A 55097-nucleotide genomic window follows, 5' to 3' on the forward strand; every position below is an offset into this window, starting at 1 on the left:
GCCGCCAGGGTCCCGCCTTTGCCGATCCGGGTCTCCTCTTCGAGGCGTGTCACCACTCAGCGGCACGACGTTCGTGCTGGCGACCTTCGGGCATTCGTGGAGATCGTAGCCCGCCGTCTCGCGCCCGATCTCGACGAGCTCGCCATGAATGCGCATCACGTCGCCGCTCGCATCGATCAGCGCGTTCTGCACTTTTGCAATCCGCCGGATCGTTCCGTGTCCCATCGCAGCGGGCACGCCCGCGATATCCCGCCGCGCGGTCACGGCGCTGGTCATCAGTGACGACACGGCGATGAGCGCGTCGTCGATGGTGCGTTCGGCTGTGGGCACATCTTCCTGAAGACGCGCAGTATGTGTCAGTTGTCGATCAGGCATAGTCTCTCCTCTCCGGAAAACCCGTAAGCTCCGGCCGTTCACTCGCGTGGTGGAAAGGAGTCAGTTGGCGATGAGTTGGTTCAGCCCTTGCGCAATCCCGATGCCGCCAAGCGTAATCAGGACGAGCAGGAGAAGACCTCCCATAATGATCATCGTGCGCCGGGACGGGTGCTGATCATGCCGCAACAAACTCCTCGACAGCGGTTCCTCTTCCGGTGGCAATGCGGCTTCCGTCTTGCTGTCGCGAAAGGGAAGATGCTTGGCCGGTTCGCCGTCTGAGACGGTCGATGCCATCGGGGCGGGGGGCATGGAAATATCGACCGAATGGTATGCGATCCGGTCGCATATCGCTCGCAGCCGTCCATAGATGATCGCGGTCTCGTCGCGGCTCGCGGCGCCAAGGATATCGCGCGCCGACGTGAGGCGTTGATCGACGGTATATTTGGAAATGCCGAGCTGGCGCGCAATCTGCTTCGAGGTCTGACGTTCCAGCAGCAGCTCGAGGCATGCGTGCTGCTTGTCGGAGAGGCGCGACCAGCGTTCGGCGTCCTCCGGTGTCAAAGACCCCGAATCAGTCATCCGGCATATAAACATAAATGTAGATAGCGTGCCAAATGCGGTGCCCTCGCAACGCCTTAGAGATGATTCCGCATTGGCTACTTCGCTTGTGCACTTGTCTGTTCGCCAGAGCCCTACGCCACGATTTTTCTGTTGAAGCGGGCAAAAGCCTGCGTCTCTTACTCATCCCCGTCGAGCCGGGCGCTTTGCCGGCTTCCAGCAAACGGGGACTTCGATGAACTCAGCTTCCGCCAGGGACGAGGCATTCCAGCGCAGCGCGGGCATGCTGCGCACCGCGCTCGGCGGGGCGATTGCCGAGTGGCTCGCCGATCCCGCCGTCGTCGAGATCATGCTCAATCCCGACGGACGGCTCTGGGTTGATCGGCTCGGCGCCGGCTTGGCCGACAGCGGCCTTCTCCTCGCCGCCCCTGACGGCGAACGCATTATCCGGCTCGTCGCCCATCATGTCGGGGCCGAGGTTCATGCCGGGGCACCCCGGGTTTCGGCGGAGCTCCCGGAAAGCGGGGAGCGGTTCGAGGGGTTGCTGCCGCCGGTGGTGGCGGCGCCGGCCTTCGCCATTCGCAAGCCCGCTGTCGCGGTCTTCACGCTCGGCGATTATGTGGCGGACGGTATCATGGTGGCGGGCGAAGCCATGGCGCTGCGTGCGGCCGTGGCCGATCGCCGGAATATCCTCGTGGCCGGAGGGACCGGCACCGGAAAGACGACCCTCACCAATGCGCTGCTCGCGGAGATTGCGACATCGGATGATCGCATCGTCCTCATCGAAGACACGCGCGAGCTGCAATGTGCGGCGCCCAATCTCGTCGCCCTGCGAACGAAGGATGGTGTCGCTTCGCTTTCCGCTCTCGGGCGCTCTTCGCTTCGCCTTCGCCCCGCGCGCAGTCCGATCGGTGAGGTGAGAGGGGCCGAGGCGCTCGATCTCCTGAAAGCCTGGGGCACCGGTCATCCGGGCGGGGTGGGCACAATCCATGCCGGCAGCGCCATCGGAGCGCTGCGCCGGATGGAGCAGCTCATCCAGGAGGCTGTCGTCACCGTGCCGCGCGCGCTGCTCGCCGACACCATCGATGTCGTCGCCGTGCTCGTTCGCGATGGCGCCGGCCGTCGGCTCTCCGAACTCGCCCGCGTCGACGGGCTTGATCCCGTCACCGGCGACTATCGCATCGCCCCGATTTCCACCCCCCGGACAGGAGTTTCGCAATGACGAAGGATATGAAGCGCCGCCTGCGCGGCGGCAGGATGCTCGACCGCTTCGGCGTCGCTGCCATCACGGCAGCCGGGCTGATCTACACCGCGCCGCTGGCGCATGCCGGTGGATCTTCGATGCCGTGGGAGGCGCCGCTGCAGTCGATCCTCGAGAGCATCGAGGGGCCGGTCGCGAAGATCGTCGCGGTGATCATCATCATCGTGACCGGCCTCAGCCTTGCGTTTGGCGACACGTCCGGCGGCTTCCGCCGGCTCGTGCAGATCGTGTTCGGCCTGTCGATCGCTTTCGCGGCCTCGAGCTTCTTCCTCTCCTTCTTCTCCTTCGGGGGCGGGGCACTCGCCTGATGTTGGCCGAAGCGGACATTCCCGGCTTTTTCGCGCCGGTTCACCGCGCGCTTGCCGAGCCGATCCTGCTCGGCGGCGCGCCGCGAAGTCTTGCGATCGTCAACGGCACGCTCGCGGGCGCGATCGGGCTTGGCCTTCGTCTCTGGATCGTGGGCCTCGCCATCTGGGCGATCGGCCACGCGGTCGCGGTGTGGAGCGCCCGCCGCGACCCCGCCTTCGTCGACGTCGCGCGCCGGCATCTCAAATTTCCAGTCTGGATGAAGCCATGATGAATCTCTCCGAATATCGCACGAAATTCGCTGCGCTTGCCGACTTTCTCCCTTGGGTTGCGCTCGTGGCGGAGGGCGTGGTGCTGAACAAGGACGGGTCGTTCCAGCGATCGGCGCGCTTCCGCGGCCCCGACCTCGACAGCGCCACGCCCGCCGAACTCGTCGCGGTTACCTCGCGACTCAACAATGCCCTGCGTCGCCTTGGTTCTGGATGGGCAGTTTTCGTGGAAGCCCAGCGCGTTGCCGCGCAAAGCTATCCGCACTCCGAATTTCCTGATCCGGTCTCGGAACTGGTCGACGTCGAACGCCGCGAGCAATTCCGCGAGGAAGGGGCACATTTCGAAAGCTTCTATTATCTCACGCTGCTCTGGATGCCGCCCGCCGAGGAGGCAGCGCGCGCCGAAGCCTGGCTTTACGAGGGCCGGTCGAAGACGGGCGTCGATCCGAAGGAACTGCTCGCCAGCTTCACCGACCGGACCGACCGGCTGCTCCACCTCGTCGAAGGCTTCATGCCCGAGGCCGCGTGGCTCGGCGACAGGGAAACGCTGACCTATCTCCACAGCACCGTGTCGACGAAGGTGCAGCGCGTGCGCGTTCCCGAGACGCCGGCCTATCTCGACGCGCTCCTGTCCGACGAGGCGCTCGTGGGCGGTCTCGAGCCGCGCCTTGGCGATCATCATCTGCGCACGCTGACGATCACGGGTTTTCCAAGCGTGACCTTTCCGGGGCTGCTCGACGAGCTCAATCGGCTGGCCTTCGGCTACCGCTGGTCGACCCGGGCCATCATGCTCGACAAGAATGATGCCACGAGGCTGCTGACGAAGATCCGGCGCCAATGGTTCGCGAAGCGCAAATCGGTCGCCGCGATCCTCAAGGAGGTGATGACCAACGAAGCGTCGGTACTGGTCGACAGCGATGCGTCGAACAAGGCCGCCGACGCCGACATGGCGTTGCAGGAACTCGGGGCCGACAGTGCGGGCATCGCCTATGTGACAGCGACCATCACGGTATGGGACCGCGATGCCGGCCTCGCTGCCGAGAAGCTGCGCCTTGTCGAGAAAGTGATCCAGGGCCGCGACTTCACCTGCATGAGCGAAGGCGTGAACGCGATCGAGGCATGGCTCGGCAGCATTCCCGGGCAGGTTTACGCCAATGTCCGCCAGCCGCCAATCTCCACGCTCAATCTCGCCCATATCGTCCCCCTCTCGGCCGTGTGGGCGGGGGCGGAACGGGACGAGCATTTCGGTGACGCCCCCTTGCTATATGGCAAGACCGAAGGCTCGACCCCGTTCCGCTTCTCGCTGCACGTCGGCGACGTCGGCCACACATTGGTGGTCGGCCCCACGGGGGCGGGCAAGTCGGTTCTTCTCGCGCTGATGGCGATGCAATTTCGTCGCTATCCCGGCAGCCAGATTTTCGCGTTCGATTTCGGCGGTTCGATCCGTGCCGCAGCGCTTGGCATGGGCGGCGACTGGCAGGATCTCGGCGGCGCACTCGACGAGAGCGTCCTCGGGGTCGCACTCCAGCCGCTTGCGCGTATCGACGAGGCCGCCGAGCGCGCCTGGGCGGCCGAATGGGTCGCGGCCCTCCTCGCAGCGGAGGGGATTGGCGTCGACCCGGCTGCGAAGGAGCATGTCTGGTCGGCGCTTACCTCGCTGGCGACCGCACCCACCTCCGAGCGCACACTGACCGGGCTCGCGGTCCTGCTCCAGTCGCAAGCGCTGAAACAGGCGCTGTCGCCCTATCTGGTCGGCGGACCATGGGGACGCCTGCTCGATGCCGATGCCGAGCGGCTCGGCGAGGCACGGGTTCAGGTGCTCGAGACCGAGGGGCTAATCGGCGCGGCATCGGCGGCGGCCGTCCTGTCCTACCTGTTCCACCGGATCGAGGGGCGGCTAGACGGCTCGCCTACGCTCATCGTCATCGACGAGGGCTGGCTCGTGCTCGACAGTCCGGCCTTCGCCGCGCAGCTGCGCGAATGGCTGAAGACGCTTCGCAAGAAAAATGCGAGCGTGGTCTTCGCAACGCAGAGCCTCGCCGATATCGAGGCCTCGCCGATCGCGCCTGCGATTATCGAGAGCTGCCCGACCCGCATTTTCCTCCCCAACGAGCGGGCAGCCGAACCGCAGATTGCCCGGGTCTACGAGCGTTTCGGGCTCAACGATCGTCAGATTGAGATTCTGAGCGAGGCTACCCCGAAGCGTGACTATTACTGCCAGTCGCGCCGCGGCAACCGCCTCTTCGAGCTTGGGCTCGGCGACATCGCGCTCGCCTTCTCGGCCGCCTCGTCGAAAACCGACCAGCTGCGGATCGGCGAACTCGTCGAGATGTATGGCGCAAACGGTTTCGCCCCGGCCTGGCTGCGCCACCGCGGCCTCGGCTGGGCCGCCGATCTCATTGCCGGCCTCCAGTCCTCATCCCCCCTGAAGGAGTGATAGCATGAAGAAGTTCCTGACCCGCACCGTGCTCGCGGCGCTGCTCTCCGGCACGTCCGCCGGTCTGCTCGTCGCCGCCAGCCCCGCCGCCGCGCAGATCGGCGGCATCGTCCACGACCCGCGCAACTATTCCCAGAACATCCTGACCGCGGCGCGGACGCTCGAACAGATCAATAACCAGATCAAGCAGCTCCAGAACCAGTCGACGTCGCTGCTCAACGAGGCGAAGAATCTCGCTGCGCTGCCGACTTCAACGCTGCAGCAACTGCAGGGGCAGGTCGACCAGACCCGCCAGCTGCTGAGCGAGGCCCAGCGCATCGCCTATGAGGTGAAGGATGTCCAATCGGCCTTCGAGGGCCGCTACAAGGGCGCGGCGCTGGCGAGTTCGAGCGCGACGATGGTCGCCAATGCCGACGCGCGCTGGAAGGACAGCGTCGGTGCGTTCGAGGACGCGATGAAGGTGCAGGCCGGCATCGTCGGCAATCTCGGCGTCACCCGCCAGTCGATCGGCACGCTCGTCGGTGCCAGCCAGTCGGCGACGGGTGCGCTCCAGGCCGCGCAGGCCGGTAATCAGCTCCTCGCACTTCAATCGCAGCAGCTCGCCGATCTCACCGCCGCGCTCGCGGCGCAGGGCCGCGCGCAGTCGCTCGACGCGGCGCGGAATGCCGCAGCGGAGGCAGAGGCGCGCGAGCGCTTCCGCCGCTTCCGCGGCAAGAACTGACTTGGGACGGACGGCGAAGATCGCGCTCGTCGCAGTGCTGGGGGCGCTGGTCCTCACGCTCGCGTTCGTGGCGGCGGTCTCGTCGTCCGCTCCCGGTGCGTCCGCCCCCCAGATCTCCCGGGCGGACGCACTACCCGTTGTCGCGAGTGTGCCGTCTCACTGCAGAAGCGCAGTGGAGCCAGATCCGGACTGCACAGCTGCATGGGAAGCAAAGCGCCGCCATTTCTTTGGCAAACAGGATGAGAGCAGATGAACGATACCGGCGTTATCGACCAGTTCCTGTCGGTTTTCTCGACCTATATCGACAGCGGCTTCGGCCTGCTTGGCGGCGAGGTCGGCTTTCTCTCCTCGACCCTGATTGTCATCGATGTAACGATCGCCGCGCTCTTCTGGGCCTGGGGCACGGATGAAGACGTGCTGCAGCGGCTGATCAGGAAGACGCTGTACATCGGCGTCTTCGCCTTCATCATCGGCAATTTCGCGGCCCTTGCCGCGATCCTTCTCGAGAGCTTCGCCGGGCTCGGCCTCAAGGCCAGCGGCACCGCGATGGCGATCGGCGACTTCATGCGCCCCGGCATGGTGGCCGCGACGGGCCTCGATGCCGCCGAGCCGTTGCTCGACGCCTCGGCCGATCTCATGGGCCCTGTCGGGCTTTTCACCAACTTCGTCCAGATCATGATTTTGCTCATAGCCTGGGTCATCGTCGTGCTCGCCTTCTTCATCCTCGCGGTGCAGATCTTCGTGACGATCCTCGAATTCAAGCTGGTGACGCTCGCGGGTTTCGTCCTGCTGCCCTTCGCATTCTTCGGGCGCACCGCATTCATGGCCGAGCGTGTGCTTGGTCATGTGATCTCCTCGGGCATCAAGGTGCTCGTGCTGGCCGTCATCACAGGGATTGGCACGACACTTTTCGACCGCTTCATGCAGGCTGGCCTCGGGTCTGAGCCCGACATCGAGCAGGTCATGGCGATCGCGCTCGGCGCGCTCACCCTGCTTGGCCTTGGCATTTTCGGTCCGGGAATCGCGAACGGCGTTGTTGCTGGCGGACCGCAGCTGGGGGCAGGCGCCGCAGCCGGTACAGCCATGGCGGCGGGTGCGACGATCGCGGCCGGTGCGGCCGGCGCAGCTGCAGGCGTCGGAGCTGCGGCGACGGTCGGACGCGGCGCGACAATGGGCGGCGCGCGGGCGGCCGGCTCGGCATCGGCATCCTACGTCCGTGGGGCGGCCGGAAAGCAGGGAGGAGCAGCATTCGCTGGCGGAATGGCGGCTGTCGGACGCGACGCGGCGAGCGCCGCGGCGGCGCCGGTACGCAAGGCTGCAGATCGCATCCGCGAGAGCTTTGCTGCCGGCAAGTCCGGGGCTGCGGAAGCACCCGCCAAGTCGGCCGACGGTCCTCCCGCCTGGGCGGCCTCGCTCCGGCGCCGCCAGACGATGGCGCAGGGCGCCACGATTGCGACGCAGACCCTGAAGGGTGGCGACAGCCATGGCGCGGGAGGCGCGCCCGATATCAGCGAAAAGGAGTGAGGCTTCATGTTTCGACGACCCTCGATCCGCTACGGGGAATCGCCCGTCCCGGTCACCCCCTATCAACGTGCCGCGCAGGTGTGGGACGATCGCATCGGCTCTGCACGCGTACAAGCGAAGAACTGGCGGCTGGCGTTCTTCGGCTGCCTCGCGCTTTCGGGGGGGCTCGCCGGAGGCCTAGTCTGGCTATCGGCGCGCGGCACGATCACGCCTTGGGTCGTCGAGGTCGACAAGCTCGGCGAGGCGAGGGCGGTTGCACCTGCCGGCGCCGACTATGCGCCGTCGGACCCGCAGGTCGCATTTCACCTCGCGCGCTTTATCGAGCATGTGCGATCGATCCCGGCGGACCCGATCGTGCTGCGCGAAGACTGGCTCGCGGCCTATGATTTTGCGAGTGATACCGGCGCGCAGGCCCTCAATGACTATGCGAGGAACGACGATCCATTTGCTGAGGTCGGCAAATTCCAGGTGGCTGTGGACGTGTCGAGTGTCATTCGCGCGTCGAAAGACAGCTTTCGCATCGCGTGGACCGAGCGGCGATATCAGGACGGCAGCCTGATCGAAAAGTCGCGCTGGTCCGCGATCCTGACTGTTCGCGTCGACCCGCCGCGCACCCCCGACGCCATCAGGAAGAACCCTCTGGGTCTCTTCGTCACTGCCATTTCATGGTCAAAGGAGCTCAACCAATGACGCGCAAATTTGTGCATCTACTCGTCGCCACGCCGCTTCTTGCAGCCGTATCGGTCTCTGCGGAGCCAGCCGATCCGAAGCAGCGGGTTGGACGCGCCAATGCCGAAGCGCGGGTCCAGCCGGACCGGCAGGCCTATCGCAACGCCATCCAGCAATATGCCTGGGCGGAGGGGGCGCTCTATCAGGTCTATGCGGCACCCGGACAGGTCACCGACATCGTATTGCAGGAGGGCGAAACGCTGGTAGGGCCAGGACCGGTCGCGGCGGGCGACACGGTGCGCTGGATTATCGGCGATACGCTCAGCGGCTCGGGCGCCTCGCGGCGGGTTCATTTGCTGGTGAAGCCCACCCGCTCCGACATTTCCACCAACCTGGTCATCAACACCGATCGCCGGACCTATCATGTCGAACTGCGCGCGACGCCGGCGACCTACATGGCGTCGGTATCCTGGACCTATCCCGCAGACGAGTTGATCGCGCTGCGCGCCGCGGAGGCCGAACGTGAGCGCCTCGCGCCTGTCGCCGCGGGCCTCGACCTCGCAGCCCTCAACTTCGGTTACCGCATCTCGGGCGACAAGGTCGGGTGGAAGCCGCTGCGCGTGTTCGACGACGGACGCCAGACGTTCGTGGAATTTGCCGAAGGCATCGGGTCCGACGAGATGCCACCGATTTTCGGCCTCAATCCGCGGGGCGAGGCTGAACTGGTCAACTACCGCATCAACGGACGGTATCTGATCGTTGATCGTCTGCTCGATCTCGCCGTTCTGCGACTTGGCGTCGGCAAGGCCGCGCGCGAAGTTCGTATCCGACGCGAAAAAGCACGTGGGGGTCGATCGTGAACGCTCCCGAACCGGCGGTAGTGGCGCCGCACGACGTCGAAGGGCCCGAAGCCGTTGCGCCTGAGAGCCCCGACGGCTTTCGCCTCGGCGCCGAGCCGCCGCGTGTGATGCGTCTGTCGCGCAAGGCACTGGCGGCGATGGGCGGGACTGCCGGCGTCGTGATCGGAGGTGCGCTCCTCTACGCGCTACAGCCCGCAGACCCGAAGGATCCTGAGAACCTTTATCGCACGGAAGGTCGGGCCAGGGCCGACGCGCTTACGAGCGCCCCGGCGGATTATGGCTCGGTTCCCAAGCTTGGGCCGCCTCTGCCCGGTGACCTCGGCAGACCGATCGTCTCGGCTCAGGCCGACGGTAATCCGGTCCCGGTGCCTCCGATCGGCGGGCATTCCGCCACGGGCAGCCAAAATCCTGAAGAGCAAGCGCGCGCCCGAGCTGAGCAGGAGCGCGAAACCGCGCGCGCGAGCAGGCTGTTTCTCGGCTCGGGTACTGCGACGACCGAAGCAATCCCGCTTCCATTACCAACGCTCGCACGCGCCGGTGATGTGTCGACGGAACGTCCGACCACGGCCACTTCTCGCCGCGCATTTCTCGCCCAGGACAGCAAGGAGCCGGAAAGCGGCGAGCGTGTCCGTGCAGCCAGTTCGGCTCACATTCTTCAAGCGGGAAGCATCATTCCCGCCGCGCTTATCACCGCGATCCATTCTGACCTTCCCGGACAGGTGACCGCGCAGGTTACGCAGAATGTTTATGACAGCCCCACCGGCCACATATTGCTCATCCCGCAGGGCGCGCGACTGGTCGGCGAATATGACAGTGAGATCTCGGCTGGCCAGGATCGGGTGCTGCTCGCGTGGGAGCGCCTCATCTTGCCCGGCGGTCGATCGATAGCGCTGGGGCGCGAACCGGGCACCGACGCAGCCGGCATGGCGGGCGTCGCAGACCGGACCAACTTTCATTGGGGACGGATGCTGCGCGCGGCCTTTGTGTCGACCTTGCTCGGCGTCGGTGCGGAACTGGGGACGGATAGCGACGACCGGCTTGTCCGCGCTCTCCGTAGCGGGACCCAGGACAGCGCTGCCGAGACCGGGCGCAAGCTCGTCGAGCGCGAGCTTCGGGTGCCGCCGACGCTGACGATCCGGCCCGGCGCCACGTTGCGCGTGCTGGTGACGCGCGATCTCATCGTCGAGGCGGTGGGGGAGGTCCGGTGAGCAAGCTTCGCCTGGGCGCGCTCGACGAGGAGAAGCCGGTCAAGCTCAGCGTCGAGCTCGGCGGTGCGCTGATGCGCGACCTCCGGGCCTATGCCGAGGTTCATGCAAAGCTCACTGGTCTTGCCGCTCCGCTTCCGGCGGAGCGGCTCGTGCCGGCGATGGTCGAGCGGTTTATCGCCGGTGACCGCGAGTTCAGCAAGCAGCGCCGCCGCGGATAGCCGCACGTGGGCGCAGCGCATCAGTAATCTAACGTCGGTTTTCTGGCGCAGCGGACTGCAAGGTGAAGCTTTGGCGAATTTGACCTCCGAACCCGGACCTCTTCATCCGACGTCGCCGCTATCGATCGAGCCGGTCAGCATGCGGATCCCTGATGCCTGCCGTTTTACGGGCATTAGCAGGAGCACGCTGTACCTGCTGATAAACCGAGGCGAGGTCGGAGTCGTCAAACTCGGATCTTCAACCTTGGTGCTCACGGAAAGCCTTCGTGACTTCATTCGTCGCCGACATGTCGAGCAGTTGGGGCAGCGTGGCGAGGAGGTTCCGTCGCGCGGATAGTGGTGGCTTCGGAAAACAAATATAATATGGCCTTGGATCTGTTACAGCCAAATAAATTCAGATCATAGTATAGACAAGGGAAGCGGGAAATGGCATTAGAAATTCACAGTCCAATATGTATCGCGTAAACTACGTAGGAACATGTGTGGGGACTGGGATTTTGGAAGCTACGGTTTTAGAATTAATTCAGTAGGTTGCCTTCCTGCTTATTTATTCCTCCGTCTCCGCCACCTTCCCTCTTCCCGATCGGACCGAGCCGCTTCCCGGCACGAGCATATCGGCGCGCGCGGTCCGCATCGTCGATCGCTTCGGCTTTCCATGGCCTTTTTCGTGCCCCGATCGGCGAACCGCGCCCTTCGCGGAACCGTCGCTCCGGAAGGCGGAATCATATTGTAATTGAGAATCGTTCGCGATAATGCCGCGACATCCTTCCCGACCAGAATGTTCCGATGCACGCACCCACATCCTCGCGACCGGCGACCAGGAAAAGCCGGAAAGCCTTCTGGCTGAAACAGCTCCATATGTGGCACTGGATGAGCTCGGCCGTCAGCCTGATCGGCCTGCTGCTGTTCGCGATCACCGGTTTCACGCTCAATCACGCGGCCGATATCGAGGGGACGCCGGTCGTCACGCAGCAATCGGCGCAACTGCCGCCGGCGCTGCTCACACGCCTGAAGGCGGCGGTTCCCGACGCCGAAAAAGCGCCGCTGCCCGCCGACATCGCCGCGTGGGTCGAGCAAAGCTTCCCCGTCAAGGCGTCGGCCGATGCCGAATGGTCGGCGGACGAAGTCTATCTGCCCGCGCCGCGCCCCGGCGGCGACGCGTGGGTCGTGATCGACCTTGCGACGGGAGAGGCGTCGAGCGAAGTCACCGGCCGCGGCTGGATCTCCTACCTCAACGATCTCCACAAGGGCCGCAATTCGGGTGGCGAGTGGAGCCTGTTCATCGACATCTTCGCCTTCGCCTGCCTCGTCTTCGCGATCACCGGGTTGTTCCTGCTCCAGCTCCATTCGGCGAAACGCAGGAGCACCTGGCCGCTCGTCGGGCTGGGACTCGCGATCCCCGCCGTCATCGCGATCATCTTCATCCATTAGGGAGACCCTCATGCAGCTTTCCACCCCTGCGCGCATCCTCGGCGGCACGATCGGCCTCGGTGCCGTGTTCGGCGCGCCCGCCTTCGCCGCCAACCCGGGCACGATGGACGTGACGATCAACATCCCGCGGCTGAAGGTCGCCGAATATCACAAGCCCTATGTCGCGATCTGGGTCGAAAAGGCGGGCGCCCCCGCAAAGACCGTCGCCGTCTGGTACGATTACGACATGAAGGCGAACGAGGGCACGAAATGGCTTCGCGACGTGCGCCAGTGGTGGCGCGCCGCGGGGCGCTCGATGACCTTCCCCGCGAATGGCATCACCGGCGCGACGCGCGCGCCCGGCGCACACAAGGTCTCCTTCACGCGCGCGCAGCTCGGCGCCACCGCTCCGGGCCAGTACACGCTGGTGATCGAGGCGGCGCGCGAGGTCGGCGGCCGCGAGCTTCTGCGCATCCCCTTCACCTGGCCGGCAAAGGCCGGGACGGGCGGGCGCGCCGCCGGGACGACCGAACTGGGGGCCGTTTCGGTCGCCTTCCGCTAAAGCTGAAAGGACAGGGATATGAAGAAGCGAATCTGGAGTTTCACCGCGACCGCCGCGCTCGCGGCGCTGGTCGCCGTTCCGGCCTCGGCGCATCGTCAATGGATGCTGCCGTCGTCGACCGTCCTCTCGGGCGATGACGTCTGGGTCACCGTCGACGCCGCGGTGTCGAACGACCTCTTCTATTTCGAGCACCAGCCGCTCCGCCTCGACGCGATGAAGGCATGGGCGCCCGACGGCAGCGAGGCGGCGATCGAAAACAGGGCGACGGGGCGCTATCGCAGCACCTTCGACGTCCATCTGACGCAGAAGGGGACATGGCGCATCGCTTCGGTCGCGGACATGCTGATGGGCAGCTATGACCTGAACGGCAAGACCGAGCGCCTGCCGCGCGGGACCACGGCCGCCAATCTCGCCGAGCGCATCCCCGCCGGCGCAACCAATGTGAAGACCGCCGAGGCGAACAATCGCAACGAGATTTTCGTGACCGTCGGCGAACCGACGACGACCTTGTTCAAGCCGACGGGCAAGGGGATCGAGCTCGTCCCGGTGACGCATCCCAACGATCTCATCGCGGGCGAGGCGGCGACCTTCCGGTTCCTGCTCGACGGCAAACCCGCCGCGGGCCTGCCGGTCACGGTGATCCCCGGCGGTATCCGCTATCGCGACCAGCTCGGGCAGATGGACCTCAGGACCGGCGCCGACGGCGAGGTGGTCGTCAACTGGGCCGAACCCGGCCTCTATTGGCTGAACGTCACGACGCCGCAGGCCGGGCGCGAAGAGGGCGCGCCCGAGCCGGCACCGCAGCGCCGCGCGAGCTATGTCACGACGCTGGAAGTGCTGGCACCCTGACCGACCGCATCCTGATCCCCCGCGCGCTCACGCCCGCGGCCTTTGCCGGGCGTGACGCCGGGGCGATCGTCGAAAGCTTTTCCGGCGAGACGATGGGGACAAGCTGGTCGCTGCAGGCGGTATCGCCGCCTGCGGAGACGGAGGCCGGCGTGCAGGCGGCGCTCGACCGCGTCGTCGCGCAGATGAGCCAGTGGGAACCGGACTCCGACCTTTCACGCTTCAACTGCGCCGCACCCGGCGAATGGCACGATATTCCCGCCGAGTTCGGCCATGTCGTCGGGGAGGCGCTTGACATTGCACGCGCGAGCGGCGGCGCCTTCGATCCGGGTCTTGGCCGCATCACCGATGCATGGGGATTCGGTAGCGCGGGTCCGGTCGGCCATCCCCCCGTCGCCAGCGATCCGCCCGCAAGACGGACGATCGAATTCGACCCCGCGACGCGGCGCATCCGGCGCGGTGAGGCGGCGGCGCTCGACCTTTCGGGCATCGCGAAGGGCTATGGCGTCGACCTCGCCGCCGAATGGCTGCTGGGGCAGGGCGTACGGCACTTCCTGCTCGAGGTCGGCGGCGAACTGCGCGGCGAGGGAATCCGGCCCGATGGCCAGCCGTGGTGGGTCGATGTCGAAATGCCGCCGACCTGCTCGCTTCCCGGCTGTCGTGTCGCGCTGCACGATCTGTCGGTCGCGACCTCGGGTAATTATCGCCGCTATTTCAGTATGGATGGCGAGCATTATTCGCACAGCTTCGACCCCGCATCGGGGCGCCCGATCGTCAACGGCGTTTCTTCGGTCACGGTGCTGCATCGCCAGTGCATGGTGGCTGACGGATGGGCAACGGCGCTGACCGTGCTGGGGCCGCAGGCGGCGCTCGCGCTGGCCGAGGCACAGGGTCTCGCCGCCTGTATCGTTGAGGGCGACCGCGAATATATATCGCGCGCCTGGCGCACGATGATGGACTAGAGTTCCATTATATCGTCATCCCGGACTTGATCCGGGATCTATTGCCGCACGGAAGTTATGAATCCCGGATCAAGTCCGGGATGACGAGTAAATTCAAACACTGTCCATTAGCTGTCGGCCCACTGCCGCAGCAGATTGTGATAGACCCCCGTCAGGCGAACGACCGTCGCATCGCCCTGACCGAGCGCCGCTGCCGCGCCCTGAACCCCGATGTCGAGGTCGAACAGCAGGTTGCGCTGCCCTTGGTCGCGCACCATCGACTGGATCCACATGAAGCTGGCCACGCGCGTTCCCGATGTGACGGGTTCGACGCGATGAACGGTCGTCGACGGATAGAGGATCATATGGCCGGCGGGCAATTTCAGACCCGGCTCTTGCGCAAAGCCTTCGATGACGAGGCCGCCGCCGTCATAGCTGTCGGGATCGGCAAGGAACAGCGTTGCCGACAGGTCGCTGCGCATGCGGAAATCGCTGCCGCGCCGCATACGGATCGCATTGTCGATATGGTCGCCGAAATTCTCGCCGCCCGCATAGCGGTTGAAATAGGGCGGATAGATTTTGAGCGGCAGCGCCGCCGCGATGAACAGGGGTGCGCGGCCCAGCGCGTCGAGAACGATGCGCCCCGCCTCCGCGGCGGCTTCGCCGAATTCGGGAAGCTGCCGGTTGCGCTTCGCCAGCGCAGCCTGCGGACCCGACGTCTCGTTGCCGTCGATCCAGTCGGCGGCGTCGAGAATCGAGCGGAGCTTTGCGACGCCGTCGGCGTCGAGCACGTCGGGAATGATGCGGATCATGGCGCCGCTTCTAGGGTCGGAATCCATGAATTGCACGTTCGAGGCGTCGAAATGGCGAAGATATCGCGTTCAGGCGGATGCCGCGGGTAGCATCGCTACCCGCAGGGCCGCGTGGATGCGAGATCGAAGCCATTTCGGCGTCCCTTCGGGATTTGATCGGTTTTGCCCATGGCTTCGTCGGAAAGTATTGAAATATCGACATATTCCTGCGCCTTGCCTCCTCGCCCCGAGCAAAATCGCTTCAAACCTCGAACGTGCAATTCATGGATTCCGACCCTGAGCTGAAAGGGGCGGGAACGGCAATCGCCGCGCCCGCCCATCGGGATCAGAAGTTGTAGAACAGGCTGAACACCGCCGAGCGCGAGTCGCCGGGGGTCGCCCAGCCGCCCGATACGGCGCCGCCCGTGACAGCACCGGGGGTCGCGCTGCCGTTCGGCGCTACCACGCCAGCACCGACATTATTGCGGACGCCGGTGTAATAATCCTCGTTCGTCAGGTTGCTGATGTTGAGCTGCGCCACCAGACCGTTCCTGAAGTCATACGAGACGAAAGCGCGGTGGATCAGATAGTCGTCGACCATGAACTGCGTCCGTTGCGCGACGTTGCGCTGGTTGGTCGCGAATTTGCCCTGATAGGTAAGGCCATAACCGATCTGTAGCCCGAACGGGAATACATAGGTCGTGAACAGGCTGCCCGAATGCTTCGGCGTCTGGATCAGCCGATCGCCGGCCTGCGGATCGCGAAGCGCGGCGGTGTTGTTGCAAGGCGCGCGGGCCGGAACCGTGAGCGGCTGCGGATCGGGGTTGGCGAGGCAGTAATCCGAGACACTCTGTCGCACTTCGCTGTCGAGATAGGTGTAATTGGCGAAGATCGCCCATTCGGGCGTGACATTGCCGCTGATGCCGAGCGCGAGGCCGTCGACGCGCGATTTGCCGTCGAGCACCTGCAGCGAGTTGGGCTGTGCGGGGTCGTTCGACGGCGTGCGGAAATTGGTGCGCTCGTTGCGGAACAGCGCGGCGGTCAGCAGCAGCTTCCTGTCGAACAGCTCGGCCTTGGCCCCGATCTCGTAGGTCCGCGCCTTTTCGGGCGCCACCGCGCACGGATCGGCCGCGCCCGGCGTTGCCGCCAGGCCGCAGCCCGCGCGCACGGTCGCCGAGGTCGGCGTCTTGGCATTGCCATAGGCCGCGTACAGGCTGACATTCTCGACCGGATGGAAGACCGCGCCAAAACGCCAGGAAAAGAGATTTTCGTCGCTGATCTGCTCGGCGCCGCGCGTGTAGACGGCACCGGCTGCGGGCGTCGTCACCGTGTCGGCGCGGAAGACCGTCCGCACGCTTTCATAGCGGAGGCCGGCATTCAGCTCGAACATCGGCGAGATTTCGAGCGTGTCGAACGCGTAGACGGCAAGGTTGCGTGTGTCGCCATAGCTGTTGCCGGTGCGGATATAGTTCACCGGGCCGGTCCAGACCGTGTTCGGGTTCGACAGGCTGATCGGGGGCTGCGCCGGGTTGGGCGTCGCGCCGTCAGGGTTGCGCAGCAGCTGCGCATTCTCGATCGAATAATCTTCCTGCGTGTAGGACGCGCCGATCACGAGCGTGTTGAACAGGCCGCCCTTCGCGCCGCTGACGACGGTGAGGTCGGTCTGGTTGTGGACCAGGTCGTTGACCTGATCGCGGACAAGGCCGCGCGGGCCGGCCGGATAATAGAAGCCCGGCGTATTCTGGCCGGTCGGGCAGGCGCTGCCGACCGTCGCGTTGGCGCCGCCGCCGATCGGCTGCAGCCCGCTCGCAAGACAGAAGACGCCCTGCGGCGCGCTCGTCTGGCTGTACTGGTGCACGCGCTGCCAGCGGGTCAGGTTGCGGATCGAGACATTGTCGCTGAATGCGTGGCGGAAGGTCGCGGTCAGGCGATCGACCTTGGTCTTCTGTTCGTCGAGATTGACGATGCCGAAATAGTCGCTGTCGTCGACGCCGGCGAGCGGGCCGTCGTTCACGCCGCTGAGGAAGAAGGGGACGCCATAGATCGGCGTGTTGTCGTCGTCCTGGTGGATATAGGCGAGCGTCAGGCTGGTGTCGCTGTCGACGCCGAGCGTGATCGACGGCGCGACGCCCCAGCGCCGGTAGGATTCGACGTCGCGGCCGGGCACGTCATTCTCGTGATACATCGCGTTGATGCGAACCGCGATCAGGTCGCTCACCCGCCAGTTGCTGTCGACCGCGGCGCGATAATAATTGTCGGTGCCGACCGCCGCCTGCACCGTCGTCGCGTTGCGCGCGAAGGGGATCTTGCTGACGAGGTTGATCGTGCCGCCGACGCTGCCCGATCCGTTGAAGACCGAGTTGGCGCCGTTATAGACCTCGATCTGCTGCAGGTTGAACGGGTCGGTGCGGCTGTACTGCGCGCTGTCGCGCACGCCGTCGACGGTCAGGTCGTTGTTCGCCGAATAGCCGCGCAGGTTGATCGAGTCGCCATAGCCGCCGCCGCCTTCGCCGGCGCCGAAGGTGATGCCGGGGATCGTCGTGAGCGCATCGCGGAGCGTCAGCAGATTCTGCTGGCGGATCTGTTCCTGCGACACGACCGTGACCGTCTGCGGCGTATCGACGATCGGCGCGGTCGATTTGGGCGATTCCACCTCGGTCGCGAGCGTGCCGCTGACGATGATGTCGCTGCGGCCGCCCGGCGCATCCTGCGCCGCGTCGGCGTTGGCTGCGAGCGCGGGCGCGCTGATCAGGCTGCCCACGCAGGAGAGCGCGAGGAACGAAGCGGATGACGATGGCTTCACGGTAAACCCCCTGTTTTGTGATTGGTTCGGAGGCGCCGCTATTGAGAGTCGCTTGCAATGTCAACTCTAATGCGAATCATTCGCGATATTGTCGCAATTGCGTCCCGATGTGCGCAACGATCGACAAATTACACCTACCGCCGCTCAAGCCACCAGCTCTGCCGCCAGCCGTAGGAACTCGCGACCGCGTCGCCGGCCGCGTCGGTTGCCGGTTTGAAGCGGAAGCGCTCTTCGATCAGGCGGCAGGTTGTCGCGTCGAGCGCGGCATCGCCGCTCGACCGCGAAACGCGGCAGCCGGTAACGCGGCCGCTCGCTTCGATTGTGAAGCGCACTTCGACCTCGCCGCCCACCTTCGCGCGGCTGGCGGACTTCGGATAGTCGCGGTCCCGGATCGCACCGCTTCGCCACACCGCCCTGGTTCCTCCGCCCGTTCCATTGCCCGATCCGCCGGCACCGGTGCCGGCGCCGCGCCCGCCTGCGCCCGATCCGGGCCCAGGATCCGGCGTTGCTCCCGCGGAGGGCTGTTTTCCGGTGCCCGGCTGCGGCGCGGCGGCGAGTGGCGGCGGTTTCGGCGGAAGGATCTTCGGCTCGGGAGCCGCGACCGGAGCAGCTTCGGCGTGTTTGCCGGCCGCCGATGCCTTCCCGCTTGGCGTCTCGTCGACAGCGGGCGCGGGCACCGGCTCTTCTTGCCGCCGCTCGGGCGCGGGGAGGGTGATCGCGCTGATCGCGTTGCTGGCCGAGCGGATCACTTGCAGATCGAGCCCGCTCGCGAGACCGACGCCGACAGCCAGTGCGACAAGCAATGCGCCGCCGCCGGCGATCGCCCGCTGCCGTCCTGTCGGTTGTCCGGTGTAGCCCATCGCGCGTTCCAGGCGCACGCCTGCCGTGCGCAACGGCGATCTGTCTAGAGGAAATCCTCTAGCGTGGACATGAACCGGTCGAACTGGTCGTGGTGTAGCCAGTGACCGGCATTTTCGAACTCGATCACCTTAGCGGTGTTGAAATGCTCGAGCCGTCCGTCACGCTCGGGGTTCGAGGCCCAGCTGTTCGCGCCATAAAGGAGTAGCGTCGGGCAGGCGATCGCGCCCCACAGCGCGGCGATGTCGTCCTGCGGCATGTCAAACGCGGGCCAGACGTTGAGATAATTGTCGAACTTCCAGCCCCAGGTGCCGTCTTCGTTGCGGCTGATACCGTGGATCGTAAGGTGGCGCGCCTGCGCTTCGGTCAGATAGCTGTTCTCACCCATCATGCGTGCGAACGCATCGTCGAGGGTCGCATAGCGGCGCGGGGTGCGGCCTGCTGCCTGCCTCTTGTCGTCGATCCATTTGCGGAAGCGCTCGGAATAGCCGGTCTTCGCGCGCTCGGCGAGCACCTTGGGCGAGGGACCGAGCCCTTCGATCGCGACGAGCTTGCTGACATTGTCGGGATAAAGGCCGGTGTAGCGCAGCGCGATGTTTCCGCCCATCGAATGCGCGACGATCGAAAGCGGACCGAGGTCAAGCTGGTGGATCAGCTGGGCGAGGTCATAGACAAACGTGTCCATCGCGTAGTTGCCGTCGGGCGACCAAGCGCTGTCGCCATGGCCGCGCAGGTCGGGCGCGATAATGTGATAGCGGTCGCGCAGCTTTTCGGCGACCCAGTCCCAGTTGCGGCAATGGTCGCGGCCGCCATGGACGAGCAAGAGCGGTGGCGCGTCCGGATTACCCCAGTCAACATAGTGAAGCTTCAGCCGCTGGGAGATGAAACTATTCGAAGTAGGGCCGGCACTTGCCATCGGATCGTCCTTGCTGTCTGTTCCAGTTTCAAAAGGCGACTGGTTTCGATCCGTCAACCCCGCATCGGTGCCATCGGTCTTCGGATATGAGGCAAGGGAGAGAGGCATGACAACGTTCCGCGATAATCTGCTGGCCGGAAAGACCGCGTTCGTTGCCGGGGGCACGAGCGGCATCAATCTCGGCATCGCCAAGCGATTTGCCGAACTGGGGGCGAAGGTCGCGGTGGCGGGGCGCGACCCCGACAAGGCGGCCCGCGCGGCGGAGGAAATCGGCGCGGGTGCTCTCGGCCTGTCGGGCGACGTGCGCGACTATGGCGCGATTCGCGGCGTGATGGAGGAGGTGGCCGACAAGCTCGGCCCGATGGACATCGTGATCTCGGGTGCGGCGGGCAATTTCCTCGCCCCGGTGCTCGGCATGTCGGCCAATGCCTTTCGCACCGTGGTCGACATCGATCTCAATGGCACCTTCAATGTGTTTCGCGGATGTCACGATCTACTCAATCGGCCCGGCGCGTCGCTGATCGCGATCACCGCGGGACAGGCGGTCAATGCGTCGGCGCTGCAGGCGCACGCCTGCGCGGCCAAGGCAGGGATCAACCAGCTGATTCGCGTACTCGCGCTCGAATGGGGTCCCGAAGTCCGCGTCAACGGCATCTCGCCGGGGCCGATCGCCGATACCGAAGGTATGAAGCGGCTCGCCCCGGATGCGGAGACGCGCCAGTCGCATTACGACCGGATCGCGATGAAGCGCTGGGGCAAGATCGAGGAAGTTGCCGAATCGGCGGTGTTCCTCTGCTCGCCCGCCGCAGGTTATATCACCGGCACGATCCTCGATTGCGACGGCGGCAGCCAGATCGGCGACGCATCGCGCGGTGATCTGGCAAAGGGAATGGCCTGACAGCAAAAACGCCGCCAGCCCTGTTGGGATGGCGGCGTTTTTAATGGTGGGCGTGGCAAGGATTGAACTTGCGACCCCTGCGATGTCAACACAGTGCTCTACCACTGAGCTACACGCCCATCCGTTGGGGTGACGCGCCCCCTAAAGGCCTCGATGCGGCTTGGCAAGCCCTTCACGCATGACCGTGTCGTTATTGTTGGCTCGACCGGTCGGCGCGGCCGAAGAGCTTGTCGACTTCACGGACAAGGTCCTTGAGGTGGAAGGGCTTCGACAGCAACTTTGCCTGCGGCACATTTTCCTCAGCGCGCAGCGAAACTGCGGCAAAGCCGGTGATGAACATGACCTGCGTCTGCGGTGCGGCCTTCGCCGTATGCTGGGCGAGCTCGATCCCGTCCATTTCGGGCATCACAATATCCGAAAGGAGCAGGTCGAACGTTCCCGAATCGATATAGGGGACAGCGGCCGTGCCGCGGTCGACGGCGGTGACATGATAGCCGGCGCTGGTCAGCGCGCGGGCAAGATACTCGCGCATCACATCGTCGTCTTCGGCCAGCAAGATACGAATCATGTTAAAGTCTGTTCCCTGGTCGTCCGGAGCAGCCGGTTCCGCCTGGCTGCATCCCTCGTTCATAAGCCGGTATAGCGTCAGAGATTTAACAAATTCACGCGCGATGCTGGATTCGCCGCGCTTTTTTTGCCACTCGTGGTAAATGCCATCCCGCAGCATCCTGTCCTCCGCCATCGCTGTCAACCGGCCCGCGGCGAGCGGACCCGTCGTCGTCTCTGTACCGCATGCGGGGCGTCTGTATCCGTCAGAGGTACTGGCGGCGGCGCGCGTCGAGCGGTCGCAGCTCGAACGACTAGAGGACGGCTGGTGCGATCTGATCGCTGCGGGCGCCGTCGCTGCGGGCGCCACCGTGGTGCAGGCGCTGTGGGCGCGGGCGGTCGCCGACCTCAATCGCGGTGAGGGACAGATGGCGCCGGGCGAGGTCGCAATGCCGCTGCGCGCGCAATTCTCGGCGCCGGGCCGCAAGGAGCGGGCGGGGCTCGGCGTCGTGCCGACGCGGCTCGCCGATTGCGGACCTTTGTGGAAGCGGCCTATCGACGGCGCCGCACTGCATTGGCGGCTCGAATCCTTTCATCGGCCCTATCACGCCGCGCTGGCGGACGAGCTGGCGCGCACGCGCGACCGGTTCGGTCATGCGATCCTGATCGATCTCCATTCGATGCCTCCGATTCCGGCCGGGCAGCCCGGGCATGGTGCGCGACTCGTCGTCGGCGATCATTTCGGTGGAACCGCCGACGACTGGCTGGTCGACCAGGTGATGGCGCGTGCGGAAGAATTGGGGGAGACCGTCTCGCGCAACCAACCCTACGCTGGCGGGCATATCATCCGCACGCACAGCCGTCGGGGCGACGGGGTCCAGGCGATACAGATCGAAATCGATCGCAGCCTCTATCTGGCTGCCGATCGCACCCCCGACAGCAGGCGGGTGTCGCGGCTTTCGCGCTGGTTTGCGGAACTCGTCACCGATCTGGGCGGCGCGCGACCCGAAGCCGAAATATTCCCGCAAGCTGCTGAATAAAAAACCACCTCGTACCGAAGTACGAGGTGGCCAGGGTCCAGGGAGGACGCGCCCGCGTCAAAGCTGACGGGACACTCGCCGCGATGGAAAGGGGGAAAACCATGGCGGCGTAGTTTGAATTTAGGGGTTTGTTCGCCGACTTACAAGAAGCGACAGTACAGAATCTGCAATATGCAGAAAATTGGTCGGGGAGAGAGGATTCGAACCTCCGGCCCCTGCCTCCCGAAGACAGTGCTCTACCAGGCTGAGCTACTCCCCGACCGATCTGCGCGCCGACCGGGGTCGCCGCGAAGGCAGGGCGGTCCTCTAGACGTGCAATCTGCGAACTTCAAGCGCCAATCGGCACATCGAAGAGGATTGCTGCAACTAGAGCCTTTCGGCAGTTCGAAAGCTGAAATGACCGTCAGCAACAAAAATCAGATGATCGACGAGATCGATACCCATTGTTCGCAGGAAAAGCGCGGCCTCGTGCGTCGCCGCGATGTCGGCGTCGCTTGGCAAGGCAATGCCCGACGGGTGATTATGCGCCATCAGGGCGGTCCGGATGCCAGCCTCTACCAATGCGCGCCAGCGGTACGGCGCGATGATGCAGCGCCCGGTCGTGTCGCCCTCGATGCGTTCGAGGTGTACCAGCCGACCGAAAGCGTCGAAGCCGAGCAGAAGCAGCGCCTCGCGTTCCTCGTCGAACAGCGGGCGCAGCAACAGGTGCGCGATATCATCCTCCACCTCGCGGGAGACGAAACCGGCGAGCGCCGGGCAGGGCACTTTATCGAGGGGGGCGAACCGGCTCACGGCGACGCCCATGCGCCCTGCGCGCAGGATTCCAAACGTCCGACTGCCCCGCATCGGAGGCTTTGGGGTCCGGCATCGGCTGCTCCCTTGTCCGCCGGCGGTGCGGGGCCTAGCAATGTGAGGCTAACACCGGGAGTGAGTCTTGCCTGATTCCATCCATTATGAACTGCAATATCTCGATCTGATGCGCCGCGTCTGGATCGAGGGCGATGAGCGTGTCGACCGCACCGGCGTCGGGACGCGATCGTTATTCGGCGAGACGATGCGATTCTCGCTGAAAGACGATGCGATACCGCTGCTCACGACGAAGCGCGTCTATTGGAAGACGGCGCTGCGCGAGATGTTGTGGTTTCTCACGGGCGACACGAATATCCGGTCGTTGGTCGCGCAGGGCGTGAAGATCTGGACCGATTGGCCACTCGATAAATATCGCAAGGCGACCGACGACGATATCAGCGCCGAAGATTTCGAGGCGCGAATCGTCGCCGACGCGGCTTTCGCGGCCGAGTGGGGCGGCCTCGGCCCCGTCTATGGTCACCAGTGGGTGAACTGGCCGCGCTATGAACCTGCGGGTGAGGGGCTGTTTCGCCTATCCGGACAGGGGCACAACCAGATCGCTGGGCTCATCGATTCGCTCCGCAACAATCCGGGATCGCGGCGGCATATCCTCACCGGCTGGAACGTTGCCGATCTCGATCACATGGCACTACCGCCCTGTCACATGACCTATCAGTTCCACGTTCGCAGCGATGGCGGGCTGTCGTGCCTGCTGTTTCAGCGCTCGTGCGACCTTGGCCTCGGGTTCGCGTTCAACATCTTCGAGGCGGCGCTGCTGACGCGGATGATAGCGCAGCAATGTGATTTGTACGCGCATGAGGTCGTGTGGACCGGGGGTGACGTCCATCTCTATCTCAATCATGCCGAACTGGTCGAACAGCAGTTGCGGCGTGTACCCGAGGGCGCGCCGAAGCTGCACATCCTTCGTCGGCCCTCAAGCATTTTCGATTACCGTTTCGAGGATTTTGCGGTCGAGGATTATGCGCCGCAGGCGCATATTTCTGCGCCCGTCGCGGTCTGACGCGCGCCATTGCATTCGTATGGAGGCGGTAATAATATGTCGCCGTGTTGAAATATAACTAGGCGCCGATTCGCGCCTTCAAAGGGAAGAAGATATGCCTGAGACGCCTCGGCGCCCGGCGAGCAATTTGCCGCCGCTGTCGCTTCATATCCCCGAGCCGCGCTATCGCCCCGGCGATACCCCGGACTTTGGCGATATCGAAGTTCCTGCGGTCGAAGCGACGCCGCGCCCGAGCGAAGCGACCAGGCCCGACGCGATGCGCGAGTTGAGCTATGGTCTCGTGCGCGTGCTCGATTTCGACGGGCAGGCGAAAGGGCAGTGGGATCCGAAGCTGTCGCCCGAGCGGCTGCGCACGATGCTGCGAAACATGATGCTGACGCGGGCGTTCGACGATCGTATGTTTCGCGCGCAGCGGCAGGGCAAGACCAGCTTCTACATGAAGTGCACTGGCGAGGAAGCGACCTCGGTGGCGTCGACGATGGCGATCGACCGGACCGACATGGTTTTTCCGAGCTATCGCCAGCAGGGCATTCTGATCACGCGCGACTATCCGCTGATCCAGATGATGAACCAGATCTATTCGAACCGCGGCGACCATCTGCTCGGTCGCCAGTTGCCGATCATGTATTCGGCACCCGAACATGGCTTCTTCAGCGTCTCGGGCAACCTTGCGACGCAATATCCGCAAGCTGTGGGCTGGGCGATGGCCTCGGCATCGAAGGGTGACAGCCGTATTGCGACCGTGTGGTGCGGCGAAGGCTCGTCGGCGGAGGGCGACTTCCACTCGGCGCTGACTTTTGCGACCGTTTATAATGCGCCGGTCATCTTCAACGTCGTGAACAACCAGTGGGCGATTTCGAGCTTCTCGGGCTTTGCTGGCGGCGAGCGGACGACTTTTGCCGCGCGCGCGGTGGGCTATGGCATTGCCGGCCTCCGCATCGACGGCAACGACCCGCTCGCGGTATATGCCGCAACGCAGTGGGCGGCCGACCGGGCACGCACGAATAACGGCCCGACGCTGATCGAGCATTTCACCTATCGCAGCGAGGGGCACAGCACCTCCGACGATCCGAGCGCCTATCGCGCCGCCGACGAAGCCACCGCTTGGCCGCTCGGCGACCCGATCGCACGGCTTCGCCAGCATCTCGAGACGATCGGCGAATGGAATGCCGAACGCCACGAGGCGCAAGCGAAGGAACTCGACGATCTGGTGAAAACGACCCAGAAACAGTCGGAAAAGCTCGGCATTCTCGGCCACGGTATGCATCAGCCGTTCGAGACGATGTTCGAGGATGTGTTCGAAGAGATGCCTTGGCACCTCAAGGAACAGTGCGATCAGATGCTCGCCGAGCAAGAGGCCAAGTTCGGCCCCAACTGGAAGCCCGAATGATGACCGGCGAGACGAAAACCATGAACATGATCGAGGCGATCAACAGCGCCATGGACGTCATGCTGGGGCGCGACGACAAGATGGTCGTGATGGGCGAGGACGTCGGGTTTTTCGGCGGTGTTTTCCGCGCCACGGCAGGCCTGCAGAAAAAGCACGGCAAGACGCGTGTGTTCGATACGCCGATCAACGAATGCGGCATCATCGGCGTCGCGGTCGGCATGGGCGCCTATGGCCTGCGGCCGGTCCCCGAGATCCAGTTCGCCGACTATATCTACCCTGGGCTCGACCAGTTGGTCAGCGAGGCGGCCCGCCTGCGTTACCGCTCGGCCGCGGACTTCATCTGCCCGATGACCGTGCGCACGCCGTTCGGCGGCGGCATTTTCGGTGGCCAGACACACAGCCAGTCGCCCGAAAGCATCATGACGCACATCTGCGGGGTGAAGACGGTGATCCCGTCGAACCCCTATGATGCCAAGGGCCTGCTGATCGCGGCGATCGAGGACAACGACCCCGTCGTCTTCCTCGAACCGAAGCGAATTTATAACGGCCCGTTCAGCGGCTATTATGACCGTCCGGTCGAGCCTTGGTCGAAGCATGACGCGAGCGCGGTGCCGGAGGATTATTACCGCATCGAACTCGGCAAAGCTGCGACAGTGCGCGAGGGTGAGGCGCTGACGATCCTTGCCTATGGCACGATGGTTCACGTCACCAAGACGATCGTCGAGGAAATGGGCATCGATGCCGAAATCATCGATCTCCGCACGCTGCTGCCGCTCGATATCGAGGCGATCGAAACGTCGGTGAAGAAAACCGGCCGCTGCTTGATCATCCACGAAGCGACGCGCACCTCGGGCTTCGGCGCCGAACTCGCCGCGCTGGTGCAGGAGCGCTGCTTCTATCATCTCGAGGCTCCGGTCGAACGCGTGACCGGCTTCGACACGCCTTATCCGCATAGCCTCGAATGGGCCTATTTCCCCGGCCCGGTACGCATCGCGACCGCGCTGACCAAGATTTTGAAGGACTGACGCCATGGCCCGTTATTCATTCCGTCTGCCCGACATCGGCGAAGGCATTGCCGAAGCCGAGATCGTCGCCTGGCACGTCAAGATTGGCGAGCGCGTCGAGGAAGATGCGCAGCTTGCCGACATGATGACCGACAAGGCGACCGTCGAAATGGAATCGCCCGTTTCGGGGATCGTCGTCGAACTGGCGGGCGAGGTCGGCGACCTGATCCCGATTGGTTCGACGCTCGCCGTGATCGAGACCGACGGCGATGCCGAAGCGCCGCCGGCTGATACGCGGGCGGAACAGGAGGTCGTTGCGGAAACGCCGGGTGCTGAGGAGATTTCGGTGGCCGAGGTCGCTGCCACGGTGGCCGCTCCCGCGCCGGCGCCCGCTCCGGCCCCGGTGCCCGCCGCCGCCGAGCACAGCCGCGCCGTGCTCGCATCGCCGGCCGTCCGCGCCCGCGCCAAGGACCTCGGTGTCGACCTTTCGCAGGTTCAGGCCGAAGGTGACCGCATTCGCCATGCCGACCTCGACGCCTTCCTGCGTTACAGTGGCGGGCAGGGCTATCATGCGCCCGGCGCCAGCCGCGCGCGCGCCGACGAGCCGATCAAGATCATCGGCATGCGCCGCAAGATCGCCGAGAATATGGCGGCGTCGAAGCGCGCGATCCCGCATTTCACCTATGTCGAGGAAATGGACGTCACCGCGCTCGAAGAGATGCGCGCCGACCTCAACGCCAACCGCGGCGGGCGGCCGAAGCTGACGATGCTGCCCTTCCTGATCGTGGCGATCTGCCGTACCATTCCGCAGTTTCCGATGATCAACGCGCGTTACGACGACGAAGGTGGCGTGGTGACGCGGTACGGTGCGGTGCATCTGGGCATGGCGACGCAGACCGATGCCGGCCTGATGGTCCCGGTCATCCGCGACGCGCAGGACAAGAATGTGTGGCAGCTCGCGAGCGAGATCACGCGCCTTGCCGAAGCCGCGCGCACCGGCAAGGCGAAGGTCGAGGAACTGACCGGCGGCACGCTGACCGTCACCTCCCTCGGGCCGCTCGGCGGGATCGCCACGACCCCGGTGATCAACCGTCCCGAGGTCGCGATCATCGGCCCGAACAAGATCGTCGAGCGGCCGGTATTCGACGGCGATGAAATTCGCCGCGCGAAGCTGATGAACCTGTCGATCAGCTGCGACCACCGCGTCGTCGATGGCTGGGATGCCGCCAGCTATGTGCAGGCACTCAAGAAGCTGATCGAAACGCCGGTCCTGCTGTTCGCGGACTGAGACCATACGAAGCAATCCGGGGCAGTGGACGCTCGCTCCGGATTGCTTCGCTAGGCGCGCGGGCTATAGTCCCAACCCCGCGAAGCTTGTCTGGTCGAACTTCAGCTTGAAGGTCACATAGGCGCCCGAGCGCGAGAAGCGCGCCTCTTCGAAATCGCGGTCGTGGAACCCTGCGAAATTATAGCCGAAGGTGATGTTCGCATTCGTCATCGGCGCCAGCGTCACCGTCGGACCGCCCGCCCAGCTCACGGTGTCGGCGTCGGTCCCGATGCGCACGGTGCCCGAGGCGCCGACGTCGACATGCTCGCCAAGGTTGAAGCGGAAATCGGCGCCGATCAGGTTCGACCAGCCCTTCACGTCGTCCGCACCGAAGCGGTCGAAATTGTAGCGGGTGCCCCAGAAGAAGCCGATCTCTGCGCGTTCGTACCAGCCGTCGCGGAACCCACGATCGCCGAGCGGCGTCCAGTTCACCGACAGGCTGTTGAGCAGGCGGCGGCTCGTTGCGTCGCCGTCGATCGTCAGCGTGCCGCCGATCGGGCCGGCTTCGCCCGCGACCGCATCACGCACCTTGTCCGAACGAAACTCACTCTTGTTGAGCCATGATACACGCGACGCCGCGGGGCGATGGGCCCAGCTCATCTCGAAATTGATGACCTCGGTTGTCGGCGTTGTGCCGGCTCCGCTCGCCTTGGCGTAAGTGAAGAGCGCGCCCAATGTACGGCCCTCGCCGAGCTGGCGGAGGCCGCCCAGCGTCAGTCCGTAACGGTTGGCGATTTCACCATCGCGATATTCGGCACGGCCCGTCAGCGTCCAGCGGTCGGCGCGATAGGTAGCGCCGGTGCTGATCGCGAGGAAATCTTCGGTCAGCGTGCCGTTGCCGCCGAGGAAGCCGCCCGACGCGACCGGCTGGTCGACATTGAGCACGTCGCGCGCGCTGATGCCCCCGATGGTGCGATTGCCGTCGACCGACACGTCGACCGACCCGCGCTCGCCAAACTTCAGCGATTGCGACAGGCCGTAGGCGGCGAAGCTGCGCGGGCCATATTCGCCAATCTCCTGCTGGTTTGCGGTGGCGAGCAGCCGCGCCCCCGACCAGGGCGTCAGGTCGAAACCAAGCCGCGCGGTGCGCGCCTTGATCGTGTCGCCATCGGCGATTTCGTAGCTGCCGACCAGGTTGACGTCGCGATTGATCGCATAGCGCGCGCCAAGACGGTGCCGCGTCGGGAAATCGACGCTCGCATCTTTGCCGCCGAGCGCGAATTCGGTCTGCGCATCGAGTTCGAGGCGTTTGCCCATCAGTCGCTGCGTCGCACCGAGCTGGACGATGTTCGAACGGTTACGGCTGCCATCGGTCAGGCGATCGTCGGCGTGCGTCAGCCCGGCGCGTGCGACGATGGTGCTATTGTCATATTCGACCAGAGCGCGCGCCGCGCGGCGGCGTGCATTGGTGTCGAGATAATCTTCCTGCCATGCGCTGCCGGTCACCGATAGGTTGCGGCTGGCTTTGAGCCTCGCATCGAAGCCGAATTTGCGCGTGCCATTCTCGCTGCTGTTGAGCTGGCCGGTGCCGAACCCTGCCTCGCGTTCGCGGATATAGGCGAGGAAGTCGGCGTTGCTGCTGTGATGTTCGGCCTCGATCAGCCATGCCTTGGCAGTGCCGTCGGCCGCCGTGCCGCCGTTGTTCGCCTTGGCATCGCTCACCGCGAGTTCGGCGCGGACCTCGGTTTCGATGGTCGGACGATAGCGTGCGTCGACGCCGCCGAGGTTGGTCTTGGCGTTGCCGTCCTCGTCATGGATGAAGGTTGCGCCGACGCGCAATTTCTCGTCGTTCGACTGATAGCTGACGCGGCCGCCGGCGTTGAGCACGCGCTGGCCGACGCCGTTGACCTCATATTCGGCAACGATGAATTGCGGGTCGAGGTTCCACGAGCGGCTGAGCACCGGCTCACGGAAGCGGATCGTCCCCGACAGATAGTCGATGTCATAGTCGACATGGCGCGAAAGGCTGACGCTGTCGACGATGCGTTCGCTGTGCAAGCGGTCGCGCGTTTCAATAACGATCCGTTCGCTGTTCGGCAAAATATCCTTCGCGCCAAGCTGGTACGGGCCGGTCACGCCATTGCCCTGAAACTCGTCGCGACGGAACCGGTACGGCGTGTCGGCGACGAAGGCGGTCGCGGCGACATTGCGGCCGCGATATTCGGCCTTGCCGCCGTTGAGCGCGCGCTGGTAGCGGGCAAGTTCGGGTTCGGAGATTCCGGTCTCGATATCACCGAACATCGCATAGAATTGCGGGCGTTCGAGACGCAGATAGAGTTTGCGCACCGAGGCCGCGTCATAGCGCGTCTCGTTGCGGTCGGCGTATATGGTGTAATAGGCGCGCGGATCGATTGCGCCGCCAAACCGGGCGTCATCCTTGTCCTTGTCGCTGTCATAGGCCAGCGTCATCAGCCATTTTCCGCGTACGCGGCCCTTGGCGTAGAGCGCGAGGCGGGCGTCGGCGTTGAGATCGTCGAGTGTCTCCGCGACCGGCTCCATCCGGTCGCCCAGCGTATTATAGCCAAGCGTGCCAGCGGCAAAGCCGATGACGGTCCACGGACGGTTGCCGGGATCGAGCCAGGTTTCGATCGTCTGCTTGCGCGTCACCTTGTCGTCGCGGAAGGTGAATTCCATCGCAAGCGTGCCCGACGCGGTCGTCGGTTCGAGCTCGATGGTAGCGATGCCGTCGTCGCCATCGATCTTCCACACCGGCTGCGCGCGTTCGATACCCGCGAGCTGGCGCGCCTGCTGCGCATCGGCTTCGACCGCGGGATAATAAGGCGTGGGAACGCTGAAATCGCCTGTCAGGCCCGCGCGGATCGGCTTGCCGTCGCGGTCGGTCAATCGCACCGCGATCACCGGGCGCGTCACCCCGTCGGCGATCAGCACCGACTTTTCGCGGATCAGCGTCGCGCGCATCGGGATGATCGAATAATGGACGTTGCGTTCGAGCGTTTCGATGATGATGCCATTGGCGTCCGCCACCTCTGCGATGAGGCGGTTTTCGCCCTCGCGGATTTCGAGCCCGCGCCACAGGCTGACGGCAATGCTGCCGTCGGCCGATTTGCTGACGCCCTCGAAGGTCAGGGGATCGGCGGGCTTGCCGTTGACGCGGAGCGATACTTTCTGCCCCGGGACGTGCTTGATCGCGGCGCGGATCGCCTTGGCGCGCGGATTATGGTCGGCGTCGGGGAACAGCCAGCCGATACCCGGTGTCTGCCCTGCGAGCCAGTCGCGATTGGCGCCCGCGGCTTCGGGATCGCTCAGCGCCTTTGGCGTTTCGACAACGGCCCTGATCGGCATGGCGCGCGGTGTGCTGGCGACGGCACGGAAGTCGGCGCGCTTCAGCGCACCGCCGCGGCCTTCGACAAAGCGCGAGATTGCGCTGCCGGCGGTCTGCGTGGAGCGCGCGCAATCGATGGCTTCACGGTCGAGGGGCAGCGTCGACGGATCAATCTGCACGACGTGCAAGCCGGGACGGACGCCCTCGAAGTGATAGCGGCCATCCTCGTCGGTAACGGTGTAGCTGCCGTCCTGCAGCATCACGCGCACACCCATGATGCCGCGGTCCTTGCCCGGATCGACGGTGCAGCCGCCGTCGGTGATCCGGCCGATGATGGTCATCCGGTCGCCGAGCTGGTCGCGTTTGATCGAAATCGTTGCTTCGGCGATGTTGCTGGTCGATCCACGGTTGTCGGTGGCGGTGGCGCGGTTGAGCGCATTGCCCGGCTGCGCCGACACAATGACTTCGGCGAGGTAGGTGAGTAGCGCCGAGCGCGATGCAGCAATGCCGGGCAGGGTGACGGCGAACTCTCGGCCATTTGCTTCGACCGTGGCATCGACGCGGACGCCGTCGACGCGCACCGTATCGGTGCGCAGGCGCATATCCGCCGGGAGGACGTCGCGCACGGTGACCGTGCCGGTGCTGCGACGCGTATCGCGGTTGGCGACCTCGACGCGATACTGGATCACGTCTCCGGGTACCGCGACTTGCGTCGAGGTCGTCTTGCGCAGGATCAGCGGCAGACCCGGCCGATCGACGGGAATGTCGACACGCACGGGGGCGGGGCTGCTCAGCGTGAAGGGGTTGCCGTAGCTCGCACCCGTGATTTCGAACGGCTGCCCGTCGTCGGGACGGCGCAGGCCGGCGAGCGCTGCGGGGCTGGAGGTCGACGGCGCAGTGTAGGGGGCAGGCGGTTCGACGATCAAGCGATAGGTCCCCGGTGCGACAAAGGGGAAGCGATAGTCGCCCGGCGGGAAATTATACGTCGTGCCGCCTGTGTCTGCGACACTCTGTCCGGTCACGACGCTCGATGGATAGGCCGAAACACCGTCGTCGCCAAACACCTGTGCGGGCTGGCCGGTCGCGGCATCGACGATCGTGACGCGGCTGCCGGCAACGGGTGCGCCGTCACCGCTGTCGAAGACGATGCCGAACGGATCGACGAGGAAGTTGATCGTCGCGAGCGCGACGAGGCTGGCGCTCGCCTGATCGGTGACGCGCAGCGACAGTGGGGCGCCGGGATCGACCGACAGGCGGCAATCGCCTTGCGCGATCGCGGGCGGAACGCCCATGGTGTTGATGAAGCCGGTGAATTCGCCGCTGTTATTCGCCGTTTCGGTCAGCGTGATCGACTCGCGATCGCCGTTTTCGAGTTCAAGGATGACGGGCAGGGTGTCGCGCTGCTGCGGATCGGTATTCGCCGACACCAGCGTGATCGCGACGACCAGCACTTCGCCGGCACGGAAATTGTCGGTGCTTTGCAGCGATGCCGGGGCGGTCGAGATGCCCTCGTAAACGCCGCTGAGAGGGATCGTGCTCGTCGCGCTGCGCGCTGCCGGGCGGTTACACTGCGTCGGCGCAAGCGGCACCGACTTGTTGCCGCCGCTCGCTGTCAGCCGATACGTCGTGATCGTCGGCGGCTCCGGCGGGCGGGCCGTCACTGTCACATCGACGCGGTTCGACAGCGCCTGACCGGGCTGCCCGTCTTGCGTCCACTGCGCCGAAGCCGTGTTCGTGATCACCTGCGCGCGCGCCGCGGGTATCGCGGGCAGCAGCGCTGCCGCGACCAGGGCGGTCACAAGGCCGGAAAATTTCGCGCGGAGTGCCATGCAAGCCCCGAAGGAGGCAGCGGAGCCGGCACTTGCCGGAACCCCGCCGCCCCGTCCGTTACCCGATCAGTTGACGGTTGCGCGGAAAACGAGCGTGCCGGCGGTGCCCGCGGCGATCGACGCGATCGTGCCCGACACGTTCGGTGCCGCATAACTGCCACCGGCCCCGCCGTTGAAATCACACACACCGCCGGTGACCGTGCCACCGAGCAGGATCGTGCCCGCATTGAACGTCAGCTGGCCCGGAACCGGGTCGGTGATCAGCACCGACGTTGCCGCGGCGCTGCCGGTGTTGGCGATGGCGATACAATATTCGATGACCGCACCCGGGATCAGCTTCGGATTGGTCGTGCTGTTGACCGGATCCGAGATGATGCGGCTGGTCTTGGTGACCGCGAGCGTGGCGGTCTGCACCGTATAGTCGTCATTGTCGCTGTGCGATCCGTCGCGCGCGGCATCGCCCGCCACGCCGGGCGTGATATCGGCGAAAACGGTATCCTTTCCGGCGGTGTTCGCACCCGTGGTTTCGGTGATGGCCGCGCCTTGGGTGCCGGCCAGTCCGCCCTCGCGTGCCGTGGCGCGCAACGTGACTCCGGCAACGGCGTTGTTGACGAGACCTGCCGGGATATCGGCTACGACGAACAGGCGAATCGCGGTGTCGACGACGAGTTCGTCGATATAGTTGGTGATCAGCGTATCGCCGGCGTCCCAGCTACCGATCGTGCCCGACGCAATATTGTCGCGATAGATGCGGACATTGTTGACGTTGAACGTATCGGTGCCGGTATGGGCCGCCGTGCCGCCGACCTGCTGCGTCACCGTCAGTGCGAAGTCGAGCGTCTCGTTCGACGTGTTGGTGAGCTGGAAGGTGGTGACGGCATTGGCCTGTCCGGGCACGACCGTGGTCGTGAGGTCGGCGACTTCCTCGACAAGCACATTGATCTTGCGGTCGACGGTGAAATTGTTCGACGCCGACTGCTGTCCCTGTGCGACGCCACCGACCTGATAGTCGACGGTGGCAGTATTGGTGATCGTGGTGCCCGCGGTCGTGCCGACGGCAAAGGCCGGCGTGGCGGCGACGCTCGAAAGCGCCGCCAGACCGATGGCACCCATGTTCGTCAGCTTGCTGGTCATAGCTGAGCTCCTGGGCTTTATGCTGGTTGCCGTTTCCCCACCGCTGGCAACCGTTAAGCGGTTTGTTTCACCTGGTTATCTGACAACTCCCCGAAACATGAGCTTGCCCGTGCCGCCGACCGGGATCGGATCCCGGAAAGCCCAGCGAATGTGCGTGACGTCGGCAGGCTGCGCGGCGCGGCGCGTGCCGTCGGTCATCGGAACCGAAAGGTCGGAAAGCAGTCCCCACTGCTTGCCGCCGTCGACCGAGACCAGCGGCCGCGTGTCGCCGGCGTCCGCAAAGCGGACCGCCGAGGGCATCGGGTTGGTGATCACGAACCTGTCGGCCGGCTGCGCGCCGGCGTTGCGATAGTTGAGCACGAAGACGAGGCGATCGCCGGGAACGACCACCTTCGGTTCCTCGAGAAGGATCTTCTGTTTGCCTGCGGCATCGGTCGAGACCCGCTCGACGAACACATGATTGTCGAGCGTGACCTGGTTCGCGGCGAGTGCCTGCGCGGGCGCAAGCGCAGCAAGCAAAAGGAAAAGAACAGTGCGCATGCGCATCTCCATCAGTCTATCTGGGTCCGGAAGGTGACAGTGCGGGTCTGGCCGCCGGCGACGGTTCCGAGCATCACGTTGATCCGCGAACCGTTATAGTCTCCGGCATCGGCGTCGGCCGCGTCGGACAGCCCGCTGCCGCCGAGCGTGATCGAGCCGGGGGCATAGCTGGTGTCGGCGGGAATATTGTCGGTGATCGCAAGGCCGCTGACCGACCCGCTGCCCGCGACCGTGGCAACGATCGTATAGGTGATCGAGGCCCCGGGTATCGGATCGGCGGTGCCGAGCGAATTGGTCACGACTGCCGATTTGACGAGCGTAACGGTCGCGGCCGAGACGACGAATGCACCCGCATCGGTCCCGTCGGCGCCGGTTGAACCCACAACCGCGTCGCCGCCGCCTTCGCCCTGACCGGCGAAGCTGCGGCCGGGATCGCCTGTCCCCGTCCTTGCGGCAGCAACGAGGCTGACGATACCGCGATTGCCGTCAACGACCGTTCCCGGCGTCGTCGCGAGGACGAAGACGGTAATGCTCTGGTCGGGATCAAGCGACGGATCGTTCGCGCCGGGCGTATAGAGCGTGTCGGCGCTGGCGTCGAAGATGCCATCGCCATTGTCGAGATAGGTCTGGGTGACGACAGGATCGTAATTGTCGCCGCCCGCATTGGCGATCGTCGTCAACCCGAAGGCTTCGACGCCGTTGCCGTTGTTGGTGACCGAGAAGGTGAGCACCTGTCCCGTCGCGCCCGGGGTCGTCGGAACATCGGCGGGATTGCTCGAATCGACGGTGACGTCGAGCACTTCGTCGACGAGCAGGTCGACGCGGTTCGAATCGACCGTCGTCGTACCGCCGCCCGTATCGAAGCTCGCGCTCGCGGTGTTGCTGATGGTGGAGCCAGCGCGCGTGCCGGCGGCTTCGGCCAGGATTGGCAGCGCAAGCGCCGCCAGCAGGGCGATGATCGAACAAGAGGGAAGAAGCCGATGCTTCGCGCCCCCCACGGGCGCTATCATCATCATTTTGACTCCGAACAGGTTGGTCCTTGGAGCCGTCAGTCGCCGATAAAGGGTAATTTCTGGTTAAAATGCAGGTAAAAGGGCCGACTTTGCTCCAAATGGAGACAGGGAGCCGGAGATTTCGTCGCAAAACGGGGCGACTGGCGCAGCGGGTAAAGCGCGCGTAAGATGAGGCGGTTAACGAGGAGAGCAGGGGTGGCGGAGGACCGGGGCAGCAAGGATGTGCGTCCGCCGCGCGTCAATCCGCTCCAGCAGATCGAGATCGACGATTTTCGCCGCGACCGGCTGCTTGCCGCGCTCGCGCTGATCCTTGGCGCCGCATTTTGCCTTGGGCTACCTTTCGCGCTTCAGGCCGGTGCTGAATTCTTCCTCCCGCTCACCGCTGCGATCGTCATCGCAATCGCGCTGGTGCCGCTGCTCGAATGGCTTGAGCGGCGCGGTCTGCCGTCGGCGCTCGCGGCATTCCTGGCGCTTGCGACCTTCCTTGCGATTATCAATGCCGCGCTCGCGATCATCGTCGTTCCGGCGACAGGCTGGTTCGCGCGCATTCCCGAATCGATTCCCCGCATCCAGAGCAACCTCGCGCCGCTCATCGACTTCTATTCGACGCTGCAACGCTTCGTCGATCGCACGCTGATGTCGGTCGCCAGCGGCACCGAGGCGACCGCGCAGGCGGTGGCAGCGACCGCGCCGACCTCGGTGGTCGACTATTTCATCTCGTCAGCACCGTCGGCGGCGATCCAGCTTTTTTTCGCTGTCCTCGTGATCTTCTTCTTCCTCGCGGGCTGGACCCGGCTGCGCAAGGGAACGATCCGGCGGCGGGGCAGCTTCGACGGCGCGATGCAGACCGCGCGCGTGATACAGAATGTCGTCGATGCGACCGCCGACTATCTGGCGACGATCACCATGATCAACGCGATACTGGGCCTAACGGTCAGCCTGCTGCTGTGGGCGCTCGGCATGCCGTCGCCCTTCATGTGGGGCGGGATCGTGAGCATCTGCAATTTCGTGCCCTATCTGGGGCCGATCGTCGCCGCGGTGCTGCTGGGGCTCGGCGGGCTGATGACCTTCGACGCGGTCGGGCTCGCGCTTTTGCCCGCGCTGATCTTCATCGGCGTGCATCTGGTCGAGGCGAATCTGATCACACCGCTCGTGCTCGGCAAACGGCTGACGATCAACCCGCTGCTGATTCTCGTGTCTTTGAGCTTCTGGGGATGGGTGTGGGGGACGCCTGGGGCGTTGCTTGCGGTTCCGCTGCTGCTGATTTTGCAGACGGTTCTCGCTTCGACCGGAACGCCTGATCTCGCGGGTTTCCTTTTCGAACATGGCACGCTGACGACTGCCGACGAGGTGCGCGATCGATTAAATCGCACGCAGGATGAAAGCGACGGTTGACAGGTCGGAGCGGGGGCCATATTGGCGCGGCTCCCAAGCACACGCGGGTGTAGCTCAGTTGGTTAGAGTGCCGGCCTGTCACGCCGGAGGTCGCGGGTTCGAGCCCCGTCACTCGCGCCATTCCTTCCTTTCCCGGATGGAATGGCCACCGCAGCTTGGGACCATTCCATCACTGAAAATCGGGAAAAATGGCGCGGCGCTTCAACCGCGCCACTTCCCCAATTCCATCCAGCGCAGCAACGGCTTCAGCGGCAGGATCCAGACGATCCCCGCCGCAAGGTAAAAGATCGCCTGCACCAGCACGGGCCAGCTACCCACCCATGGTGACAGGCTGACGACAATGCCCGTCCACCCGGCGATCAGCGCCAGAATCAGGAACATGCCGGCAGGTTTTCGCCAGCTTGGCTGGGGGCCAGGCGGTATTTGACTCACAAACGGTCTCCACACGGGATGAATTCTTGTTCGGTCAATATCGCGTCGAGCGCGATGTCGGTCGATTCACGCGGCGTAGCGTCGATTTCCTGCACCGACCAGCCGACGCCAATCCGCAGTGGCCCGGGATGTGTGGCGAAATAGCGGTCGTAATGGCCGCCACCCTGGCCGATGCGCCCTCCCGCCCGGTCGAATCCGATGAGCGGACAGAAGATGATACCGGGATACGCCACTGGAGAAGTCTCGGCCGGCTGCTGCGAACCCCATGGACCTTTCACCAGCGATTCGCCCGGGCGCCATAGGGAAAAATCCATTTCGGCGACGCGTCCGCGGTGGCAGGGAAGGGCAAGAGCTCCCACCTTCGCAATGCCCGCAAACATCGGCAGAATGTCGGGTTCGTCACCCCATGGGACATAAGCGGCGACGATCGCATGGTCGGCTATGAGATCAACAAGCGGTGCCGGCATGGCGCGAAACGCCGCCAGTTGGGCCATGCCATCGAGATTTGCTACGAAATGCTGCCGCCGAAAGCGCAACCGCTCGCGCAATTTCTGTTTCTGCTGGACGAGGTGGGCGGACAGGTCGGTCATCGCCTCCTCGGGAGCTTGGCGGGCTGGTTGGCGGGACCGCCGTAGTCGTTTGCCGGAAAATCCTCTGACGCCAGTAACGTCAGGTGGGAACCATGTACGTCGGACCAAGGTCCGGGCAGGGACAGCTCCCTTGGATGATGTATCGCCTCAGGGATATTCGCAACGGCTCGTGCAGGGCAGTGCCCGCCGCCCCCTATGTAGGGGTGCGGGCCCGCTTGCTCAAGGGAGTTGCTCGACTTTCGCAGCAAGCGTTTCGATGCGGTCGGCAATCTGCAGCAGCGCGCGATCGTTCGACGGATTGGCGGCAGGCGCAGCGGTTGCGGCATTTTGCCGCGCGGTATCCAGTTCCTTGAGTGCCGCCTTTTCGCGCTCCACTGCGGCCTTGAGCTCGTCGCGCGCGGCTGCTTCGCGACTTTCTGCGAGCGCCACCGCGGCACGTAGCGAATCGGATTGGGGTTCGGCCTTTTCGACCTTGCCGCGGGCTTCCTGCGCCTCGTCGGCAAGCATCAGTGCGGCGAACAGCAACTGCCGCACCTCGGTCACTCCCGGCATCGTGCGGACTTGTTCATCGACGACGGCCGCGAGTCGCATCAGCTGCGCTTCCTCGCCATCGGCGCAATGGACGTCATAAGGGCGTCCGGCGATGGTCAGCTTGACATCAGCCACGCTTGGCCTCCGCGATAAGCAGGTCGAGCTCGCCGATCACGGCGGCAACCTCCGCCTTCAGCGCCGACTGGTCGGCAGCGGGCGCGGCAACGGGGGGCGCAGGGCGGTTCGCCCGATCGGCCAGAGCCTTTTCGATACGGCTGAGCGCGCGTTCGATACGGCCGATAGCCAGACTGGATTCGTCGAGATCGAGTTCCATAGCCAAAGGGTTAGCAGCGCCGGTGGAGGGGCGCAATCGCCTCTCAATGCCGAAATGCACCGGAATTTGTGCTGCATTCACGCCGCGGGCGGTTGACTCCTGACCCCGTCACCGCAAAGGGCTGTCCCCACCGAATCCGGTCACCTTCACATCCTTTCCCGGGGGACTCATGACACTGCCCGAACGTCAGCTCGCCAACGCGATCCGCGCGCTTGCGATGGATGCCGTACAGGCCGCGAACAGCGGCCATCCCGGGATGCCGATGGGCATGGCCGACGTCGCCACCGTGCTTTATTCGGACTATCTGAAGTTCGACCCGAATGCGCCCAAATGGGTCGATCGCGATCGATTCGTGCTTTCGGCGGGGCATGGCTCGATGCTCGCCTATGCGACGCTGCATCTCGCGGGCTATGCGCGTCCGACGATCGAGGATATCCGCAATTTCCGCCAGCTCCACAGCCCCTGCGCCGGCCACCCGGAAAATTTCGAGCTCGAAGGCGTCGAGACGACGACCGGGCCGCTGGGGCAGGGTCTCGCGACCGCGGTGGGCATGGCGATCGCCGAGCGGCACCTCAACGCGGTCTATGGTGACGATCTTGTCGATCATCGCGCATATGTCATCGCCGGTGACGGGTGCCTGATGGAGGGCATCAACCACGAAGCCATTGGTCTGGCCGGACATTTGCGGCTCGGGCGCCTGACGGTGCTGTGGGACGACAACCGGATCACGATCGACGGGTCGACCGACCTGTCGACGAGCGAGGATATCGCGGCGCGCTATGCGGCGACCGGCTGGCATGTCGAAAGCTGCGACGGGCACGATCCCGCCGACATTCGCCGCGCGCTCGACGCGGCGCTCGCCGATCCGCGCCCGTCGCTGATCGCGTGCCGGACGATCATCGGGTTCGGCGCGCCGAACAAGCAGGGCACGTCGGCAACGCACGGCGCCCCGCTCGGCCCCGACGAGATCGCCGCGGCGCGCAAGGAGCTCGGCTGGATCGCCGAGCCGTTCGTCATTCCCGCCGATATCGCTTCGGCCTGGGCGGCGTTCGGTGAGAAGGGCAAGGCGCTTCATGCGGAATGGAACGAACGTCTCGCAAATAGCGAAAAGAAAAGCGAATTCGAGGATCGTCTGAGCGGCAACGTCGTTCCGGGCGACGCCTTCAGGGCCTATCTCGACGGCCTCGTCGCCGAGCCGCCGAAGGTCGCGACGCGCAAGGCTTCGGAGAACACGCTTGGCGCCCTGACCGCCGATATTCCGGCGCTGATCGGCGGAAGCGCCGATCTGACGGGTTCGAACAACACCAAAACCTCGTCGACCAAGCCGTTGACGAAGAATGATTATTCGGGCCGCTATATCTATTACGGCATCCGCGAATTCGGCATGGCCGCGGCAATGAACGGCATGGCGCTGCACGGCGGCGTCGTACCCTATGGCGGCACCTTCCTGGTGTTCGCCGACTATTGCCGCGCCGCGATCCGCCTGTCGGCGCTGCAGCGCCAGCGCGTCGTCTATGTGATGACGCACGACAGCATCGGGCTTGGCGAGGACGGGCCGACGCACCAGCCGATCGAGCATCTCCAGTCGCTGCGCGCGATGCCGAACCTGCTCGTCATGCGCCCCGCCGACGCGGTCGAGACCGCCGAATGCTGGGCGCTCGCGCTTGCGCAGGAAAACCGGCCGTCGCTGCTCGCGCTGACGCGTCAGAATCTCCCGCCGCTGCGTCATGACGTCACCGAAAATCTTTGCGCGAAAGGCGGTTATCGCCTGCGCGGTGCCTCGGCCGCACGCAAGGTCGTGCTGGTCGCGACGGGCTCCGAAGTCTCGCTCGCGATCGAGGTCGCCGACAAGCTCGAGGCCGCTGGCCATGGGGCCGACGTCGTCTCGATGGTCTCGACCGAACTTTTCGACGAACAGGCGGCCGCCTGGCAGGCCGATATCCTGCCCGAAGACGCGCTGATCGTGTCGATCGAGGCGGGCACGACCTTCGGCTGGGAACGCTATACCGGCCGCCATGGCCTGCGTTTCGGCATCGACAGCTTTGGCGCCTCGGCGCCGATTGAAGACCTATTCAGGCATTTCGGCCTTACCGCCGATGCTATCACGCCCCAGATACTGGCAAAGCTCGGCAATTAAGGACCAGCTTCTTCCACGCAGAAAGGAATTTTCGACATGGCAGTGAAGGTTGCAATCAACGGTTTCGGACGCATCGGCCGCAACGTGGCCCGCGCGATTCTGGAGCGCACCGACCACGACCTCGAACTGGTGTCGATCAACGACCTGGCCGACGCCAAGGCGAACGCCCGCCTGTTCCAGCGCGATTCGGTCCATGGCCCGTTCAACGGCACCGTCGAAGTCGACGGCAACGACCTGATCGTCAACGGCAAGCGCATTCAGGTGACCGCCGAGCGCGATCCCGCGAAGCTGCCGCACGCTGCCAACGGCATCGACATCGCGCTTGAATGCACGGGCTTTTTCACCGACCGCAAGGGCGGGCAGGCGCATCTCGACGCCGGCGCCAAGCGCGTGCTGATCTCGGCTCCCGCCAAGGAAGTCGACCTTACCGTCGTCTATGGCGTGAACCACGACAAGATCGGCGCCGAGCATGTGATCGTATCGAACGCGTCGTGCACCACCAACTGCCTCGCACCGCTCGCCAAGGTGCTGCACGAGAAGATCGGCATCGAGCGCGGCCTGATGACCACGATCCACGCTTACACCAACGACCAGAAGATCCTCGACCAGATCCACTCGGACCCGCGCCGCGCCCGCGCCGCCGCGATGTCGATGATCCCGACCAGCACCGGTGCCGCCGTTGCCGTCGGTCTCGTCCTGCCTGAACTCAAGGGCAAGCTCGACGGCTCGTCGATCCGCGTCCCGACCCCCAATGTCTCGGTCGTCGACCTGACCTTCACACCGCTCCGCGACACCACGAAGGAAGAGGTCAACGCGTTGCTCAAGGAAGCCGCCGAAGGCGAACTCAAGGGCGTGCTCGGCTTCACCGACGAGCCGCTGGTTTCGATCGATTTCAACCATGATGCGCACAGCTCGACCATCGACAGCCTCGAAACCTCGGTGATCGACGGCAAGCTGGTGCGCGTCCTCAGCTGGTACGACAATGAATGGGGCTTCTCGAACCGCATGATCGACACTGCGGGCGTGATCGCCAAGTTCCTCTGAGCCGAAGGGAAGCGTCGATGACCGCGTTCAAGACCCTCGACGATATCGGTGACGTCACCGGCAAGCGCGCGCTTGTGCGCGTCGACCTCAACGTCCCGATGATCGATGGCGCGGTCAGCGACGCCACCCGGATCCAGGCCGCGATGCCAACGATCCGCGAACTGTCGGACAAGGGCGCGATCGTCCTGCTGCTCGCGCATTTCGGGCGGCCGAAGGGGGCGAAGAACCCGACGCAATCCTTGAGCCTCGTCATGGGCGGCGTCGAGGATGTGCTTGGCCATTCGGTCATGTTCATCCCCGAAGCCGTCGGCGAGGGCGCGAAGGCGGGCATCGCGGTGCTTGCGCCGGGCGACGTCGCGGTACTCGAAAACACGCGCTTCTACCCCGGCGAGGAAAAGAACGATCCGGCCTTCGCCGATGGTCTTGCCGAAATCGGCGATCTCTACGTCAACGACGCCTTTTCGGCGGCGCACCGCGCGCATGGCTCGACCGAAGGCGTCGCGCACCGTCTGCCCGCTTATGCCGGCCGCGCGATGGAGGCCGAACTGAAGGCGCTCGATGCCGCGCTGGGCAATCCGGCGCATCCGGTCGCCGCGGTGGTCGGCGGCGCGAAGGTGTCGAGCAAGATCGACGTCCTGCGCAACCTTGTCGGCAAGGTCGATCACCTGATCATCGGCGGCGGCATGGCGAACACCTTCCTCGCCGCGCGCGGGGTCGATGTCGGCAAGTCGCTGTGCGAACATGATCTGGTCGATACCGCCAATGCGATCTTTGACGCCGCGGACGCCGCGGGCTGCACGATCCATCTGCCCTATGACGTCGTGGTGTCGAAAGAGTTCGCGCCGAACCCGCCGACACGTACCGTCAACGTCCACGAGGTTGCCGCCGACGAAATGATCCTCGACGTCGGCCCCGCCGCGGTCGAGGCCCTCGCCGACGTGCTCAAGAATTGCCGCACGCTCGTGTGGAACGGCCCGCTCGGCGCATTCGAGACGCCGCCGTTCGACGCGGCGACCGTCGCGCTTGCGAAGACTGCGGCCGCGCTGACGCGCGAAGGCTCGCTCATCTCGGTCGCGGGCGGCGGCGATACCGTGGCGGCGCTCAACCATGCCGGTGCCGCGAAGGATTTCACTTTCGTTTCGACCGCCGGCGGCGCCTTCCTCGAATGGATGGAAGGCAAGCCGTTGCCGGGCGTCGACGCGCTGAAGGCATAGAATTTCCGCCTGCATTGCATCCGGCCCGACGGGCGGCTATGCGCACCGCCACATACGTATGCAAATAACCGGAGATCTTATGACGACCGCCAATGCCGCCATGCTCGACCAGATCAAATCGGGGCAGGGCTTCATCGCCGCGCTCGACCAGAGCGGCGGTTCGACGCCCAAGGCATTGAAGGGTTATGGCATCGAAGCGGACGCCTTTTCGAACGACGAGGAAATGTTCGGCCTGATCCACGACATGCGCAGCCGCATCGTCACTGCCCCCTGCTTCAACGGCGACAAGGTGATCGGCGCGATCCTGTTCGAGCGCACGATGGACGGCGAGGCGGGCGGCAAGCCCGTTCCGGCGCTATTGTGGGAACGCGGCGTGGTGCCGTTCCTGAAGGTCGACAAGGGCCTTGAGGACGAAGCCGACGGCGTCCAGTTGATGAAGCCCAATCCGGGTCTCGATGCGCTCTGCGAACGCGCCGTTGCCAAGGGCGTGTTCGGCACCAAGATGCGCAGTGTCGTCAACCTCGCCAATCCGGCGGGCATCAAGGCGATCGTCGAGCAGCAGTTCGCCGAAGCCGCGCGGATCGCCGCGCATGGTCTTGTTCCGATCATCGAGCCCGAGGTGAACATCAAGAGCGCCGAGCGCGATGCCGCGGATCGACTGCTCCTCAGGGAACTGCTCGCCGCGCTCGACGCGTGGACGGGCGCGCCGGTGATGCTGAAGCTGTCGCTGCCCACCGAGGCCAGCCTGTTCCAGCCGCTCGTCGATCATCCCAAGGTGCTGCGCGTCGTTGCGCTGTCGGGCGGTTTCGCGCGTCCCGAAGCGTGCGTCGAACTGGCGAAGAACCCGGGCATCATCGCGAGCTTCAGCCGTGCGCTTCTGGAAGACCTGCGCCACCAGATGAGCGACGACGAATTCAATGCCTCGCTCGGTGGTGCGATCGACGAAATTCACGCGGCCTCCGTGGCCTAGGTGATGGGAGAGAGGTGGCAAGCCGTCGACGACTATATCGCCGGCAAATTGCTGGGCGCGGACGACGCGCTTGCCACCACTCTCGCGAACAACAATGCACAGGGCCTGCCGCCGATCGACGTGTCGGCGGCGCAGGGCAAGATGCTGTTCCTGCTCGCGCAGATGGCGGGGGCGAAGCGCATCCTCGAAGTCGGGACGCTTGGCGGCTATTCGACGATCTGGCTGGCGCGGGCGCTGCCCCGCGATGGCGAATTGGTCACGCTCGAGCTCGAGGCGCACCACGCCCGCGTCGCGCGCGCGAATCTCGAAAATGCCGGGGTGTCGGCCAGGGTCGACATCCGCGTCGGCCCGGCGGCGGACACGCTCGCGGCCATGACGGGCGACGCGGCGTTCGACTTCGTCTTCATCGACGCCGACAAGCAGGGCAATGTCCGTTACGTCGAGGAAGCAATCCGCCTCGGGCGTTCCGGCACGACGATCATCGTCGACAATGTCGTGCGCGAAGGCGGTGTGCTCGATGCCGATAGCGATGATGAACGCATTGCCGGCACGCGCGCGCTGTTCGACATGCTGAACGCCGACCCGCGTCTTGACGCGACCGCGATCCAGACGGTCGGTGCCAAGGGGTGGGACGGGTTCGTGCTGGCGCGGGTGCGCTGATATTCCCGTCATCCCGGCGAGGGCCGGGATGAGGATCGGGCGGTTACAGCCCGCCCGCGAACCGGAAGGAGAAGCGGTAGTCGCCCGGGCTGAGCGTGACGTCGGTGCGCTTCTCCGGCCGCACCGATTCGAGTGTGAACCGGCCGTCGGCAAGGTGGGTCGGCTCACCGAGGGTGACTTCGAACGGCTGCTTCTCTCCATTGCCGCGAATCCACAACATCTTCACCCGCACGCGCCCCGCCCAGACGCAGCGCGCGTTCATCGGGCAGCGGCTGTCCTCCACGACCTCGACCGGCTGGACGAGCGGGCCGTCGACATAGGCGCGCTGGCCGAGCGCGACGTCGTGGCCGTCGGGGAGCGGGGCGCCCGCGGTCGTCGCGCAGGCCGAAAGCAGGAGAGCGGAGGGAAGGGCGAGGGCGGCGAGGCGAAAGACGTTCTGCATTTGCCCGCATCTGGCGGCGTCGCTATGAACGCGCCATGACTACATCCGATTGCCAGCTCTATCTGATTTCGCCGCTCGATGTCGGCGGCGATTTTCCCGCGCGCCTCGAGGAAGCGCTGTCCGCCGGACCCGTCGCCGCCTTCCAGTTTCGCGTGAAGAATATCGACCAGCACGAGGCGGCGCGGCTCGCCGAACCGCTGCAGGCGATCTGTGCCGCGCACGAGGTCGCCTTCATCGTCAACGACGACGTCGCGCTCGCGAAGCGGCTGGGGGCCGACGGCGTTCATCTGGGGCAGGGCGACGGCGATCCGAAGGAAGCACGCCGTCTGCTCGGACCCGACACGCAGATCGGCGTGACCTGCCACGACAGCCGCCATCTTGCGATGGAGGCGGGCGAGGCCGGGGCCGACTATGTCGCGTTCGGGGCGTTCTTTCCGACGACCACCAAGGCGACCCGGCATCATCCCGAGCCCGAAATATTGACCTGGTGGCAGGGCTTGTTCGAATTGCCGTGCGTCGCGATCGGCGGGATTACGGTCGACAATGCCCCGGTTCTGGTCGAGGCCGGTGCCGACTTCCTTGCCGTGTCGGGCGGCGTGTGGGCCCATCCCGAAGGTCCGGCCGCAGCGGTGCGCGCCTTCGCCGCCATTCTCGAGGATCAGCCCGCGGGGTAATCGCGCCCGGGCGTTTTCGGTGCCTTTCGGGGTGCCGGCGCCGCCGCCGCATCCTTGCGCCAGCCAAAAAGGCCGGCGCAAGGCGCCCTGCGCGACGTTGCTGCGGTGCCGCGAGGGGGCGGCGGGGTAAGATCGGGAAGATCGATGCTCATCATGGGCGCCGATATGGCATTGACGTCGGCCGCCAGATTGTATCGATGCGTCAAAAGCATATCGGTCCGTCGCTTTTGGCGTTTCGGTCCAACGGGCCTCGGCCCAGGGATCGGGCTGGCGGCTTTTCGCTTGCGCCGGACGCGGCGCCCCGCAAGACAGCGGCTGGGGAGATTTTTGATGAGCGAAACCACCACATCGGCCTCGCGCGGGCGCGAACTCACCATTCGTGCAATCCTGCTCGGCGGACTGCTGACTTTGGCGTTCACGGCGGCGAACGTCTATCTGGGGCTGAAGGTCGGACTGACCTTTGCGACCTCGATTCCCGCCGCGGTGATCTCGATGGCGCTGCTGCGCTATATGGCCGGGTCGACGATCCTCGAGAATAATATCGTCCAGACGATCGCGAGCGCGGCGGGCACGCTGGCGGCGATCATCTTCGTGCTGCCGGGGCTCGTGATGGTCGGTTACTGGCAGGGCTTTCCGCTGCTGGAGACGACCGCGATCACGATGCTCGGCGGGATATTGGGCGTGCTGTTTTCGGTGCCGCTGCGGCGCGCGCTCGTCGTCGATTCGGACCTGCCCTATCCCGAGGGGCGCGCCGCCGCCGAAGTGTTGCAGGTCGGCGCCGCGAGCGCGGAAGGGGCCGAGGAGAACAAGGCCGGGCTGTCGGCGCTGATGTGGAATTCGCTCGTCGCGGCGGGGTTCACGCTGCTCACGCAGATGAAACTCGCCGGGGCCGAGGTCGCGCGCTGGTTCGCCATCGGCAACGGGGCGACGGGGATCGCGGGCGGGCTCGCCTTTGCGCTGTTCGGGGTCGGGCATCTCGTCGGCCTGTCGGTGGGCATGGCGCAGCTCGTCGGGCTGGTCACCGGCTGGTGGGTGCTGCTGCCGATCCTGACGCAAGGTGGGGCGGGCGACGCCGAGACGCTGGCGAACACCGTGTTCCGCGCCGACGTGCGCTTTTTCGGCGCGGGGGTGATCGCGGTGGCGGCGCTGTGGACGCTGGTCAGGATCGCGGGGCCGGTGCTCGGCGGCATCCGATCGGCGATGGCCGCGAGCCGCGCGCGGCAGGGCGGGCAGGCGCTGGCGATCGAGGAACAGGACATGTCGATCGGCTGGGTGTTCGGCGGGTCGCTGTTCCTGATGCTGCCGATCGGCGTGCTGCTCTGGTCCGAGCTTTCGGGCGGGCCGCTCGCGGGGGCGTCGTTCGCGCTGATCGCGGGCGCGATCCTGTTCATCATCATCGTCGGGCTGATGATCGCGTCGGTCACCGGCTATATGGCGGGGTTGATCGGGGCGTCGAACTCGCCGGTGTCGGGAATCGGCATCCTCGCGATCATCGCCTCGTCGCTGCTGCTCCTCGGCCTGCTCGGGCGGGGCGGGGGCGAGGCCGAAGTGAGCGCGATGGTCGCCTATGCGCTGATCGTCACCGGGCTCGTCTTCGGCATCGCGACGATATCGAACGACAATCTGCAGGACCTCAAGACCGGCCAGCTCGTCGGGGCGACGCCGTGGAAGCAGCAGGTCGCGCTGATCATCGGCGTGATCTTCGGCTCGCTCGTCGTGCCGCCGGTGCTCAATGTGCTCAACGAGACGCTGGGCTTCGTCGGCGCGCCGGGGGCGGGGCCGAACGCGCTCGCGGCGCCGCAGGCGGGGCTGATCTCGTCGCTCGCGCAGGGCGTGCTCGGCGGCGACCTCAACTGGACGATGCTGACGTACGGCGCCATCGCGGGCGTCGGCTTCATCATCGTCGATGCGCTGCTCGGGCGCGCGGGCAAGCTCCGCCTGCCGCCGCTTGCCATCGGCATCGGCATCTATCTGCCGATGGCGGTGATCCTGCCGGTGGTGATCGGCGCGGTCGGCGGCTGGTTCTACGACCGCTGGGCGGCGAAGCGCCCGAACGCGAGCTTCGCGCACCGCATGGGCGTGCTCACCGCGACGGGGATGATCGTCGGCGAAAGCCTGTTCGGCGTGCTTTATGCCGGTGTCGTCGCGGGCAGCGGGAGCGATGCGCCGCTCGCGGTCGTCGGCGACGGTTATGCGCCCTATGCGCCGTGGGTCGGCCTGATCCTGTTCGCGGGGCTCGTCTGGCTCAGCTACCGGCGCACGCGCGCGATGGTCGTCGCGACGCCCTGACACGCGGCTTGCCCTTCGGCGCTGGCGCGGCTAAAGGCGCGCACCTGATACCGGTGCCCGCGGGGCGCCGGTCTGCTCTTTCCATTCTTGTCTAGTGAGTGTGCGCGATGAAGATCACCGGCGTTGAAATCCGTCCCGGCAATATTATCGAATATGAAGGCGGCATCTGGAAGGTCACCAAGATCCAGCACACCCAGCCGGGCAAGGGCGGCGCCTATATGCAGGTCGAAGCCAAGAATCTGATCGACGGGCGCAAGCTCAACAACCGCTTCCGCAGTGCCGACACGGTCGAAAAGGTCCGCCTCGACACCAAGGATTTCCAGTTCCTCTATGCCGAGGGCGACGACCTGGTGTTCATGGACAAGGACAGCTTCGAACAGATCAACATCTCGAAGGAGGTCGTCGGCGAAGCCCACGAGTTCCTGCAGGACGGCATGGACGTCGTGCTCGAGCTTTGGGAAGAGCGCCCGATCTCGGTCGAACTGCCCGAAACGATCGAAGCGACCATCGTCGAAGCCGACGCGGTTGTGAAGGGCCAGACGGCATCGTCGTCGTACAAGCCCGCGATCCTCGACAATGGCGTGCGCGTGATGGTGCCGCCGCACATCACCAGCGGAACCCGCATCGTCGTGCATGTGTACGACCGCGAATATGTCCGCCGCGCCGACTAACTGAAATCACCGCCCGCGCAATCGGGCGGGTGGAGATTTGACATGGCCGTATCCGGCATCATCACCGTCATGGAACGCGCCGCGCGCAAGGCCGGCACGAAGCTGCGCCGCGACTTCGGCGAGATCGAACATCTGCAGGTCTCGCAGAAGGGGCCCGCCGACTTCGTGTCGAAGGCCGATCAGGCGGCCGAGCGCACGCTCTATGACGAACTGACCCACGCGCGTCCGGGCTGGGGCTTCAAGATGGAAGAGGCGGGCGAGATCGAGGGCGATCCCGGCAAGCCGCGCTTCATCATCGACCCGCTCGACGGCACGTCGAACTTCCTTCACGCGATCCCGCATTTCGCGATCTCGATCGCGGTGCAGGAACCGAGACCCGGCGGCGGCTGGGGCGACGTCACGGCGGCGCTCGTCTATCAGCCCGTCACCGACGAAAGCTATTGGGCCGAGCGCGGTCGCGGCGCCTGGCTGCACGATCGCCGCCTGCGTGTCGCATCGCGCCGCCACCTCAACGAATGCCTGATCGCGACCGGCATTCCGTATATGGGCCATGGCAATATGGCGCAGTGGAGCCGCATTTTCGGTGCCGTAGCACCCGAAGTCGCCGGCATTCGCCGCTTCGGCGCCGCCAGCCTCGACCTCGCGTGGGTCGCGGCGGGCCGCTACGACGGTTTCTGGGAAAGCGACCTGCAGGTGTGGGACGTTGCCGCGGGCATGTTGCTCGTGCGCGAGGCCGGTGGCTTCGTCAGCGACTTCCGCGGCGGCGATCGCGCGATCGACCGCAGCGAGTTCATCGCGGGCAGCGCCGCGGTCCATTCGAAACTGCAGAAGCTGGTCGCGGGCGCGCTGCGCAACGCCTGACGGGGCGGAACCTTTCTCGTCGTCATGCCGGACTTGATCCGGCATCCATTCCGACGGCAGCGTCATGGACCCCGGATCAAGTCCGGGGTGACGACGGCATCAGATGTTCGCTCGCCGGGCGAACATCGACCTATTTCTCGAACACATATTCGCGGAAGCTGTCCATCAGCGAGGCCCAGGTGTTGAAGGTCTCGCCGACATTCTCGCGCGGGATGCCCTGGAAATCGAGGTCGACGTCCATTTCCAGCACCGGATCGCCCTCGTCGTCCTTGTAGGCGCGGGCGAAGCGCTTGTCCTTGTTCCACTTGTTGAGCCGGTCGAGCGACACACCCTTGGCGTCGCTGAAACCCATGTAATATTGCAGCGTCTTGCACTTCTTGCCCTCGTCACAATTCATGAAGAGGACGAGGAATTTCAGGCCGTTGCGGTTGCTCTCGATATAGGGGTCGTCGCCGTCCTTCGCGACGATCGTCGCGGGCCAGCCCTGCGACTCGACGATCGCCTTGATCGTCGCCGGATTCGTCGCGTTGATCAGTTCGGCATGCGCCGGAGTCGCCGAGAAAAATGAGGCGACGCCCAAGACGAGGGCGGCGCGAGCGGTGTTTGGTCCCATGGATGCTCCCTTAATCCAAGATGCGCCCGGAAAGCGCGGCACTGCGACCCTTTTTTGCCGGGGTATCACAGCGACAGGTGCTGTCGCCAGCGCGCATTGCGCTTTTGGTCACGCGGGATACGAAAATCCTGCCCGCAGCGCTTGCGGCACGCGGCTTCGTGGCCTAAAGCGCCCCCGATAAACGGGTGCGAAGACACCCCAAAACAACAGAACTGCGAGCTCCCATGGTCGATCTGACGCAATATTTGCCGATTCTGATCTTTCTGGTCGTTGCCGTCGGCCTGTCCTCCGCCTTCGTGTTCCTGCCGATGGGCGTCGCGCGGCTGACCGGGGCACACAAGCCCGATCCGGCGAAGCTGACCGAGTATGAATGCGGATTCCCCGCTTTTGAAGATGCGCGCAGCCAGTTCGACGTGCGATTCTACCTCGTCGCCATCCTTTTCATCATCTTCGACCTTGAAGCGGCCTTCCTCTTCCCCTGGGCGGTGAGCCTCGAGGAAATCGGCTGGGCCGGCTGGGCCACCATGATGATCTTCCTCGCCGAGCTCACGCTCGGCCTTGTGTACGCGTGGAAAAAAGGCGCGTTGGATTGGGAATGAGTACTTCCAGCATCATCATGCCCGGCCAGATGCCGGTCGCAAGCCCCGTCGCTCCGGGTACGAACCCGGACCAGGGTTTCTTCGACGACCTCAACAGCGAAGTCGGCGACAAGGGCTTTCTCGTCACCTCGACCGAGGATCTGTTCAACTGGGCGCGGACCGGCTCGCTGTGGTGGATGACCTTCGGTCTCGCGTGCTGCGCGGTCGAGATGATCCACGTCAACATGCCGCGTTACGACATGGAGCGGTTCGGCGCCGCGCCGCGCGCCAGCCCGCGCCAGTCGGACGTGATGATCGTCGCGGGGACGCTCTGCAACAAGATGGCGCCGGCGCTCCGCCGGGTTTACGACCAGATGTCGAACCCGAAATATGTCATCTCGATGGGTAGCTGCGCCAATGGCGGCGGCTATTATCACTACAGCTATTCGGTGGTGCGCGGATGCGACCGCATCGTGCCCGTGGATATCTATGTCCCCGGCTGCCCGCCGACCGCCGAAGCCCTGCTCTATGGCGTGATGCAGCTGCAGCGGAAGATTCGCCGCACCGGGACGATCGAACGCTGATGGCCAGTCCCGCTCCCCTGATCGCGCCCCGCGAGGGCATCGGTGCTGCGCTCGAGAAATTGCTCGGCGACGACCTGATCGAACATGTCTTCGCCGTCGGCGAGGACAGCATCACCGTGCGCCGCGAAGCCGTCGCCGGTGTGATGGTCGAGCTGCGCGACAAGCTCGACTATCAGCAGCTGATGGAAATCGCCGGGGTCGACTATCCCGATCGCGCCGAGCGCTTCGAGGTCGTCTATCACCTGCTCAGCGTCACGAAGAACCATCGCCTCCGCGTCCGCGTCTGCACCGACGAAGCGACGCCGGTGCCGAGCATCGTTCCCGTCTGGCCGGTCGCTGGCTGGCTGGAGCGCGAAGTGTTCGACATGTACGGCGTGCTGTTCGCGGGCAACCCGGACCTGCGCCGCATCCTGACCGACTATGGTTTCCAGGGGCATCCGCAGCGCAAGGACTTTCCGCTGACCGGCTATACCGAGCTGCGCTATTCCGAAGAGGACAAGCGCGTCGTGTACGAACCCGTGCGGCTCGCGCAGGATTTCCGCAACTTCGACTTCCTTTCGCCTTGGGAAGGCGCCGACTATGTGCTGCCGGGCGACGAAAAGGCCGGCGGGACGGGCGAAGCGCCGGGCAAGGGCGCGCCGTCGCCGATGACCGCGCAAGAGGTCAAGAAGGCCGATGAGAAGGCGGAAAAGGACAAGGCTCCGCCGCCGCCGACGCCGAAGACCACCGAAAGCACGACGCAGACGGGTGCAGGCGCGAAAACGAACCTGAAGGCGGCGAAGACGAGCCGCGACGGCGCGAAGGCGACCGCGACCGCAAAGGCGAAGACGCCGGCGACCAAGGCCGCCGAAAAGGCGCCCGCGAAGCCCAAGGCGCCCGCCAAGCCGCGCGCGCCGCGCAAGCCCAAGGCAGGAGGTGACGCATGACCGACACTCCGCATGTCCATCATTATGGCGGCGACCTGTTCGAAGGTTATCCGGTCGATACCGCCAATACGGCGGGCGACCAGGCGGTCACCAATTACACGATCAACTTCGGCCCGCAGCACCCGGCGGCGCACGGCGTGCTGCGCATGGTGATGGAGCTCGACGGCGAGATCATCGAGCGCGTCGATCCGCACGTCGGACTGCTGCATCGCGGCACCGAGAAGCTGATCGAATACAAGACCTATCTGCAGGCTTTGCCCTATTTCGACCGGCTCGACTATTGTTCGCCGCTCGGCATGGAGCATAGCTATGTCCTCGCGATCGAGAAGCTGCTCGACCTCGAGGTGCCGGCGCGCGCGCAATATCTGCGCACGATGTTCGCCGAGCTGACGCGCATCTGCAATCACATGCTCAACATCGGGTCGCACGTCATGGACGTCGGCGCGATGACCCCGAACCTCTGGGTGTTCGAGCTGCGTGAGGATTGCCTCAATTTCTTCGAGCGCGCCTCGGGCGCGCGCATGCACAGCGCGTACTTCCGTCCGGGCGGCGTCCATCAGGATGTTCCCGAACGCCTGCTCTACGACATCGGCGAATGGGTCGAAAAGCGCCTGCCGAAGCTGTTCGGCGACGCGATGAGCCTTGTCATCGACAACCGCATCTTCAAGCAGCGCAACGTCGACATCGCGACGGTGTCGAAGGAAGACGCGCTGGCGTGGGGTTTCTCGGGCCCGATGATCCGCGGCAGCGGCATTGCGTGGGATCTGCGCAAGTCGCAGCCCTATGACGCCTATGCGGCGATGGAGTTCGACATTCCCGTCGGCACGCGCGGCGATTGCTACGACCGCTTCATGGTCCGCGTGCAGGAAGTCTATCAGTCGGCACGCATCATCAAGCAGTGTCTCAACGACATGCCGTCGGGCCCGATCGCGAGCCTTGACCGCAAGGTCGTCCCGCCCAAGCGCGGCGAGATGAAGCAGTCGATGGAATCGCTGATCCATCACTTCAAGCTCTACACCGAGGGCTTCCACGTTCCCGCGGGCGAGGTTTATGTGGCGACCGAAAGCCCCAAGGGCGAATTCGGCGTCTATCTGGTCAGCGACGGCACCAACAAACCGTACCGCTGCAAGATCCGTCCGACCGCGTTTTCGCACCTGCAGGCGATGGACATGATGTCGAAGGGGCACATGCTCGCCGACACCACTGCAATTATCGGCGCGATCGACGTCGTGTTCGGGGAGTGTGACCGGTGACCGGCTTCAAGTCTCGGAGCAGCTCCTGGATGCTCATTGGCATGGGCGTTTTTGTTGCGGGCCGGCTGCTGGAAAATGCCAATCAGAGCGCCGGCGACATCGTGTCCGCCTTTGGCGCCGCCGTATCTGTCGTGTTCGCCACATTGGCGTTGCGCGATCATTGGAAGTTAAGTCATGGCTGACGCACCCCAAATCCCCGATGAAGCCGAAACCCGCGCGCGCTGGGGCGCTTTTGCGTGGACGGCCGAAAATGCCGAGAAGGCGAAGCAGGTCATCGCGCGCTATCCCGCGGGGCGCCAGCGCTCGGCGGTGATGCCGCTGCTCGACCTCGCGCAGCGCCAGGTCGGCGCCGAGACGCAGACGCAGGGCTGGCTGCCCGTGCCGGTGATCGAATATGTCGCGGCGCAGCTCGATATGCCGTTCATCCGCGCCTATGAGGTTGCGACCTTCTACACGATGTACAATCTCGTCCCCGTCGGCCGCTATCATGTGCAGGTCTGCGGCACGACGCCGTGCCTGCTGCGCGGGTCGGACGATGTGATGGCGGCTTGCAAGAACCGCGGGATGGTGAAGGGCAAGACCACGCCCGACGGGCTGTTCACGCTGACCGAGGTCGAGTGCATGGGCACCTGCACCAACGCGCCGATGGTCCAGATCAACGACGATAACTACGAAGACCTCGACTACGACAGCACGGTCCGCCTGCTCGACGATCTCGCCGCGGGCAAGACGCCAAAAGCGGGCACCCAGAACCCCAAGCGTCACACGAGCGAGCCCGAAGGCGGCCCGACGACGCTGAAGGAAATGGTCAAGGCCAACCATGACTATCGGAAGGACTGGTAATGGCGGTCTGGATCGCACTGGGCTCCGCCTTCATGGGGGTCGCCGTCATATTCATCGCTACGGCCGCTGCGCGTCGTGGCAAAGACAAGAGTGAGTGAGGCCAGCCATGCTCGCTGACAAGGATCGCATCTTCACCAATCTCTACGGGTTCCAGCCGTGGAACCTCAAATCCGCGCAGGCGCGCGGCGATTGGGACAAGACCAGGGATCTGATGAGCCGCGGCCAGGACGCGATCATCGAGGAGGTCAAGGCGTCGGGCCTGCGCGGCCGCGGCGGTGCGGGCTTCCCGACGGGGCTCAAGTGGAGCTTCATGCCGAAGGAGCCGCGCGCCGACCGCCCGAGCTTCCTCGTCATCAACGCCGACGAATCCGAGCCGGGCTCGTGCAAGGACCGCGAGATCATCCGCCACGATCCGCACAAGCTTATCGAGGGTGCGCTGATCGCGGGCTTCGCGATGCGCGCGCGCGCGGCGTACATCTACATTCGCGGCGAGTTCATCCGCGAGGCCGAAACGCTCTTCGCCGCTGTGCAGGAGGCGTATGACGCCGGCTTGCTCGGCAAGAATGCGGCGAAGTCGGGCTATGATTTCGACGTCTTCGTCCACCGCGGCGCCGGCGCCTACATCTGCGGCGAAGAAACCGCGATGATC

Annotated in this window: 57 protein-coding genes and 3 tRNA genes (1 of these 60 running past the window's edge); 40 read left to right on the forward strand and 20 right to left on the reverse strand. The window is 65.0% G+C overall.

What is annotated here, in order from left to right:
- The coding region (locus tag JHC57_RS04900) for a hypothetical protein (RefSeq protein WP_294028888.1) at positions 1–375 on the reverse strand (375 nt) is incomplete at its 3' end.
- Positions 376–435: 60 nt separating this feature from the next.
- Complete coding sequence (locus JHC57_RS04905; protein WP_294028889.1) at positions 436–954, reverse strand: helix-turn-helix transcriptional regulator; 519 nt, start codon at positions 952–954, stop codon at positions 436–438.
- A gap of 214 nt (positions 955–1168) precedes the next feature.
- Between JHC57_RS04905 and trbB the strand changes: the two genes are divergently transcribed.
- The 16 genes from trbB (at position 1169) to JHC57_RS04980 (ending at position 14186) form a co-directional block, all read left to right on the forward strand.
- Positions 1169–2155: a P-type conjugative transfer ATPase TrbB gene (gene trbB / locus JHC57_RS04910; RefSeq protein WP_294028890.1), complete on the forward strand. Its 987-nt coding sequence runs from the start codon at positions 1169–1171 to the stop codon at positions 2153–2155.
- A gap of 35 nt (positions 2156–2190) precedes the next feature.
- Positions 2191–2502, forward strand: a complete 312-nt coding sequence (locus JHC57_RS04915) for a TrbC/VirB2 family protein (protein ID WP_294028938.1) — start codon at positions 2191–2193, stop codon at positions 2500–2502.
- The gene (locus JHC57_RS04920) at positions 2502–2771 is read left to right on the forward strand and encodes a VirB3 family type IV secretion system protein (protein WP_294028891.1); all 270 of its coding nucleotides are present in this window, start codon (positions 2502–2504) and stop codon (positions 2769–2771) included. The genes JHC57_RS04915 and JHC57_RS04920 overlap by 1 nt, the downstream gene beginning before the upstream one ends.
- The gene (trbE, locus tag JHC57_RS04925; protein ID WP_294028892.1) at positions 2768–5206 is read left to right on the forward strand and encodes a conjugal transfer protein TrbE; all 2439 of its coding nucleotides are present in this window, start codon (positions 2768–2770) and stop codon (positions 5204–5206) included. The genes JHC57_RS04920 and trbE overlap by 4 nt, the downstream gene beginning before the upstream one ends.
- Before the next feature lie 4 nt (positions 5207–5210).
- Complete coding sequence (gene trbJ, locus JHC57_RS04930) at positions 5211–5927, forward strand: P-type conjugative transfer protein TrbJ (RefSeq protein WP_294028893.1); 717 nt, start codon at positions 5211–5213, stop codon at positions 5925–5927.
- Entirely contained in the window at positions 5869–6180 is a 312-nt protein-coding gene (trbK-alt, locus tag JHC57_RS22490; protein WP_366928527.1) for a putative entry exclusion protein TrbK-alt, read from the forward strand. The genes trbJ and trbK-alt overlap by 59 nt, the downstream gene beginning before the upstream one ends.
- Positions 6177–7451 (forward strand): P-type conjugative transfer protein TrbL, encoded by a 1275-nt coding sequence (gene trbL, locus JHC57_RS04935; protein WP_294028894.1) that lies wholly within the window; start codon positions 6177–6179, stop codon positions 7449–7451. Before trbK-alt ends, trbL begins: the two co-directional genes overlap by 4 nt.
- Before the next feature lie 6 nt (positions 7452–7457).
- Positions 7458–8141, forward strand: coding sequence for a conjugal transfer protein TrbF (trbF, locus tag JHC57_RS04940; protein ID WP_294028895.1), 684 nt, complete (start codon positions 7458–7460; stop codon positions 8139–8141).
- On the forward strand, positions 8138–8980 hold the full coding sequence (gene trbG / locus JHC57_RS04945) for a P-type conjugative transfer protein TrbG (protein WP_294028896.1): 843 nt from the start codon (positions 8138–8140) through the stop codon (positions 8978–8980). Before trbF ends, trbG begins: the two co-directional genes overlap by 4 nt.
- Complete coding sequence (locus tag JHC57_RS04950) at positions 8977–10188, forward strand: TrbI/VirB10 family protein (RefSeq protein ID WP_294028897.1); 1212 nt, start codon at positions 8977–8979, stop codon at positions 10186–10188. Before trbG ends, JHC57_RS04950 begins: the two co-directional genes overlap by 4 nt.
- Positions 10185–10406: a DUF2274 domain-containing protein gene (locus tag JHC57_RS04955; RefSeq protein ID WP_294028898.1), complete on the forward strand. Its 222-nt coding sequence runs from the start codon at positions 10185–10187 to the stop codon at positions 10404–10406. The genes JHC57_RS04950 and JHC57_RS04955 overlap by 4 nt, the downstream gene beginning before the upstream one ends.
- A gap of 139 nt (positions 10407–10545) precedes the next feature.
- On the forward strand, positions 10546–10743 hold the full coding sequence (locus JHC57_RS04960; protein WP_294028939.1) for a helix-turn-helix domain-containing protein: 198 nt from the start codon (positions 10546–10548) through the stop codon (positions 10741–10743).
- Positions 10744–11192: 449 nt separating this feature from the next.
- Positions 11193–11837 carry a PepSY-associated TM helix domain-containing protein gene (locus tag JHC57_RS04965; RefSeq protein ID WP_294028899.1) on the forward strand — a complete coding sequence of 215 codons (645 nt, stop codon included), beginning with the start codon at positions 11193–11195 and terminating at the stop codon, positions 11835–11837.
- A gap of 10 nt (positions 11838–11847) precedes the next feature.
- A complete protein-coding gene (locus JHC57_RS04970) occupies positions 11848–12378 on the forward strand; it encodes a DUF2271 domain-containing protein (protein WP_294028900.1) in 531 nt (176 codons plus the stop codon).
- 18 nt (positions 12379–12396) lie between these two features.
- Positions 12397–13227 (forward strand): DUF4198 domain-containing protein, encoded by an 831-nt coding sequence (locus JHC57_RS04975; RefSeq protein ID WP_294028901.1) that lies wholly within the window; start codon positions 12397–12399, stop codon positions 13225–13227.
- Positions 13119–14186: an FAD:protein FMN transferase gene (locus tag JHC57_RS04980; protein WP_294028902.1), complete on the forward strand. Its 1068-nt coding sequence runs from the start codon at positions 13119–13121 to the stop codon at positions 14184–14186. Before JHC57_RS04975 ends, JHC57_RS04980 begins: the two co-directional genes overlap by 109 nt.
- A 107-nt stretch (positions 14187–14293) precedes the next feature.
- Here the strand turns inward: JHC57_RS04980 and JHC57_RS04985 are convergent, their stop codons facing one another.
- From JHC57_RS04985 to JHC57_RS05000, 4 genes are all read right to left on the reverse strand, one after another.
- On the reverse strand, positions 14294–14977 hold the full coding sequence (locus JHC57_RS04985) for a Fe2+-dependent dioxygenase (RefSeq protein ID WP_294028903.1): 684 nt from the start codon (positions 14975–14977) through the stop codon (positions 14294–14296).
- A gap of 325 nt (positions 14978–15302) precedes the next feature.
- Entirely contained in the window at positions 15303–17759 is a 2457-nt protein-coding gene (locus JHC57_RS04990; RefSeq protein WP_294028904.1) for a TonB-dependent siderophore receptor, read from the reverse strand.
- Between the two features lie 134 nt (positions 17760–17893).
- Positions 17894–18652, reverse strand: a complete 759-nt coding sequence (locus JHC57_RS04995; protein WP_294028905.1) for an energy transducer TonB — start codon at positions 18650–18652, stop codon at positions 17894–17896.
- An 11-nt stretch (positions 18653–18663) separates the two neighbouring features.
- Positions 18664–19533, reverse strand: coding sequence for an alpha/beta hydrolase (locus JHC57_RS05000; RefSeq protein ID WP_294028906.1), 870 nt, complete (start codon positions 19531–19533; stop codon positions 18664–18666).
- Between the two features lie 106 nt (positions 19534–19639).
- Between JHC57_RS05000 and JHC57_RS05005 the strand changes: the two genes are divergently transcribed.
- Entirely contained in the window at positions 19640–20431 is a 792-nt protein-coding gene (locus JHC57_RS05005; RefSeq protein ID WP_294028907.1) for an SDR family oxidoreductase, read from the forward strand.
- A gap of 44 nt (positions 20432–20475) precedes the next feature.
- Here JHC57_RS05005 and JHC57_RS05010 read toward each other — a convergent pair.
- A tRNA-Val gene (locus JHC57_RS05010) sits at positions 20476–20550 on the reverse strand.
- A 71-nt stretch (positions 20551–20621) separates the two neighbouring features.
- On the reverse strand, positions 20622–20999 hold the full coding sequence (gene cpdR / locus JHC57_RS05015) for a cell cycle two-component system response regulator CpdR (protein WP_294028940.1): 378 nt from the start codon (positions 20997–20999) through the stop codon (positions 20622–20624).
- Positions 21000–21141: 142 nt separating this feature from the next.
- On the opposite strand from cpdR, the gene JHC57_RS05020 reads away from it, so the two are divergent.
- Complete coding sequence (locus JHC57_RS05020; RefSeq protein WP_294028908.1) at positions 21142–22017, forward strand: N-formylglutamate amidohydrolase; 876 nt, start codon at positions 21142–21144, stop codon at positions 22015–22017.
- 182 nt (positions 22018–22199) lie between these two features.
- On the opposite strand, the gene JHC57_RS05025 is transcribed toward JHC57_RS05020, so the two are convergent.
- Together JHC57_RS05025 and JHC57_RS05030 are read right to left on the reverse strand one after the other, a co-directional pair.
- A tRNA-Pro gene (locus JHC57_RS05025) sits at positions 22200–22276 on the reverse strand.
- 107 nt (positions 22277–22383) lie between these two features.
- Positions 22384–22809 (reverse strand): JAB domain-containing protein, encoded by a 426-nt coding sequence (locus tag JHC57_RS05030; protein WP_294028909.1) that lies wholly within the window; start codon positions 22807–22809, stop codon positions 22384–22386.
- A 142-nt stretch (positions 22810–22951) separates the two neighbouring features.
- Between JHC57_RS05030 and thyA the strand changes: the two genes are divergently transcribed.
- From thyA to JHC57_RS05050, 4 genes are all read left to right on the forward strand, one after another.
- The gene (gene thyA / locus JHC57_RS05035; RefSeq protein ID WP_294028910.1) at positions 22952–23887 is read left to right on the forward strand and encodes a thymidylate synthase; all 936 of its coding nucleotides are present in this window, start codon (positions 22952–22954) and stop codon (positions 23885–23887) included.
- Between the two features lie 94 nt (positions 23888–23981).
- Positions 23982–25277 carry a 3-methyl-2-oxobutanoate dehydrogenase (2-methylpropanoyl-transferring) subunit alpha gene (locus JHC57_RS05040; protein WP_294028911.1) on the forward strand — a complete coding sequence of 432 codons (1296 nt, stop codon included), beginning with the start codon at positions 23982–23984 and terminating at the stop codon, positions 25275–25277.
- Between the two features lie 20 nt (positions 25278–25297).
- Entirely contained in the window at positions 25298–26302 is a 1005-nt protein-coding gene (locus JHC57_RS05045) for an alpha-ketoacid dehydrogenase subunit beta (RefSeq protein ID WP_294028941.1), read from the forward strand.
- 4 nt (positions 26303–26306) lie between these two features.
- Complete coding sequence (locus tag JHC57_RS05050; RefSeq protein WP_294028912.1) at positions 26307–27569, forward strand: dihydrolipoamide acetyltransferase family protein; 1263 nt, start codon at positions 26307–26309, stop codon at positions 27567–27569.
- Between the two features lie 63 nt (positions 27570–27632).
- Here the strand turns inward: JHC57_RS05050 and JHC57_RS05055 are convergent, their stop codons facing one another.
- The 4 genes from JHC57_RS05055 to JHC57_RS05070 form a co-directional block, all read right to left on the reverse strand.
- Positions 27633–32720 (reverse strand): hypothetical protein, encoded by a 5088-nt coding sequence (locus JHC57_RS05055; RefSeq protein WP_294028913.1) that lies wholly within the window; start codon positions 32718–32720, stop codon positions 27633–27635.
- A gap of 66 nt (positions 32721–32786) precedes the next feature.
- Positions 32787–33854 carry a hypothetical protein gene (locus JHC57_RS05060; RefSeq protein ID WP_294028914.1) on the reverse strand — a complete coding sequence of 356 codons (1068 nt, stop codon included), beginning with the start codon at positions 33852–33854 and terminating at the stop codon, positions 32787–32789.
- Positions 33855–33929: 75 nt separating this feature from the next.
- Complete coding sequence (locus JHC57_RS05065; RefSeq protein WP_294028915.1) at positions 33930–34394, reverse strand: hypothetical protein; 465 nt, start codon at positions 34392–34394, stop codon at positions 33930–33932.
- Positions 34395–34405: 11 nt separating this feature from the next.
- A complete protein-coding gene (locus JHC57_RS05070; RefSeq protein WP_294028916.1) occupies positions 34406–35410 on the reverse strand; it encodes a hypothetical protein in 1005 nt (334 codons plus the stop codon).
- A 165-nt stretch (positions 35411–35575) separates the two neighbouring features.
- Here JHC57_RS05070 and JHC57_RS05075 point away from each other — a divergent pair, with 165 nt between their 5' ends.
- Both JHC57_RS05075 and JHC57_RS05080 read left to right on the forward strand, forming a co-directional pair.
- Entirely contained in the window at positions 35576–36802 is a 1227-nt protein-coding gene (locus JHC57_RS05075) for an AI-2E family transporter (RefSeq protein ID WP_294028917.1), read from the forward strand.
- Positions 36803–36845: 43 nt separating this feature from the next.
- A tRNA-Asp gene (locus JHC57_RS05080) sits at positions 36846–36922 on the forward strand.
- An 81-nt stretch (positions 36923–37003) separates the two neighbouring features.
- On the opposite strand, the gene JHC57_RS05085 is transcribed toward JHC57_RS05080, so the two are convergent.
- The 4 genes from JHC57_RS05085 to JHC57_RS05100 form a co-directional block, all read right to left on the reverse strand.
- A complete protein-coding gene (locus JHC57_RS05085) occupies positions 37004–37234 on the reverse strand; it encodes a DUF2842 domain-containing protein (protein ID WP_294028918.1) in 231 nt (76 codons plus the stop codon).
- On the reverse strand, positions 37231–37824 hold the full coding sequence (locus JHC57_RS05090) for a 5-formyltetrahydrofolate cyclo-ligase (protein ID WP_294028919.1): 594 nt from the start codon (positions 37822–37824) through the stop codon (positions 37231–37233). Before JHC57_RS05090 ends, JHC57_RS05085 begins: the two co-directional genes overlap by 4 nt.
- Positions 37825–38043: 219 nt before the next feature.
- Positions 38044–38490 (reverse strand): cell division protein ZapA, encoded by a 447-nt coding sequence (gene zapA, locus JHC57_RS05095; RefSeq protein WP_294028920.1) that lies wholly within the window; start codon positions 38488–38490, stop codon positions 38044–38046.
- Positions 38483–38689, reverse strand: a complete 207-nt coding sequence (locus tag JHC57_RS05100; protein WP_294028921.1) for a hypothetical protein — start codon at positions 38687–38689, stop codon at positions 38483–38485. The genes zapA and JHC57_RS05100 overlap by 8 nt, the downstream gene beginning before the upstream one ends.
- 169 nt (positions 38690–38858) lie before the next feature.
- Between JHC57_RS05100 and tkt the strand changes: the two genes are divergently transcribed.
- The 5 genes from tkt (at position 38859) to JHC57_RS05125 (ending at position 44714) form a co-directional block, all read left to right on the forward strand.
- Positions 38859–40826, forward strand: a complete 1968-nt coding sequence (tkt, locus tag JHC57_RS05105; protein ID WP_294028922.1) for a transketolase — start codon at positions 38859–38861, stop codon at positions 40824–40826.
- Between the two features lie 36 nt (positions 40827–40862).
- Positions 40863–41870: a type I glyceraldehyde-3-phosphate dehydrogenase gene (gap, locus tag JHC57_RS05110; protein ID WP_294028923.1), complete on the forward strand. Its 1008-nt coding sequence runs from the start codon at positions 40863–40865 to the stop codon at positions 41868–41870.
- A 17-nt stretch (positions 41871–41887) separates the two neighbouring features.
- Complete coding sequence (locus JHC57_RS05115; protein WP_294028924.1) at positions 41888–43084, forward strand: phosphoglycerate kinase; 1197 nt, start codon at positions 41888–41890, stop codon at positions 43082–43084.
- A 100-nt stretch (positions 43085–43184) separates the two neighbouring features.
- A complete protein-coding gene (locus tag JHC57_RS05120; protein ID WP_294028942.1) occupies positions 43185–44054 on the forward strand; it encodes a fructose bisphosphate aldolase in 870 nt (289 codons plus the stop codon).
- A 3-nt stretch (positions 44055–44057) separates the two neighbouring features.
- On the forward strand, positions 44058–44714 hold the full coding sequence (locus JHC57_RS05125) for an O-methyltransferase (protein ID WP_294028925.1): 657 nt from the start codon (positions 44058–44060) through the stop codon (positions 44712–44714).
- A gap of 43 nt (positions 44715–44757) precedes the next feature.
- Here the strand turns inward: JHC57_RS05125 and JHC57_RS05130 are convergent, their stop codons facing one another.
- Positions 44758–45156, reverse strand: a complete 399-nt coding sequence (locus tag JHC57_RS05130; protein ID WP_294028926.1) for a hypothetical protein — start codon at positions 45154–45156, stop codon at positions 44758–44760.
- A 35-nt stretch (positions 45157–45191) separates the two neighbouring features.
- On the opposite strand from JHC57_RS05130, the gene thiE reads away from it, so the two are divergent.
- The 4 genes from thiE (at position 45192) to JHC57_RS05150 (ending at position 49651) form a co-directional block, all read left to right on the forward strand.
- Positions 45192–45830, forward strand: a complete 639-nt coding sequence (gene thiE / locus JHC57_RS05135; RefSeq protein WP_294028927.1) for a thiamine phosphate synthase — start codon at positions 45192–45194, stop codon at positions 45828–45830.
- 330 nt (positions 45831–46160) lie between these two features.
- Positions 46161–48119 carry an OPT family oligopeptide transporter gene (locus tag JHC57_RS05140; protein WP_294028928.1) on the forward strand — a complete coding sequence of 653 codons (1959 nt, stop codon included), beginning with the start codon at positions 46161–46163 and terminating at the stop codon, positions 48117–48119.
- A 107-nt stretch (positions 48120–48226) separates the two neighbouring features.
- The gene (efp, locus tag JHC57_RS05145) at positions 48227–48790 is read left to right on the forward strand and encodes an elongation factor P (RefSeq protein ID WP_058801378.1); all 564 of its coding nucleotides are present in this window, start codon (positions 48227–48229) and stop codon (positions 48788–48790) included.
- 42 nt (positions 48791–48832) lie between these two features.
- Positions 48833–49651 carry an inositol monophosphatase family protein gene (locus JHC57_RS05150; RefSeq protein ID WP_294028929.1) on the forward strand — a complete coding sequence of 273 codons (819 nt, stop codon included), beginning with the start codon at positions 48833–48835 and terminating at the stop codon, positions 49649–49651.
- A gap of 130 nt (positions 49652–49781) precedes the next feature.
- On the opposite strand, the gene JHC57_RS05155 is transcribed toward JHC57_RS05150, so the two are convergent.
- A complete protein-coding gene (locus JHC57_RS05155) occupies positions 49782–50264 on the reverse strand; it encodes a YbjN domain-containing protein (RefSeq protein ID WP_294028930.1) in 483 nt (160 codons plus the stop codon).
- A 224-nt stretch (positions 50265–50488) separates the two neighbouring features.
- Here JHC57_RS05155 and JHC57_RS05160 point away from each other — a divergent pair, with 224 nt between their 5' ends.
- The 7 genes from JHC57_RS05160 to nuoF form a co-directional block, all read left to right on the forward strand.
- Entirely contained in the window at positions 50489–50863 is a 375-nt protein-coding gene (locus tag JHC57_RS05160; protein WP_037510808.1) for an NADH-quinone oxidoreductase subunit A, read from the forward strand.
- 29 nt (positions 50864–50892) lie between these two features.
- The gene (locus JHC57_RS05165; protein WP_294028943.1) at positions 50893–51426 is read left to right on the forward strand and encodes an NADH-quinone oxidoreductase subunit B family protein; all 534 of its coding nucleotides are present in this window, start codon (positions 50893–50895) and stop codon (positions 51424–51426) included.
- Positions 51426–52352: an NADH-quinone oxidoreductase subunit C gene (locus JHC57_RS05170; RefSeq protein WP_294028931.1), complete on the forward strand. Its 927-nt coding sequence runs from the start codon at positions 51426–51428 to the stop codon at positions 52350–52352. Before JHC57_RS05165 ends, JHC57_RS05170 begins: the two co-directional genes overlap by 1 nt.
- On the forward strand, positions 52349–53605 hold the full coding sequence (locus tag JHC57_RS05175) for an NADH-quinone oxidoreductase subunit D (RefSeq protein ID WP_294028932.1): 1257 nt from the start codon (positions 52349–52351) through the stop codon (positions 53603–53605). The genes JHC57_RS05170 and JHC57_RS05175 overlap by 4 nt, the downstream gene beginning before the upstream one ends.
- Positions 53602–53787, forward strand: coding sequence for a hypothetical protein (locus JHC57_RS05180; protein WP_294028933.1), 186 nt, complete (start codon positions 53602–53604; stop codon positions 53785–53787). Before JHC57_RS05175 ends, JHC57_RS05180 begins: the two co-directional genes overlap by 4 nt.
- Positions 53780–54448 (forward strand): NAD(P)H-dependent oxidoreductase subunit E, encoded by a 669-nt coding sequence (locus JHC57_RS05185; protein WP_294028934.1) that lies wholly within the window; start codon positions 53780–53782, stop codon positions 54446–54448. Before JHC57_RS05180 ends, JHC57_RS05185 begins: the two co-directional genes overlap by 8 nt.
- A 106-nt stretch (positions 54449–54554) precedes the next feature.
- Positions 54555–55097, forward strand: partial view of an NADH-quinone oxidoreductase subunit NuoF gene (gene nuoF / locus JHC57_RS05190; RefSeq protein WP_294028935.1) — the beginning only. It continues 747 nt past the right edge of the window; 543 of the gene's 1290 nt are visible here — the first part of the coding sequence; it begins with the start codon at positions 54555–54557; its stop codon lies beyond the right edge, outside the window.

The sequence above is a fragment of the Sphingopyxis sp. genome (genome assembly GCF_016463645.1).
Classification (GTDB): Bacteria; Pseudomonadota; Alphaproteobacteria; order Sphingomonadales; family Sphingomonadaceae; genus Sphingopyxis.

What these genes read in the sequence shown, in the direction of transcription:
- JHC57_RS05100 (WP_294028921.1), bottom strand. Translation starts at nt 38,689, where the DNA reads ATGGAACTCGATCTCGACGAATCCAGTCTGGCTATCGGCCGTATCGAA.
- JHC57_RS05125 (WP_294028925.1), top strand. Translation starts at nt 44,058, where the DNA reads ATGGGAGAGAGGTGGCAAGCCGTCGACGACTATATCGCCGGCAAATTG.
- JHC57_RS05075 (WP_294028917.1), top strand. Translation starts at nt 35,576, where the DNA reads ATGAGGCGGTTAACGAGGAGAGCAGGGGTGGCGGAGGACCGGGGCAGC.
- JHC57_RS05185 (WP_294028934.1), top strand. Translation starts at nt 53,780, where the DNA reads ATGGCTGACGCACCCCAAATCCCCGATGAAGCCGAAACCCGCGCGCGC.
- JHC57_RS05040 (WP_294028911.1), top strand. Translation starts at nt 23,982, where the DNA reads ATGCCTGAGACGCCTCGGCGCCCGGCGAGCAATTTGCCGCCGCTGTCG.
- JHC57_RS04970 (WP_294028900.1), top strand. Translation starts at nt 11,848, where the DNA reads ATGCAGCTTTCCACCCCTGCGCGCATCCTCGGCGGCACGATCGGCCTC.
- JHC57_RS05050 (WP_294028912.1), top strand. Translation starts at nt 26,307, where the DNA reads ATGGCCCGTTATTCATTCCGTCTGCCCGACATCGGCGAAGGCATTGCC.
- JHC57_RS05170 (WP_294028931.1), top strand. Translation starts at nt 51,426, where the DNA reads ATGGCCAGTCCCGCTCCCCTGATCGCGCCCCGCGAGGGCATCGGTGCT.
- JHC57_RS04975 (WP_294028901.1), top strand. Translation starts at nt 12,397, where the DNA reads ATGAAGAAGCGAATCTGGAGTTTCACCGCGACCGCCGCGCTCGCGGCG.
- thiE (WP_294028927.1), top strand. Translation starts at nt 45,192, where the DNA reads ATGACTACATCCGATTGCCAGCTCTATCTGATTTCGCCGCTCGATGTC.
- tkt (WP_294028922.1), top strand. Translation starts at nt 38,859, where the DNA reads ATGACACTGCCCGAACGTCAGCTCGCCAACGCGATCCGCGCGCTTGCG.
- JHC57_RS05000 (WP_294028906.1), bottom strand. Translation starts at nt 19,533, where the DNA reads ATGGCAAGTGCCGGCCCTACTTCGAATAGTTTCATCTCCCAGCGGCTG.
- JHC57_RS05060 (WP_294028914.1), bottom strand. Translation starts at nt 33,854, where the DNA reads ATGACCAGCAAGCTGACGAACATGGGTGCCATCGGTCTGGCGGCGCTT.
- JHC57_RS05175 (WP_294028932.1), top strand. Translation starts at nt 52,349, where the DNA reads ATGACCGACACTCCGCATGTCCATCATTATGGCGGCGACCTGTTCGAA.
- JHC57_RS05165 (WP_294028943.1), top strand. Translation starts at nt 50,893, where the DNA reads ATGCCGGTCGCAAGCCCCGTCGCTCCGGGTACGAACCCGGACCAGGGT.
- JHC57_RS05150 (WP_294028929.1), top strand. Translation starts at nt 48,833, where the DNA reads ATGGCCGTATCCGGCATCATCACCGTCATGGAACGCGCCGCGCGCAAG.
- JHC57_RS04960 (WP_294028939.1), top strand. Translation starts at nt 10,546, where the DNA reads ATGCGGATCCCTGATGCCTGCCGTTTTACGGGCATTAGCAGGAGCACG.
- JHC57_RS05005 (WP_294028907.1), top strand. Translation starts at nt 19,640, where the DNA reads ATGACAACGTTCCGCGATAATCTGCTGGCCGGAAAGACCGCGTTCGTT.
- efp (WP_058801378.1), top strand. Translation starts at nt 48,227, where the DNA reads ATGAAGATCACCGGCGTTGAAATCCGTCCCGGCAATATTATCGAATAT.
- JHC57_RS04985 (WP_294028903.1), bottom strand. Translation starts at nt 14,977, where the DNA reads ATGATCCGCATCATTCCCGACGTGCTCGACGCCGACGGCGTCGCAAAG.
- JHC57_RS04965 (WP_294028899.1), top strand. Translation starts at nt 11,193, where the DNA reads ATGCACGCACCCACATCCTCGCGACCGGCGACCAGGAAAAGCCGGAAA.
- JHC57_RS05065 (WP_294028915.1), bottom strand. Translation starts at nt 34,394, where the DNA reads ATGCGCACTGTTCTTTTCCTTTTGCTTGCTGCGCTTGCGCCCGCGCAG.
- JHC57_RS05020 (WP_294028908.1), top strand. Translation starts at nt 21,142, where the DNA reads ATGCCATCCCGCAGCATCCTGTCCTCCGCCATCGCTGTCAACCGGCCC.
- JHC57_RS05070 (WP_294028916.1), bottom strand. Translation starts at nt 35,410, where the DNA reads ATGATGATGATAGCGCCCGTGGGGGGCGCGAAGCATCGGCTTCTTCCC.
- trbF (WP_294028895.1), top strand. Translation starts at nt 7,458, where the DNA reads ATGTTTCGACGACCCTCGATCCGCTACGGGGAATCGCCCGTCCCGGTC.
- cpdR (WP_294028940.1), bottom strand. Translation starts at nt 20,999, where the DNA reads ATGATTCGTATCTTGCTGGCCGAAGACGACGATGTGATGCGCGAGTAT.
- trbB (WP_294028890.1), top strand. Translation starts at nt 1,169, where the DNA reads ATGAACTCAGCTTCCGCCAGGGACGAGGCATTCCAGCGCAGCGCGGGC.
- JHC57_RS05090 (WP_294028919.1), bottom strand. Translation starts at nt 37,824, where the DNA reads ATGACCGACCTGTCCGCCCACCTCGTCCAGCAGAAACAGAAATTGCGC.
- JHC57_RS05130 (WP_294028926.1), bottom strand. Translation starts at nt 45,156, where the DNA reads ATGCAGAACGTCTTTCGCCTCGCCGCCCTCGCCCTTCCCTCCGCTCTC.
- JHC57_RS04905 (WP_294028889.1), bottom strand. Translation starts at nt 954, where the DNA reads ATGACTGATTCGGGGTCTTTGACACCGGAGGACGCCGAACGCTGGTCG.
- trbK-alt (WP_366928527.1), top strand. Translation starts at nt 5,869, where the DNA reads ATGCCGCAGCGGAGGCAGAGGCGCGCGAGCGCTTCCGCCGCTTCCGCG.
- JHC57_RS05055 (WP_294028913.1), bottom strand. Translation starts at nt 32,720, where the DNA reads ATGGCACTCCGCGCGAAATTTTCCGGCCTTGTGACCGCCCTGGTCGCG.
- trbE (WP_294028892.1), top strand. Translation starts at nt 2,768, where the DNA reads ATGATGAATCTCTCCGAATATCGCACGAAATTCGCTGCGCTTGCCGAC.
- trbL (WP_294028894.1), top strand. Translation starts at nt 6,177, where the DNA reads ATGAACGATACCGGCGTTATCGACCAGTTCCTGTCGGTTTTCTCGACC.
- JHC57_RS04920 (WP_294028891.1), top strand. Translation starts at nt 2,502, where the DNA reads ATGTTGGCCGAAGCGGACATTCCCGGCTTTTTCGCGCCGGTTCACCGC.
- JHC57_RS05115 (WP_294028924.1), top strand. Translation starts at nt 41,888, where the DNA reads ATGACCGCGTTCAAGACCCTCGACGATATCGGTGACGTCACCGGCAAG.
- JHC57_RS05045 (WP_294028941.1), top strand. Translation starts at nt 25,298, where the DNA reads ATGAACATGATCGAGGCGATCAACAGCGCCATGGACGTCATGCTGGGG.
- JHC57_RS05140 (WP_294028928.1), top strand. Translation starts at nt 46,161, where the DNA reads ATGAGCGAAACCACCACATCGGCCTCGCGCGGGCGCGAACTCACCATT.
- trbG (WP_294028896.1), top strand. Translation starts at nt 8,138, where the DNA reads ATGACGCGCAAATTTGTGCATCTACTCGTCGCCACGCCGCTTCTTGCA.
- JHC57_RS05155 (WP_294028930.1), bottom strand. Translation starts at nt 50,264, where the DNA reads ATGGGACCAAACACCGCTCGCGCCGCCCTCGTCTTGGGCGTCGCCTCA.
- trbJ (WP_294028893.1), top strand. Translation starts at nt 5,211, where the DNA reads ATGAAGAAGTTCCTGACCCGCACCGTGCTCGCGGCGCTGCTCTCCGGC.
- gap (WP_294028923.1), top strand. Translation starts at nt 40,863, where the DNA reads ATGGCAGTGAAGGTTGCAATCAACGGTTTCGGACGCATCGGCCGCAAC.
- JHC57_RS04915 (WP_294028938.1), top strand. Translation starts at nt 2,191, where the DNA reads ATGCTCGACCGCTTCGGCGTCGCTGCCATCACGGCAGCCGGGCTGATC.
- JHC57_RS05120 (WP_294028942.1), top strand. Translation starts at nt 43,185, where the DNA reads ATGCTCGACCAGATCAAATCGGGGCAGGGCTTCATCGCCGCGCTCGAC.
- JHC57_RS05160 (WP_037510808.1), top strand. Translation starts at nt 50,489, where the DNA reads ATGGTCGATCTGACGCAATATTTGCCGATTCTGATCTTTCTGGTCGTT.